This is a genomic window from Methylomonas subterranea, from assembly GCF_024505185.1.
In the GTDB taxonomy this organism is placed as follows: Bacteria; Pseudomonadota; Gammaproteobacteria; order Methylococcales; family Methylomonadaceae; genus Methylomonas; species Methylomonas subterranea.
In genome coordinates, this window is sequence record NZ_JANIBJ010000025.1 from 1 (window position 1) to 57671 (window position 57671).

Consider the following 57671-nt stretch of genomic DNA (forward strand, 5'->3'; position numbering starts at 1 on the left):
GGCATGTCCGCCGCGCGCAAGCTTGGTGATGGTCAATTTTCAAACACATCCACCCCCTTGGGCGGTTTGAAATCAAACATGTCGTTCCGCAGCACCGGATTCAATTTGATATTGGAAAAATAAATCCGGGTCAGTTGACCGAAGTTATCGCTCAACTCCATCCCGCCCAGCTGACCGTGGCTCAAGCCTATCAATATATATTTGAAGCCGCTTTCCTCGTTTTTCGGCGACAGTCTGATCCAGTTTAAGTCGTCCTCGTTGCCCTGCTCCTCCAGCACGAATTTTTCATCGATATCCACTTGGCCGGTCAACAACAAGGCCGGGGTAGAACCCAGGGAGTCGTCCAGTTGCTTGACGGTCACTTGCTCGAGATCCGCATCGTAAAACCAGACCTTATCGGAATTCGAAACGATTTCCTGCGCAAACGGCTTTTGGTAATTCCAGCGGAATTTACCCGGCCTGCTCAAGTAAAACTGCCCCAGACTGGGCTGACCGGCCTGACCGGCCTTGTTGTAACTGACCTGTTTGAAATCCGCCGACAAGGAGGCGCTGGATTTCAAAAATGCTTTCAGTTGCTTGATGGGCGCTTCCTCGGCCCGGACAGGGCTTTGCAAGCCGGCCGCCAGAATCAGTGATGTTACGATTTTTTTTAGCATGGTTAGAAAGGATTCAAGTGGTTGAGCCAGGATTCGGCGGCACTCGGCGCCGAACCACAATCGGAGTATTCCGTGGGACCGGAGCCATCCACGAACGGATAAGCCACGGCGCCCGGACAATTTTCATCGGTCAGCCAGCCGGTCTGGGGATCAATCCATTTCATCCCTACATTATCGGGCGCCACCAGATTTACCGACTGTTTGGCAACCTGACGCATAAAGTCGCCCCATATCTGCAAGGCCCCGGTGGCACCGGTCAGGCCGGTGGGCTTGTTGTCGTCGCGCCCCACCCACACCACGGAAAGGTAATCGCCGCTGAAACCGGCAAACCAGCTGTCGCGCATTTCATTGGTGGTACCGGTCTTGCCGGCCAGATTCATATCGCCCGGCAGGTAATTATAAGCGGAGCGCCCGGTGCCGATACGCATCACATTCTGCAAGATCGTATTGGTCAGATAAGTCGCCGCCGGGTCGATCACCTGCCGCACCGTGAAGGGATAACTTTGCAGGGCCTTGCCGTCGGCCGCGTTTACCGCCCGAATCGAACGCAAGGGGGTTGCGTAACCGTCGCCGGCCAGGGTTTGGTAAATCTGGGTGACTTCCAGCGGCGTCAGCGGCGAGGCGCCCAACAACAGGGATGGATACAAATCCACCCGCCGGCTGACCCCCATGTTTTTCAGGTTATTGGCAACTCTGTTCAAGCCGATGTCCATGCCAATCCTGACCGTGGACATGTTGTAGGAATTCGTCAACGCGGTATGTAAAGGCACTACGCCATGCTCGCGGTTGTCGTAATTGTCCGGCGACCAGGTTTTGCCGTTTCCGGCCGGAATTTGCAGGCGGGTATCGCTGATGGGCGTGACAATGGTATAGCGGTCGGGATATTCCAACGCGGTCAGATAAACCACCGGCTTTATCAAGGAACCGATGGGGCGCACGGCATCCAATGCCCGGTTGAAACCGATATCCCCGCCGTTGCGGGAACCGACCAAGGCCACTATTTCACCGCTGTCGCGGCGGGTCACGATGGCGGCAGCCTCCAGATCGTTACTCTTGGGACTTTTTTCCAATTGCTTGAGTTTGCCGGCCATCGACTTTTCCAAGGCATCCTGCGCGCGGGTATCCAGGGTCGTGACGATGCGCAACCCCTCCGAAGTCAAATCCTCTTCCTTATATTCCTGCTTGAGTTGGCGCTTGACCAGATCGATAAAATCGGGATAGCGGTTTGCGGAACGATGCGTGACAGCGGCGACGCCCAACGGTTGTTTTTTGGCTTCCCCGGCCTGTACGGCGTCGATATATCCCTCGGCCAACATCGAATCCAGCACCAGATTGCGCCGATTCAAGGTATGTTCCGGCTTGCGGCGCGGATCGTATTCCGACGGACCGCGCACCAAGGCAACCAGAGTAGCCACTTGCGGTAAATTCAGGGTCTTCAGGGACTGGCCGAAATAAAATTCGCTGGCCAGCCCGAAGCCGTGCACGGCGCTACCGCCATCCTGTCCCAGAAAGATTTCGTTCAAATAGGCTTCCAGAATTTCGTTCTTCTGGTAGCGATATTCCAGAATCAGCGACATCAGCACTTCCTTGACCTTGCGCCGCAGGGTGCGCTTGGGATGCAGGAAAAAATTCTTCACCAGCTGCTGCGTGATGGTGCTACCGCCCTGCACCATACCGCCGGCTTTCAGATTCGACCACATGGCGCGCGCTATGCCTTTCGGCGAGATGCCGAAATGGTGGTAAAAATCGCGGTCTTCGGTGGATAGCAAACCCTGGATCAAGGTTTCCGGAGCGTCCTCCAACTTGATCAGCACCCTGTCCTCCTTGCGGGTGGGATAGAAACTGCCGATCTGAATGGGTTCCATGCGCACGATAGCCAAATCGCCGCCGCTGGCGACATCGATCAGACTGGTCAAGGCACCGCCGGCAAAGCCGATACTGATTTTTCGGCTTTCCTGCAATATGTCGCCGAAATTAAAGGCGCGGGTATTGACAATGACCTGGCTGCCCTTCATAACGTAAGAGCCCTCGCCTTTCAATTGCGGGTCCTGGCGATAATGCAATTGCAACAATATGTCTTCAAACTGCCTGCTGTCGTATTCCAAACCGACGTAAAGCTCCAACGGGCTGGCATAAACCCGGGCCGGAATCGACCAGCGCTTGCCTTCGAATTGTTCGCGCACGGTGTAATCGAGATAACCGATATACGATGCCAAGGCAAAACCGCCAACCAGCAGCAAGACTATCGAGGCTCTCAAAAGCCACGATGGTTTCGATGGTTTTTTTCTGCGCCGTGCATAAGTGGAGTTGGAACGGTTACGGGGTCTGGGTCGTCGTGCCATTTAAATAAGAAAGTGTCTGCAGTAAAAGCCGATAGAAAAATAGAATGCCGATCGGCTAAAGCCATCGCGCCGCGCTTATTATCCGCCAAACCTCATATTATCGCGATTTGGCCGCCGCTTTACCCGATAGATTTTCGCCAAAGACGGGAAAGCGGGTCCGGCGGGTTTGACAAACAGTGTTTTTTTCTTAACTATACAGGCAAATGTATTGTGAAGCGCGGCCTTGTTCGGACTATCCGGCCGGCCGACTTGGCAATCATAAATCAGCGGCATCCGGCTATCGGGCAGCTAATTCAATTTTAATATTTCTCGAGTGAATGATTTGACCGATTCGGATCAGCGCAGGCATCCGCGACTTAAACACCGCGCCAAAATCAAGGTTACGCTCTCCCGTTCTTCCGGCTTGTTTTTCGCCGATATGCGCGATTTTTCCGAAAGCGGACTGTTTTTGCTCTGTTCGGGCGAACTGATCCCGGAGCTGAACACCATGGTGGAAGTACAAACCACGGAATTCGAAGATGCGCCTGTCCGTAGCACGAAAGTCGTGCGCATAGAACCGGGCGTCGGTTTCGGGGTTGAATTTATTTAGGCCACCACGTCCAGCAGGGCGCCATGCGAACTTGCACCCCGCTGATGCGTTTTCAGCAACAATTCGGCGCTGGCTTTATTGGCCATGGCGGTGGCTTTACTCGCCACGCTTAAATCCTGAGCGGACGGCTGCGCCGGCGCCAAGGCCGCCCGGCGAATGGTTTCCGCCTTGAGCAGAGTGGCTTGCGGGTCGTTGGGCACGGCCGAGGTATCGATACCGACCTCGCCTCCCGTCGCATAACGCTGGCCATCCGGCCCGGTCACATATTGAAAATTAGCCCCACCCACCGCAAGGCCGCCGGCCGCGGCCAAATGGGCCTGCTCATGCGCGCGGACCTCGCTGTCCCTGGCTTTCAAGGCTTGAACTTCGCGTTGCTGGCTTTCGTCGAGGCCGCCGGCATTTCGGCCGGGCACATCGACTTGCCGCCCATTGTCGGAGGCGACTGGATCCCGGCGCTGCATAATGCCGGCATTAACAAGGGAGGAACTGCTTATCTGCATAGTGGCAACCCGAATTTTCGCTGCAACGAGCCGAGGTGGACTATAACGCCAATGCAGAGCTTTGTACAATATCCCGCATTAGAACTCCAAAGGTGAAACCGATGTCAGGCAAACGGCGCATGGAAATCAGTCAATCAGCCATCACCGGCATCATTGCCGAACCGCCCGCCGCGTCGGTTTTATCCCAGCCCATGCAAAAACCTTTCAAAATACAAAGCCGCTATCAACCTGCCGGCGACCAGCCCGCCGCCATCCGGGAACTGGTCGAAGGCCTTAAGCACGGCGAATTACACCAAACCCTGCTGGGCGTCACGGGCTCCGGCAAGACTTTTACCATTGCCAACGTAGTCCAGCAAACCCAGCGGCCGGCCATGATCATGGCGCCCAACAAGACGCTGGCTGCCCAGCTATACGGCGAAATGAAGGAATTTTTTCCAGAAAACAGCGTCGAGTATTTCGTTTCCTATTACGACTATTACCAGCCGGAAGCCTACATCCCGGCCTCGGACACCTTCATCGACAAAGACGCTTCGCTGAACGAGCACATCGAACAGATGCGGCTGTCCGCCACCAAGGCCTTGCTGGAACGGCGAGACACCATCGTGGTGGCGACCGTTTCGGCGATTTACGGCCTGGGCGAGCCTGAATCCTACTTCCAGATGGTGCTGCACCTGGTGCGCGGCGACATGATCAAGCAGCGGGACATCCTGCGCCGCTTGGCCGAAATGCAATACATCCGCAACGACACCGAACTGCGCCGCGCCACTTATCGGGTGCGCGGCGAGGTGATAGACGTTTTCCCGGCCGAATCGGAAGAACAAGCCCTGCGCATCGAACTGTTCGACGACGAAATCGAACGCCTGTCCATGTTCGACCCCTTGACCGGCGAGATCCTGCACCGGTTGGCCCGCTTTACCCTGTACCCCAAAAGCCATTACGTCACCCCGCGCGAACAGTTGCTGGCGGCGGTGGAAAAAATCAAGCTCGAACTGGCCGAACGCCTGGAACAACTGCGCGATAACCACAAACTGGTGGAAGCCCAGCGTCTGGAGCAACGCACGCTGTTCGATATCGAAATGATCATGGAAGTGGGTTATTGCTCCGGCATCGAAAACTATTCCCGCCATCTCTCCAACCGGGCCGACGGCGAATCGCCGCCCACCATGTTCGATTACCTGCCCAAGGATGCCTTGGTGATCATAGACGAAAGCCACGTCACGGTACCGCAGATCGGCGCCATGTATAAGGGCGACCGCTCGCGCAAGGAAACCCTGGTCGAATACGGTTTCAGGTTGCCGTCGGCGCTGGATAACCGGCCGCTCAGATTCGAAGAATTCGAAGCCATTTGCGGCCAGCGCATTTACGTCTCCGCCACGCCCGGCCCTTACGAAAAAGAGCACTCCGGCGCGGTGGTGGAACAGGTGGTGCGGCCGACCGGGCTGGTCGATCCGCTGGTGGAAGTCCGCCCGGCCACCACCCAGGTCGACGATCTGCTGTCGGAGTTGAACAAGCGCATCGCCGCCCGGGAGCGGGTATTGGTCACCACCCTGACCAAGCGCATGTCGGAAGATTTAACGGACTATCTGATGGAGCACGACATCAAGGTGCGCTACCTGCATTCTGACATTCAAACCGTGGAACGGGTGGAAATCATCCGCGACCTGCGCCTGGGCGTATTCGACGTGCTGGTGGGCATCAATCTGCTGCGGGAAGGCCTGGACATTCCGGAAGTCTCGCTGGTGGCCATCCTGGATGCCGACAAGGAAGGTTTTCTGCGCTCCTTGACGTCATTGATCCAGACCATAGGCCGGGCCGCCCGCAACGCCAACGGCAAGGTGATTTTATACGGCGACAAGATTACCCGCTCCATGCAACAAGCCATCGACGAAACCGAACGCCGGCGGGCCAAGCAAATCGCTTTCAACGCGGAACACAACATTACGCCCAAAACCATCTTCAAATCGGTCACCGACATTCTGGAGATCTCCATTCCAGGCGCCGGCGGCTCCATTTCCAGCGCCAAGGCCAAAGTCGCCGAACCGGCCCAGGAATACAAGGCCATGACGCCCAAGCAAGCCGCCAAAACCTTGAAACAACTGGAAGAAAAAATGTACCGGCACGCCAAAAATCTGGAGTTCGAAGAGGCGGCCCAAGTCAGGGACCAGATCAAACTACTGCGGGCGGAGTTGGTGGTTTGACGATGCGGGGGAAACCCGCGGGCGTGTCCATTATCGCCCGGCCATAGATCGGGCTTTTGCTGATCGTTTCAGCTGATTCAGGCTAAAGAGGCTGCCTTAAAAGCCGATCAGTCCTTCTCCCGGCGGGAAAAGGTGCTTTTATGACAACCTCTTAAACTTTGATGCGTAAACTGCAAAACCTTCCGGCAGCCGTCAGGTTTTTTGCCGCGTCGCTGGCGGGCTGGCTAAATTGGCGGGGACGGGGTGTAGGGATTTGCCGTACCAAGCCAAAATTTGCTTGACGTAATTTTGAGTTTCGCGATACGGTGGAATACCGTGATAACGTTCCACGGCGCCTTCGCCGGCGTTATAAGCCGCCAACACCAAATCCACCTTGCCGTCAAAATGCCTCATCAACCAATGCAAATAGGCGGTACCGCCCTTGATGTTCTGAATGGGGTCCCAGCTATCGGCCACGCCAAAACGCGCGGCGGTTTCCGGAATCAATTGCATCAAGCCCTGGGCGTTTTTATTGGAGACGGCGGAGGTGTTAAAACCGGACTCCGCCCGAATCACGGCCATTACCAGATCCGGATCGATACCGTATACCGGCGCAATCTGATTCACCCACTCAGCCACCACGCCCTTGGTCGGATTGGGGTCGGCGACCAACTTCAATTCCGGCTCAGCCGGTTTGCATGCGGCATCTTCCGCCGGCGTTAAATCGCTATAACGCGCCAGCATATTTTTGGCATGCGCATCGCCGGCATCGGCGGCCTGCTTAAACCAGCGCACGGCCAAACCCAGATCGCGCGGCTTACCCCGGCCATTGAAGTACATAAAACCCATGTTGTACGCCGACTCCGTGTCGCCCTTTAAAGCCGCCCGACAATACAATTCGAAAGCTTGCAGATAATCCTGCTTGACACCATCCCTGCCGTGCTCGTAGCTGGCCGCCAAAACACGCATCGATTCGGGAGAATCGGGTATCTCGATGGCCCAGCCATTCCGCACCAAAATGCTCAACAAGCAGATTACCAACGGTCGTTTCATTCGGCTCATAATTTCTCGACTTTTCTTCCGGCGTTTAAACGGGGGTGGACACCAGGGTAAATAAGGTTTGATGCATTAGAACCCGAACAAAAACATAAAACACTGCCTAAAAGGACAATTAACAAACATTGCCGCGGTAAAGCACTGGAATAAGCGTAGCGGACGTCAAACGGGCCGTCCCGATGACACTGTCGAAATAATTTACAACGGCTTTCTAGAAACCGCTGCTAATGTAATTCGCCGGCACACTCTGCAAAACGAGAAGCACATAGCGGCTTTCTGGGCACTGACTATCGTTTGTAGATCTGCTCTAAGGCCTATCGACCTATTCAAAGGGTTTATCGACATGTTCGAAACGCTTCTCCATTTGCTTGAAGCCTTCCTGCATTAGCTTCCCGCAGATATTTCAGCCCCTCTTACACGCATATTGACGTTCTGAGCCAACCAACGCAAGGCAATGCAGTCTCCGATAAGACTTGCTATCTGTTCGATATCTTCTTTGGTCAAAGCCATTTCAGGAGTCCAGTTCCATATCAATAGCGCGGCGAGGATACCATATTAATCCGAACGAACACTTAAACAACTCTGCCCCCCGCACCATTTGTCAGAGAATTTTACACCCCCATATTTAAACCTCTGGCGGCATTACCCAACGCAACGCAACCATCTAGACGCGCAATTGTCGCCAGAGTAGTAATACAGAGGCTGTTTAATTTTGTAATGAAACAGCGGAAATTTCGGCACGATAAAGAAATCAGACCTCTTTTATCTCTATGTGTCGACATTCTTTACACCTCGTTTAAGCTCCAGACACAAAAACATCAATAGATTTCACATGTCATTGTTATAACGTTATTTTTAATAACTGGCACGCTATTGGCTTTCACATGTAACGTAACTTTATAACTGGAGGATTTATGAAACATTCAACACTGCAAACAACCATTAAAAGCATAATACTCGGCATCTCAATTGCCGGTACAGCACAAGCCGGATCGTTGGCAAGCGCGGTCGTTACAATCGACAACTTCACAATCAGCAGAAACGGCACAGCTGTAGATTACAACCAATTCAGTAGCCTAAACTTTACCAGCAGCTCCGATGTATCCGCGACACTTGACGGTGTTAATTCAAACAATAGCGCTAGCAGCTCTAACGGCGGACTGATCGACCTTTATGCCTCACAAGGCACACCAGGCCCTGCGAACAACTCCTTCCCCGAGCTCACTGCAGGCTCTGGCGTTCCGGGACCTATTGGTTCGAATTATGCTGTAGCCGATACCTATGAATTTGGCTCCCCTATATCAGGCCTCCCCTCTGGCACACCATTGTTCACAGATGACACTGGCGCTCAAGCCACTTTCTTAGGAGTTGCCTCTTACGTGTCCTTAACCGGAACCGGCGATGGTAGCGCACAGTCTAATAATTCATTACAAGCCTTGTTTTCATTTTCTCTTAACGAAGGCGGAGCACTGGATTTCACATTTGACGTAAATCCTTTTGTGGAAACATATTTAGAAACCGGTGGAAATGGCAGCGCCGATGCATCTTTTTCGGTTGTATTTAGCCTGCTTGATTTGGCGGGCAACTCCTTGCTGGACGCAAGCTCCGCACCTTTCTTCATCAACCCGATTACTGGTGAATTTGTTTTTGGTTCCACCAGATCATCAGGTGCTCCTGGTACCGGCATCTCGAATCAGTTTGGCGCGGGCGGCCCAATAACGTTGTCGTTTTCAACTTTAAATCTGACAGCGGGCACACAGTATCAATTATCTGCCAGAATGAACGCCACAGCTGACGCGGTATTCATTCCAGAACCTGAGACATTAGCTCTGCTAGGCATCGGCCTGCTGGGCATAGCCTTCAATATCCGTAAAAAAGCGCCGATTGCAGCTTAAAAATTAAGCTCATTCTAGCCAGCCACTGTTCTTGATTGAGAGCAGTGGCTGTTTTATTAGCAGCATCTAGCGTCGCGTTTCTTAGGTTTATTTTCTCGTAAATTGAGATTAGATCAAAGGTTTTAAGCCCACCCAAATCCCAATTAATTTTTGATTTTGGCAACCTACCAAGAGCTTTTACTATCTCATGCCCAGCAAAACCGTAATAAAAACCTTCTGCCGCGAACTGTTGACAAAACAGACAGCCACGCGAAAAACAGAACCGGACTTAGTCATGGACGATCCGGAAAAAGTCGCCGCCTATACTCGGGCTGGCCGAGAAGACGGTGTCATGGCCCCCGTTTACCTTTTTCACTGCGCACAAATCTGTGAAATCATTAAACCTGGAGATACGGTATTAGACCTTGGCTGCGGCCCAGCAACACAACTTGCAATGGTCGCCCGCCTGAATCCGGAAACACATTTTATCGGCATGGACTTGTCCACCGAAATGCTCGATAAGGCACGAAACTACATAGCTCAACAACACTTATCCAACATTGAATTTCAGCAAGGCGATATCACGCACTTGTCTAATTTAGCGAATAAGAGCATCGATGCGGTCATGAGCACAGTTGTGCTACATCACCTACCTAATCTCGACCAGCTGGAAAACACTTTTAGGGAAATCAGCCGCGTCTTAAAGCCTGACGGAGGCTTATATTTAGTAGATTTTGGGCATTTAAAATCCGAAAAATCCATTCATGATTTTGCTTACCAATACGCGGGGCGGCAAGCCGAGCTATTTACCTTAGATTATCTGTATTCTTTGCAAGCTGCTTTTTGGCCCAAGGATTTTTATTCTCTATACCAAAAGCATTTATCACCTTTTGGAAAGTATTACCAAACTTTCATAATGCCTTATATGATGGTCGTTAAATCGCCATCCAGACGAAATATCGAGCCTGCTCTTACGAAACAATTGCGGACACTGAGATTTAGCATGCCAAAATATCACCAAACCGACTTAAAAGATTTGATATTATTTTTTAGGTTAGGGGGCTTACAGTCAAATTTCTTAAGCTAAGAATCAAATTCGACGACTTTCCTTAAAGTCTTTGTTTCCTGAGGCCGGCTAGAACCGATTCGAAATCCCACAATCAGAGTTTCTGACTTATCCATCCCCAAAAGATCAGCCAGCTTTTTTTGTGCCCGATCAATCTGACAACGATGTTTTTCGGAAAATTTATCCAAAGCATTCACTTTGGCTCGATATATCAATAATGGCAATCCAACAATGGGTTGAAACCCTAACCCCTGCCTTGCAGCCTCCAACCAAACTCGCTGCATCGCCCTGCCCGCCTGAATAAAACCATAACAGTCGGCATTTTTTACAACCAGTTGCCCAATCAATGAGACGTTTTGGCAGTTATACCAACATTTGACACCTATAATATGCGACAACCCCATATAATTGGCAAAATTGACAAACCACCAAAAGCGCAAAAAAGGGAAAAATAGCCTTTCAAAAGTATTTAAACCCAAAACGCCAACCGGCATACCATCCCGTGTTTCTAAAATTTGCTTTTTATTCCAGCGAATCTTGCTAAATAGAAAACCGTGAATATCTTTACGCTCAAATACCAATCGGTCATTTAGCGTCAGCACTTTTGCTAATTTTTTAATTGTTTTACGGTCATTTGCAAAATACGCTGAAACCCCCTCAATTGGTTTTATAGCCTCCACAAACTTCTGCAAATCCTCTACAAGCAATAAGTTATTTTGATAGTGTAACCGATTGGTCTCCCGGGCAAAAATAGCTGCATATAAGGAATTGTCGACGGGCTTCGCGGCGCCAAGCTCTATAGTAGCAACAAGATTCGCGTTATTTTGATCAGGAAATAAATTGATTTTAACCGTGCACCCTAAATGCCCGGAAGCGATGACTATGTTCTCAATTAACGCTCCATGAGCAATATAAGAGGCTACTTGTTGGTAATTATAATAGGAGTCATCCAGTTCTGGCCGGTTGTACAAATCTATTCGACAAAAATCATCGGAAACTTCAAATCGCCAAGGCTGAACATTATCACCAGAAGGAGCTTGCACGGCAGCTTCTAAAATTTTATTAATTAGTTGCTTATTCATATAAATAATCTTTTTTTATTTATTGGTCGCTCAGCATGCTCATAAACTGCTGCCTCGCCATATATACCCCTAACCGCTGAATCGGATTGCCATTACCTCTTGGCCGCCACGTTTTGATCATCTTATTGCAATAGGCATCAAACTGCATGCCCCAAGGCGCGGCAAGCACCTTGCCACGCTTCAGTAAAATCTTTAAAACTTGGGCACCGACCACGCCAGCACATAATTCACAAGCCATCGGCGTGGACGGCCCCTTATGATGAATCAAATCGACCGCTGTTCGATCCATCAAATAACCGCGCTGCAACATTGCGGGAGACAAGCCCAATAAAAAGTGCAAAATTTTATCGGTTTCCGATTTGCCGCTTAGTTGAAAGTATTGTTCAAAGGTCATCTTTCCCGGTAAAAAATTCAACAATGCCGTTCCCATGCCTAATGGAGCGGCAGTGACGGCCGGGATAGCGTGCTCCGCGCAATAGGCAAACACCATTTCCCTGGCTTCAAAGGCAAAAAAATCCAGCGCATCCACATACAAATCGACACCTGTAAAAAATTCCGACAGGTTATCGGCCGTAACACCCAACGGGAATTTTTGTATCTGTAACCCGGGGTTGATATCTTGCGCCATTTCGGCCAACACGTCGGTTTTCGGCCTACCCAAATGCGACACAGTAGCGCCGGCTTGCCGATTGAAGTTCGGCAGCTCGAATTTGTCGAAATCGGCAACATTGAAAGCGCCGATACCCAAACGGGTCAGAGTCAACAAATGACTACCACCCACCCCGCCCAGACCGGCAATGGCAATTCTTTTACTCTGTAAAATTGCCTGCTCTTCCGGGGTTACCCAGCCAATGTTGCGTGAAAACGCCTGCCGATAATCAAAGCCTGTCATGCCCATACTCCCAATGGAATCCCGCTCAGGTTGTACTGTGTTCTTTGCTATACTGTCAACGTCATTTTACGAGTATGCGTTATGAACGTCGCCTTACGATTGTACGAACAACTGACCGAAGCCGGCGAGGACTTAACCAACAAACGCGTCATTGCCGACGCGTTCGAACATCCGCAAAACCGCGAGTTGCCTACTCGGTGCCATGCTTGCACAGGCAAATTACGTGTCCGGATTGAGAATGTGCGACTGGAAGTCAAAGCCGTTGACATCAAAATAGCCGAAATCGCGGCCGAACCGGCACGGCTGCTTGTTGGGGCCTTGATCTTGCCAACCAGTCCGATTAACGCCAACACGTTACGGGTTCCACCCAAAATAACTTCAGTATTCTGTTCCCCCTCCCTCCGGGAGGGGGTTAGGGTGAGGGATATAACAAGGGAAGTTATTAGGGACGTAGCTCTAAAAACCGCCCATTCGATCTAACGCTACCGCACCTCCGTCATGAATTCAGTTGCCATACCGGTAGCCACCCAAATGCTGTTTCATAATCGTCCGCGCTTCATCATGACGGTTGTGGGTATCGCCATTGCGTTCTTTCTGGCCGCGGCACAAATCGGCCTGCTGGTGGGCTGGATCAACACCAACAGTGCCATCATCAAGCACGCCGGAGTCGACATATGGGTGATGGCGCAGGAAACGCGCACTCTGGATTACGGCACCGCCATTCCTCGCCACCGCATTCAACAAGTCAGTAGCGTACAGGGTGTCGCCTGGGCGGAAGGCATGTTGGTCGGCTGGGTCAATTGGCAACATCCTGAAGGAAAACATATCACCGTTGAAGTGATCGGTCTGGACAAGGCTAACGCGGGCGGCCCTTGGCTGATGCCCGAGGGCAACATCAGCTCGATTCATTTACCCCAAACCGTTGTGGTGGACGAATTATCCAAACAAACCCTGGGCGTCCGGCAAATTGGCGATGAAGCGGAAATGGAAGGCCGGCGGGTGATAATCGGCGGTTTTTCGCGCGGTGTTCGCACATTTACCGCTTCCCCCTTTGTTTTTACATCCATCGATAACGCCCTGGATTATGTGGCTTATTATCAGGATGACGAAATATCCTATGTGCTGGTCAGAATCGATCCAGGTGCCGACGTTATGCAAGTCCGCGATCGCATTGCCCGGGAAGTATCGCATGTCGAGGTTTTGACCACCGCCGAATTCGCCGAACGCTCGGTCAAATATTGGATGCTGGAAACGGGAGTCGGCATTACTGTGATCATTACCGCCGCATTGGGCTTGCTGGTTGGCGCCGTCATCATGAGTCAGACGCTGTTTGCCATCACTCAGGACCATATAGCCAATTACGCCACCCTGTTGGCCTTGGGCTTTCATCAGAAAACCCTACGCCAAATCGTGCTAACCCAAAGCTTGAGTCTTGGCGGGCTGGGCATCGTCGTTGGTTCGGTGTTGTTTTTCATAGCCTGTAATGCATCGGCGACCACACCCATACCACTCGAAACCACACCCATGGTATCCACAAGCCTGATCCTGTTCTCCCTATTATGCTGTATCGCCTCGTCCTGGTTTTCGATTCGCGCCATATTTAAACTGGACCCGGTGATGGTGTTTCACGGATGAAAAGCGTTATGGCCTGCCAAGGCATCAGCAAGAGCTACGGCGCCGGGGACATTCTCGAGCGCGTTTTAAAAAGGGTGGATTTGGAGCTTTTTGAAGGGCAGGCGTCGGTATTGGTCGGCCCCTCGGGCTCCGGGAAAACCACGCTGTTGTCGATTCTGGGTTGCTTATTAGCACCCAGCGAAGGTCAATTATTGATTGCGGATCAAACTGTAAATTTTTCCGACAAGAGCAGCCTGACCGAAGTCAGACGAAAAAAACTGGGCTTTATCTTTCAGCATGCCCAGTTACTGCCTTTTTTGACCATAGAGGAAAATCTGGCGATAGTGGGCCGCAACGCCGGCATGGAGGATATGGACATCAAACAGCGCCTGGATGGCTTGCTACAACGTCTCGAATTAAAGGTCATGCGCTATAAATACCCGGCGCAACTGAGCGGCGGCCAGCGTCAACGGGTCGCCATCGCCAGAGCCCTGTTGCATCGCCCGTCCATAGTACTGGCGGACGAACCCACGGCGGCCTTGGACTGGAACACCGGCAAAACCGTGGTTGAGCTGTTACTGGAGCAGGCCCGTCTGGAAAAAGCGGTGCTGGTGGTAGTGACCCACGACACGCGCATGCTGCCCCTGTTCGACCGCATCCTGACGATTGCCGACGGCCTGCTATCCGAGCAGCGACAGACAGCGGCGGTTGAAAATACCTTCTATACTCAGCCTTAACCCATCATTTGTCCGGATATTAAGATGCTACGCCTCGCTTACCTGTTTGTTTCATCGCTCATGCTTGCTTCCACCGCGGCTGCGGAACCACGCTGGATTCAGGGCATTGGTTATGTGGAGCCCACCAGCGAAATCCGCAGACTGGCATTCAAACATCCCGGTATCCTGGGCGAATACCACGTGCAACTGGGTCAGCAGGTCAAGGCCGGCGACATTCTTGCCGCGCAACAAAATCGCGAAGAGCAAACCGCGGTTGCGGTGGCGGAAAGCCAATTGCTGGCGGCACGAGCGGAATTGGAAAAAGTTTTGGCGGGTGTCAATCCCTATGAAATCGAAGCCAAAAAACACGCTCAACACTTCTCCAGCCTGGATGCCGAATATGCCCGCCGCAAACTGGATCGCATAGAACACTTGCGGAATAATAAATACGCCTCCGAAGATGAGCGCGATTTAGCGGAAACCAGTGCCAAACTCAAGCAGGCGGAAAGCCGGCGCTTAAACGCGGAAACGCGCTATTTGACGCATTTCGTGCGTGACGTCGACAAACAAGTGGCGCAAACCCAGGTTTCCGTTGCGGAAGCGCAACTACAGTCAGCCCAACGCCGCCTGGCGGAAACCTACCTGACCGCGCCCATAGACGGCACGGTTTTGGAGACCATTCTGCGGGTTGGAGAATCGACATTTTCGGTGGGCAGTCCCGAGCCGGCCGTATTGCTGGGCAACATGGACCAATTGCGCGTCAGGGCCGAAATCGACGAAAATTACGCCTTGGCGCTAAAAGCAGGTCAAAAAGCGATTATCTTCGGCAGGGGGTTGGGTGACAGGGAAATACCCGCCCATGTCAGTCTGGTCAAGCAAATCATGGGGAAAAAAACCGTTTTTGCCAAGACGGCAACCGAGCGCAAGGATATAGACGTAATTCAGATCTTTGTGGAACCGGATAGTGCGATCCAGGTTCCGGTCGGTCTGGAAGTCAACGTCAAAGTTGCGATCAATTGATCAGCGGGCGCCCTTGCCCCACAGCACCACTTCCACCGTGCTCATCATGATGGTCAAATCCAGGAACAGGCTGTAGTTTTTAACGTAATACAAATCGTATTCCAACTTATGCCAAGTATCCTGCTCGCTGGCGCCATAGGGATAGCACAACTGCGCCCAGCCGGTAATGCCGGGCTTCACCCTATGCCGTTCGGCGTAATAGGGTATGGTTTTCACAAAGCCTTCCACAAACTCAGGCCGCTCCGGGCGCGGCCCGACGAAACTCATGTCCCCTTTAAACACATTGAACAATTGCGGCAGTTCATCGATTCTGACTTTGCGGATGAATTTACCGACCCGCGTCACCCGATTGTCGGCCGCACTGGCGAATTGCGCGCCGTTCTTTTCCGCATCCACCCGCATGCTGCGAAATTTAATCACTTCAAAGGGTTTGTTACGGTAACCCACACGGGTCTGCCGATATAACACCGGGGCGCCAAAGCCGCTCTCCACGCTGATAGCCAGGGCGGTTATCAGCATCAACCACCAGCTCACACTCAACAACAGCAAGCTGGCAGTGACATCGAAACACCGTTTGACCACCGGACGCATGCCGTTGTTGACGAAGCCGTCGGAAAACACCAACCAACTCGGACTCAAGGCATCCAAAAACACCAAACGCTGTTCCCTTTCGTAAAATGTTTGTAAATCCATCACGATCACGCCCGACATTTTGATATCCAGCAACTCGTCAACCGGCAGCCGTTTACGCCTGTCATCCACCGCAATAACGATTTCATCCACTTTATGTTGTTTGACGACATCGGCCAAGGTCAGGTCATCGCCAAGTCTGATGGGGTCGACAACAGCGACCACGTCCTCATCCAACGTGATATAGCCCACTATCTCGAAACCGCGATAGACAAAACTGGAATTGACCACTTCCAGTTGTACGGCTTTTTCCCCGCTGCCAATCACCAACACCTTGCGTTTTAAGTTTTCCAGATTGATAAAGCGATAGAAGATGTACCGGGTCAATAAAATACCGATAAAGGAAAATATGATGGCGGAAACCAAAACACTGCGCGCCAGCATCAATTCGGGAACGATGTAGTAAATCAAGACCAGCGAGAATATCGCCACTACAAAACTGTAATTGATTCTTTCCAGCAGATTGTATTCTTCCCTGTCCAGGGTTTTCCGATACAAGCCAATCGACGAGCAACATAGCGTAAAAACAACCGAATACACCAACGAAGCCCAAATCATATCTTCCCTGGAATACCACGAGGAAGTGTACAAAAACCTGACGGCGGCCCCCCAATGCATGGCCAGATAAAACACAAACCATTCCACCAGCATTAACCATAGATAGGCTGTAGAAATATAATGCCGAAAAATTCTTATCATGCCGGAGTTCCCGTCTCAGTCCGCGTGGATGTTTTATTGAAGAGTTTTCTGATTCAAAAGCTGCTTGATATGTGCGGAGGGTATCGCATAGGAAATCCCGCTGGGGTTGCTGAGCGCATTCTCCTTGCTGCCTTGCACAAAGACTTTATTGATGATCCCCATCACTTTTCCGCTGTCTATGTCATACAAGGGGCTGCCGCTGTTACCCGGATAAGCCGTGGCATCCAATTGAAACACGTCATAAGGGGTTTCCAATTTTTTTAACATGCCGGCATTTAATTGTCGGCTGGCCAGCACTGGAATCGCATTGGGCGATATGGCGGACACAATGCAGCGGTGCGTGACGGGGTATAAACCCAATACCATACCGATCGGATATCCGGTAAAGGCAAACAATTCGCCCTCCCTGACTTGGCTGGAATCACCGATTTCCAGCACCGGTAATTTGCCTTCCTGCAAACGTAACAGGGCTAAATCGTGTTCCTGATCGCTTACCGCCAGATCCGCCAACACCATGTGCTCGTTCCTATCCTGGCGATAAAATACGGCAAAACGTTCCAGGTGGTCCACATCCAGTTCCTTGGCAATCACATGCGCATTGGTCACTATTTGGCGCCCATCACCCACGGCAAAGCCCGTCCCCAAAAAAACCGCGCGGGGATTTCGGGTCGGCATGAAGGTGCCCACCGCCACGATGGAGGGCTTGATATGCGGCACCACATCGGGCAAATTACCCTCGCCCCCCCAAACAGGTATATTGAACCCAATTGATATCCAGACTAAAAACAGTTTGTGGAGAGTTTTCATTTTTCCCGTCGCTTACCGGTTTTCAATGTCATTATTCGGCCGCAAGTTCGCTCCGGCGGAAGAAAGAGCCCATGGGCGGCCGTTTGCCATGCCGAAGATATAATCGCCATTTTCGCCGTCGGCTCCATCTCGGAACAAGAACTGGTATCTACAATGCCGCCACCGGACACCAGTATAGGCAAACCGTGCGGTCTTGCCAGTTTTGCGGCATGGCGAACGTGGAAATATACCCGTGGACCGACACCGGCGAGGGGTATGGCGAGCGAGTTTCGCGCCCCATACCGCCACCTGGACTTGCGTTTTAAAAGACTCGTTTGGTCTGCATACGACACCCTCCAATCGCGGAAACCGCCCCCAATTACGCGCCCAAGACATCACCACAACAATTAAACTCGGCACTATCAAAGCCGCTAAACTGAATTTTGCCATTCATGAATGGCATGGGCACTGCCAAATCGACGAATGTTTGAGTCACTACTGACCAACAACAAACATCAGCGTTGCCGGATAAAAAACCTGATTCCCTTGCCTGCGTATACCAACAGGATGATCGATAAGATTGCGGACAAAAAATTGTCGAGCGTCAGGTATTTCACTATCCGAAAAAAACTGCTTTGTCCCTCGAAGGTCTGCTTCATCAGCTCAGGATCGAGCGCCGGTTTCGCGTCGGCAGGAGAATCCTCCTCCATGCCTCGCCGGCTATCCATCCGCCCCAGCGACGAAATAGCGTGGCTGTCGGACTCCACCACGCCCCAAGAGCTCAACCGGGCCATCAGTTGATCGTTTAAGCCCACGATAAGCGAATCCCGCGCAAACAGCCCGGACTGATCGATAGTGGCAACAAGCCAGCTTTCCAGTTGCTTGGCATCCTGATAGGTCCAAACCATTTCCGCATACATGTCTTCCCCTATCAAAGCGCGTAATTCCTCATTCAACTGATCGAACGCATCGCTCCCCGTTGGCGCATGCTGATTGTCTCGCCAAGCCAGCGCCCAAGCCGAGTTGTCATTGCCAACTCCCGGCCACTGCAGGGTGGTTAAGGTGGGGTTCTGGATCGGTAGAAATCTGTTGTTCGACTCGGCGGGTTTTACCGCCGCCGGGTAGGCCCGCGATGCCGACTTCTCGCTCAAAGCCGGGCGAGCCGGCTTGTTTTCCGATACAGCTTCTTTTGGCGCCGAGGGCAACTCGACCGGCGCGGCGGCGGGCAGAGGAATCGGCAGCGGACTGCCGGGTATTTCCGCTGCTTTTTTTACAGGCAAGTCATCCAGCTCGCTCGGCGGCCCATCGGCGGAATTAACGATGTCTTGGGAAAAAGACAGTTTGAAGTCATCCGCCCAACTCAAGCCGATGCAAGCGCTTAGGATTCCGACCCTAATAACTTCCCTATTTATACCCCTCACCCTAACCCTCTCCCGGAGGGAGAGGGAACAGAATGCGGAAGTTATTTTGGGCGGAATCCTTAACATCATCAAACCAACGCGGATTCTCATGACTGCTCCAGGTGGGAATAATGTTAACCGGCCGTTATCGGTGCGATTCCCACCGCCTCGCGCAACTGCTTAATGAAGGGCCCGCTGATGGCCCGAGCTTTTTCGGCACCCAGCCGTAATTGGGTCTCGATATGCTCCGGCGCTTGCAACAAGGCTTCGTAGCGCTCGCGGGCCGGCGCGATTTCATCGTTGATTTTTTCGAATAACACCTGCTTCATTTCCCCCCAGGCGATACCTTCCGCGTAGCGCGCGCGAATCGCATTGACTTCGTGCGGGTTGGCGAATGCCTGATAAATCCCGAATAAAGTGCAACCTTCGGTATCCTTCGGTTCGCCCGGCTCCAGCGAATTGGTTTTGATCTTGTTGATCAACTTGCGCAGCTTTTTCTCCGGCTCGAACAAGGGAATGGTGTTGTTATAGCTCTTGCTCATTTTGCGCCCATCCAGCCCCAACAAGGTGGCGGCGTTGTCGGCCAACACGGCTTCCGGCAACACAAAATGTTCGCCGTAGATATGGTTGAAGCGGCTGGCGATATCGCGGGCCATTTCGATATGCTGTATCTGATCCTTGCCCACCGGTACTTTATTGGCGTTGAACATCAGGATGTCCGCCGCCATCAGCACCGGGTAACTGAACAAACCCATGGTAATGCCCTTGTCCGGATCGCTGCCTTCGGCTTCCCCGTTTTCCGCCACGGCCGCCTTGTAGGCATGCGCCCGGTTCATCAAGCCTTTCGCGGTCACGCAGGTCAACATCCAGGTCAGCTCCAGAATTTCCGGTACATCGGATTGCCGATAAAACACCGCATTCTCGGTATCCAAACCCAAGGCCAGCCAAGTGGCGGCAATTTCCAGACTGGATTGCTTGACTCTGGCGGGCTCGTTGCATTTGATCAGGGCATGGTAATCGGCCAGAAAATAAAACGGCCTGACCTGTTCATCCTTGCTGGCGTTGATCGCCGGACGTATGGCGCCGGCATAATTTCCCAAATGCGGGGTACCGGTGGTGGTAATGCCGGTCAGAACGATGGATTTACTCATAAATTTTAACTGTTTACCTGATATTGCCATTTATCGAAAACAGGATTCTACACAATTCATGCCTGATCGTCAGACAATAAAACCGCCAATCGCCACATCAAAACCATGCTTGTGATCGGATAACCGGGCGCTTGGTTTTTATAGTAAACTCCCGCCCGTAATTTTTTGTTCAAAACCTGATTTTTAAATCGGAGGAAGCTGATGCTGGCACACGATGAAAAGCGCGACTACATCCGCATGGAAGTGGATTGCGACATTACCTATAAACTCGCCAACTCGCAGGAGATAAAAACAGGCCGTTGCACGACCTTGAGCGGTGCCGGGGTGTCCTTTCTGGCCGACAGCTCCTTCGAAGCCGGCTTGGCAATGGAAGTCAGCATCATCCCCAAAACCTCCATCACGCCGCCGATGACGGCTTTCATCGAAGTGGTGCGTAGCGTCAAGCGGGATGAAAATCAATATGAAATCGCCGCCTCCATCAAAAGCATCAAGGGCAGTTAATGCCGAATTCGCCGACACAAGGACGCGTTAAATCATGTTCATAATCACCAAAGAAGTTTATTTCTGTTACGGCCACCGGCTGATGAATCATCCCGGTAAATGCCGCAATCTGCACGGACACAGTGTAAAAGCCGCCATTGCCATCAAAAGCGAACAACTGGACCAGCAAGGCATGGTGTGCGACTTCTCCGAGGTGCGCGATGCGGTCGAGTCCTTCGTCGACCAGTACCTGGACCACAATTTCCTGCTGCACAGGGACGACCCCATCATTCCGGCCCTGATTGCCAACAACGAGCGTTTTCTGGCCCTGGACGAACATCCGACCGCCGAAGTGCTGAGCAAAATGATCTACCGGCACCTCAAACAGGAGGGTTTAAACGTCGATCAGGTGGTGCTATGGGAAACCGCCAGTGCCCACGCCTGTTACCGGGAAGACTGACATGAGCCGGCTCAGGCCCATCAATACCTCGCTGTGTCTGGAAAAAATCTGCGAGACCAATTATCAAAAACTGTTTCGCCTGATACCCAATTTATGCGCACTGGATAAAACCTCGGTAGGCCGCACCGACAACCAACCGGCCCTGCATCTGGACATACTGGAACGCAATCCCTACACGCTGACCATTGAGCTCAGCCATTGCTTCAAACAGCAACTGTCCGAGCTCATGGCGCCCGCCGTGAAAATCCGCATTTATCTGGACGCGCAATTGGCGGAAGTAATACGCGACCATGACCGACCGGCGGTAGACCGGGTCTACCAAAATCCGGGACGGGCCCTGGAAATTCAAGAATATAAATGGCGGCTGAATTATTTTTTACAAAAATGGCTGGACCACTGTTTAAAAAACCGCTACGAATTTTCCAGCGCCAACCATTTCGTCACCTGAGCCGGCGTTGCAAGGCCGCCCTGACGCAACGCAACACGCCATAACCATACGCCCCGCCCAATTCCTCGAACACCGGTTTTAGGGCGTTGCGTTGCGCCTCCGGCAGCGCCAGCATGACCGCTTCGATATCGGCCACTTCTTGCGCCGACAAATCCAACACCTCCGCCAATCTCACCTCACCGGCCTCCAAACCCTTGGCCAGATGGGTATAGACCGTATCCGCTTTCAAGCCGCGCTGGCGGGCTACCTGTTCAATACCGTAACCCAAGCGGAATAAATCCAGGGATTCGCTAACGCTATCGTTGGCCGCGCCCTCATGCTCATCCCCGCCGAATTCCGCCAGCACCGCCAAAAATTGCTCCCCATACAAAGCCAGTTTGCGTTCGCCTATGCCGGAAATCGACCCCAGTTGCGCATGGGTGCGTGGCCGGCTTTCCACCATGGCCATCAGGGTGGCATCGTGAAAGATCACATACGGCGGCACATCCTGCTCATCCGCCAACTGGCGGCGTTTAGCCCGCAAGGCGTTCCACAAGTCGTTATCCGCGCCGCCGGGCTGGCGTTTTTCGTAACCGCCTCGGCCGGTTTTGGCGACTTGCACATCCTTGCGCAGCATCAAGGTCTGTTCTCCGCGCAATACCGGTCGGCAGGCATCGGTCAGTTTTAAACTGCCGTGTCCTTCAAAATCAACCTCCACCAGGGATTTGGCCACCAGTTGCCGGAACACCGAACGCCATTGTTTTTCGTCCAGCGCCTTGCCGATGCCGAAGGTGGATTGTTTGTCGTGGCCGAATTGCCGAATACGTTCGTCGTCTTTACCCCGCAACACATCGATCAAATACGACACGCCGAACCGCTGGCCGGTACGGTAGATACAGGACAATGCCTGTTGCGCGGCCACGCTGCCGTCCCAGGTTTCCACCGGCTCCAGACAGGTATCGCAATTACCGCAGCCGGTGCCCCCAGCGTCGGTCGCTTCGCCCGCAGCACTAGCACTTCCCTGTGCGTCGCCGAAGTAAGCCAGCAGGGCGTGGCGGCGGCAGCCTACCATTTCGCACAAGGCCAGCATGGCATCCAGTTTATGGTATTCGATGCGTTTGTGCGCCTCGTCGGCATTGGATGAAGCCAGCATCTGCCGCAAGGTCAGCACATCTTGCAAACCGTAGGCCATCCAGGCATTGGCCGGCAAACCGTCCCGGCCGGCGCGACCGGTTTCCTGGTAATAGGATTCCACGCTTTTCGGTAAATCCAGATGAGCGACGAAACGCACATTCGGCTTGTCTATGCCCATGCCGAAGGCAATGGTGGCGACGATGACCAGACCGTCTTCCATCAGAAACTGGTGCTGATTTTTCTGCCGCAATTCGTGGCTCATGCCGGCATGGTAGGGCAAGGCGCGGACGCCTTTTTGCCGGAGCCATTCGGCGGTGTCTTCCACTTTTTTGCGGGACAGACAATAGACGATGCCGGTATCGCCCGCGTGTTCCGCCCGAATGAAACTCAACAGCTGCTGGCGGGCATTGTCTTTCTGCACGATGCGATAGCGGATGTTGGGCCGGTCGAAACCGCTGACAAATACCCGGGCATTTTCCAGTCCCAGGCGGCTAATGATTTCCTGGCGGGTACGTTCGTCGGCGGTGGCGGTCAAGGCGATGCGCGGCACACGGGGGAATTGTTCGTGCAACACCGACAGCAACAGGTAATCGGCCCGGAAATCGTGCCCCCACTGCGATACGCAGTGCGCTTCGTCAATCGCAAACAAGGCGATATTGCAACGGGCGAACAAGGCCTGGGTACGACTGTTGCTGAGGCGTTCCGGGGCGATATACAGCAAGTCCAGCTCACCGTCCAGCAAGCGCCGTTCAATATCCCTGACCTGCTCCAGCGACAGCGTCGAATTCAAAAACGCCGCTTTGACGCCCAATTGGTGCAAGGCGCTGACCTGGTCCTGCATCAAGGCAATCAAGGGCGAAATCACAATGCCCACCCCAGCCATCACCAGGGCCGGAATCTGGTAACACAGGGATTTGCCGCCGCCGGTCGGCATCAAGACCAGGGCATCGCCGCCATCTATCAGCTGTTGAATGACCGCCTGCTGCTGACCGCGAAAACTGTCGTAACCGAATACCGAACGTAAAACCTGCAACGCAGCCGAGGGCGCCGGCATGACTGTCGGGACATTGGGAGCGGCATCGTCGCAAAAGGGAGTGGGATAATTTTTCTGCAATGGGGGTTCGAGCCTTTATAATGGCCCGGATTATACCAGCACCCACCCGCTGCTCACGCTCTATCCGCACCCCATTCATGATCATTCAATACGCCAACCTACCCAAACGCCTGCAATATCTGATCGACAACAACCTGTACCATCTGCTGCAGTTGGGTCTAAAGGGCGTGGAAAAGGAAAGCCTGCGCATCAACCGGCGCGGGGTGATTTCGCAGACGCCGCATCCCAAGGCCTTGGGTTCCGCCCTCACCCACCCCTACATCACCACCGATTATTCCGAAGCCCTACTGGAATTCATCACTCCGCCGTTTGCCGACATCAAGCAGACTCTGGGCTACATGCATCAGATTCACCAGTTCGTTTATTCGCACTTGGGCGAGGAAATGCTGCTGGCCACCAGCATGCCCTGCGGCATAGACGGCGATTTGAGCGTACCGATAGCCGAGTACGGCAGCTCCAATGTCGGCAAAATGAAACATGTCTACCGCAAGGGCCTTTGGCACCGTTACGGCCGCACCATGCAGGCCATTGCCGGCATCCACTTCAATTACTCGGTTCCACAAGCCCTGTGGCCCATGCTGCATCGGCAAGCCGGTAACCTGGGGTCGCTGCAAAATTTTATCGCCGACGGCTATTTCGGCTTGATACGCAATTTTCAGCGTAAGGGCTGGTTGATGCTCTATTTATTCGGCGCCTCGCCGGCGATTTGCAAAAGTTTCTTCAAAAGCCGTCCGCACTTAATGAACGAATTCGAAGAGTTCGATGCCCACACCCTGTATCACCCTTACGCCACTTCCCTGCGCATGAGCGATATCGGTTATAAAAGCAAGAATCAGGCGGGGCTGAAAATCGATTACAACTCGCTGGACGGCTATGTCGAAAGCCTGGGCGCCGCCATCAACACGCCGTACCCGGAATACGAAAAAATCGGCATCAAGGTCGACGGCGAATATCAACAGCTGAACGCCAATATTCTGCAGATCGAAAACGAGTTCTACAGTACCATGCGGCCCAAGCAAATCGCTGAATCCGGCGAAAAACCCACGCTGGCCCTAAAACGCCGCGGGGTAATGTATGTGGAAATGCGCTCGCTGGATTTGAATCTGTTCAACCCCATCGGCATCGATGAAAGCAGCGCGCGTTTCATTGAGGCGTTTTTGTTGAGCTGCCTGCTGCAAGACAGTCCGCCGCAAGCCCCGGAAGAACTTGAAATCAACAACCGCAACCAGTTGTTGGTCGCCAATCAGGGCCGCAAACCGGGGCTGGTGCTGAGTAAAAACGGCCAGGACATCGGCCTGCGGGAATGGGCTCACCAGATTTTGGACAACATGCAGCCGATATGCGCCTTGTTGGACCTGGGTAGCCTGGACAAACCCTACCAACTGGCCCTGCAACAACAACAGGCCATGGTGGACAACCCCTCGCTGACCCCATCCGCCCACATCCTGGCCTGCATGACCCACAACAGCCAGGAATTCGGTTGTTTCGCCAGCAACACTTCGGCCCTGCACAAGCATTACTTCACCTCGCAGCCGCTGGATTCCCAGGTGCAGCAACAATTTGACGACATGGCCGCCACTTCCCTGCGCAAGCAGGCGGATATCGAAGCGTCCGACACCTTGTCCTTCGAGGATTTTCTGACCCGTTATTTTTCGCAATCATGACCGCATTCGACTTAAACCAAGCCCAAACCGACCTGCAAGGCAAAAACCCGCGCGCCATTTTAAAAGCCGCGCTGGCCGGCTTCGACAACATCGCCATTTCCTTCAGCGGCGCCGAAGACGTGGTATTGATAGACATGGCCTTGCAAATTCGCAAGGATATTCAGGTATTTTCACTGGATACCGGCCGCCTGCATCCGGAAACCTACCGCTTCATCGAACAGGTCCGCAAGCATTACGGCCTGGAAATCGAACTGCTGACTCCGGACCGCGAGGTATTGGACCGCTTGGTAAAATCCAAGGGCCTGTTCAGTTTCTACGAAGACGGCCACACCGAATGCTGCGGCATTCGCAAGGTAGAACCCTTGCGCCGCAAGCTGGCCACCCTGGACGCCTGGATTACCGGCCAGCGCAAGGATCAAAGCCTGGATACCCGTGGGGACATTCCGGAAGTACAGGAAGACGCCGGTTTCTCCGGAGCGGGCAAACGCTTGATCAAGTTCAACCCCTTGCTGAACTGGTCTTCGGCGCAAGTATGGGACTACATTGAAGCCTATCAGGTACCCTTTAACGACTTGCATCGCCACGGCTATATCAGCATAGGTTGCGAGCCGTGTACCCGGCCGGTATTACCGAATCAACACGAGCGGGCGGGACGTTGGTGGTGGGAGGACGCGGCCAAGAAAGAATGCGGGCTGCATGCGGGAAATATCAACAAATAAAAACCGTCATGCGGGCAGGGCATCGTCCCGGCACATGAGAGGCTGCCCGCCGGGAGCGAGATATAGTCTGGAAATGGCCAAGCGAATCGCGACTATCTGTCGCTCCCGCCACGACCTTCAGAGTAAGCGCCCCGCGGACGCGGGGAGACATTCTCCGATTCCGCGGGGACTGGCGAATTTAAGCGGCTCTCTTGGCGCGCCCCATGACCAACATTCCGGCCAAGGCTGAACCCAACAGCCAAAATGCGCCCGGCACGGGCACTTGCGAAGGATTGCCGACACCGGAAATGGCATAAACCATGTAATGCGAAAGGCCTTGCGGGGTATTGGTGGCCCAGGTTCCGGCGCTGGCAAATTGTTCCAGTTCGAAGATCGCCCAATCCGGGGATTTTTGTGCATTACCGACTTTCAAACCGATGGCAATGCGCGAATACGTATTCCAGACGCTGCCGTCCAGAATGGAAAAACCACCCGAAGCGACCCCCATTCCCGATACCTGAAAAATATCGGTGGCATATCCGGCACTGCTGCCGTCAACAATCACCGACCAACCGGCGGGGATATTGCCGTTCTTGGCATTACCGCTGATATTGCCGTCGCCGTAAGCCACCAGGGCATCGGCATCATCGTCGGCACCGGCGAAAAAAGCGCTGGAATCGAAAGAAAATACCCTGGTCGCACCCGCGATGTCGGTATTGTATGCAAAAGCAAAACCACTGAACGGCACTGCCGCCACCAAGGTAATAATCTGCAAATATTTGATTTTCATACGCTCTCGTAAGAAATTGGAAATTAGGAGCATAGATGATAAACGGCCGCCGACCACCCCACTATTGCACCAATGTACGATACCGTCGACAGGGCCGGAGTTTATATCAATCGTTCTCCCCGACCGGATTAAACCGGCAGGAGCAATCCTGCTTGGCCATGCAATGAGTCTGCCGGATCGGCTTTTCCAGCAAGGTGCTGATCAAGGCCTGATCGAAATGGCATAGTTCCGGGTGTTTTTGCGCCAAATCGTGATAGACGCAATTAACCGCCTTGATAATGGGCAGACCATCCTGTTGCTCCAATTCGGCGTGATAGCCGAGACTTTGCATTAACTCGACCAAGACCTCCAGCTTTTGCCGAGAGTCTTTCTGGGCAAATTGCGGCGCCAGCGAATGCGCCAATTTCACGCCCATATTCCACATCATTTTTTCCAACGCTTCGGTCGTTAACTCCGCCGCCAAATCGTCGAGCAACAGGTTGCAAAACCAAGCGTATTGCTTGGGAAAACGGTTCAGGCCTGCTTCCGTCAAACTATAGCTGCGCGCCGGCCGGCCGCCGGTGCTGGTCAAAGCCGCTTCCTTGACCCATTGCAGTTTTTCCAGCCCCACCAAGTGCTGCTTGACCGCATTCCGGGAAATAGCCATTTGCGCCGCCATTTCATCAATGCTCATGCCTCCCGCCGAATTCAGCAGCAAAGTCATGATCTGTTCTTGTCGTGAACCGATAGGATTGGTCATAAGCGCGCAAATAGTCAGGCAGCGGAAAAATACAAAGATGTGCTTGCCGGCAATTTTAGCATAGGCAAGCCCTATCCCCTCTCAATACATAATATAAAATACTTTTATAATAAAAAAGTTGCATAAGTGGATTTTTTTTCTTACCCTATGCGCCGAGTTCAACCACTCACCCTAATTTTTCACACAACCAGGAATCCGATCATGACCGAAACCACCACTTCCCTGTACGAGCAGCTAGGCGGCGAAGCCGCTGTTAACGCCGCGGTCGATATTTTTTACCGTAAAGTTCTAAGCGACCACCGCATCAACCGTTTTTTCGATAATACCGATATCGAAAAACAAGCCGCCAAACAAAAATCGTTCCTGACCATGGCCTTCGGCGGCCCTAACAACTATAACGGCGCCGACATGCGTCAAGCCCATGCGCATCTGGTCAAAAAGCTCGGCTTGGACGACTCCCACTTCGATGCGGTCATGGAACACCTGACAAGTACCTTGGTTGAACTGAGCGTACCGCAAAATCTAATCGATCAGGTTGCCGCCATCGCGGAAAGTACCCGCAACGACGTATTGAATCGCTGATAGGAGCCAACGGGATGTCGATGAGAAAAATTACTTTGGATAATCATGAAGTGGTTTGCCAAAGCGGTGAAACGGTTCTCGATGCCTTGCTGCGAGAACATCTCGACATCCCGCACGCCTGCCGGGAGGGCGCCTGCCAAAGCTGCATGATGCGCAACTTGAGCGGCCCGCCTCCGAGCGCCGCGCAAAACGGCCTGAAGGATGTGCTCCGGCATCAAAACCACTTTTTGGCCTGTTTATGCCATCCGCATGAGGATATGGTTATCAGCCTGACCCCCCCGGCGGACTTTTTCACCGAAGCCAGCGTCACCGGCAAGCAGCTATTAAATGCGGAAACCCTGTTGCTAACCTTGCACTGCGAGGAAGCACTGGATTACTACGCCGGCCAGTTCGTGAATTTAAGGCGCGCCGACGGCCTGACTCGCAGTTACTCAATTGCCAACAACCGCATCCATAGCCACAAGCTGAGTTTTCACATCCGCCGGCTGGCCGGCGGACGCTTCAGCGAATGGGCGCACCGGGAGCTGAATATCGGCGACACGCTGCAGGTCTCCGATCCGCAAGGCCTGTGCTACTACCTGCCCAACCAAGCCGAACAAAACATGCTGCTGATCGGTACCGGTAGCGGCTTGGCGCCGTTGGCGGGCATCATCAGCGAAGCCCTGCACCACGGCCACGGCGGCGACATTCACTTATTCCACGGCAGCCGCGAAGTCGACGGCCTGTACTGGATAGACGAAATGCGGCAACTGGCCCGGCAATACCCCAATTTTCACTACACCCCTTGCGTATCCAAGGGCGACGCACCGGCAGGATTCGCGGCCGGCCGCGCCAACGACGTGGCGATATCCCGGCTCCCCAACCTGAAAGGCTGGCGGGTGTATCTGTGCGGCCACCCGGACATGGTCAACCAGACAAAACGCCAAACCTATTTGCACGGCGCGCAATTACAAGACATATATTCCGACGCCTTCCATGTGGCATCCAGTACGCTGGACTAGTGATTGCCATTGTTAAGTGTAGCGGCCCGATTACATCAATCGCGGGAACCGATTACATCCGTTTTTCGAGACCACATTAGCCGAGAATATCGGTGCGCGCCGGCCCGTACAAAAAGAGAATGAACCCACTTTAATTGAGAACGGCGGAAACATGTCGGCGCTTCCGGCCGTGGAGGTATATGTTATGAGCAAACCTGAGCCTATAGACGATTTAAGCGACGACGAGCGCAAACTGCTGATTGACGGCATTATGTCGGGAGCGTGGTTAGGCGTGGAATCAGGCCTGTGATGCTGCTGATGCGAATGGAAAGCGCCGACCTTCCTTGCGTCAGTTCGGTACCGATGACATTAAACGACTTGCTTGGCGAATTGGTGGTAGAACTGCCCATACTCACTGGCTTGAAGAGTACCGGCAAGTCGTTTTCTGAACGGTCCGACATACTCATCAAAAAATAAGTAAATCGAACGTAGTTTTATAGAACCAGTATTCTGTACTGAAAATAGGCCAATTTCGATGGAAAATGACCGCACTGCCGACGTTCAAAAAAACCAGCGTTTTATCGAACCAAGTCGGCGGTGCACATAGCTGCAAAAACGCCAGGCATTACGATCGCAAAGCGACCACCGGTTTTTCCGATACAAACCCAGCCAGATTTTGAACGCCTTGGATCGGCCAAAAGCGGTCAATTCAAACCTCGATTTGAATGACCGGTTTAAACCCTATAGCCCCTAATGACGCTTTACATCATCGGCAGTAAAAGCATAGAGAGGAACGGGCGGAGCTTTTACTGTCCAAGCGTATGGGGTGTTATGTGCTTTTATTTTCAATTTCTTTTGTGAAATTTGTTGTTGCCTCGATAACATGAAACTTCTGTAAATGGCCTTCTATAAAAGTCTGACCATGTTCTATTAGTAGATTAATGCTTTGGTTTAGTATCTTAATATCAGCATTAAGCTCTAACAGAAAATTGTGCGCGGTATCTATGATATTGGCTAAGCGCTTGTCAACTGCTTTGATTAAAATTCCTTTAGCTACTTCATTTTCCGCAAAATCTTGATATATTCTTAGTAGATCATCTGCCGCTTCATTTATAGCTTGATCCTGCAATGCTTTGTATTTAATTGTTTTATCATAAACTAACTGCTGTGCTTTTTCCCTTAATTCAAGTTGCATATTTCCAATAGCGTTAATAGCATTTACATTTAGCTTGGTTAATTCCTGTTGATATTTCATGACCGCCTCTGATACAGCAATCATTCTCTGCAACTCTTTGTCTTTTCTAAATTCTTCAATTTCCACAAAAATTCTTTGTATTTCCGTTTCTCTTTTTATGGAAAGATTAGTTTCAAGTTCCTTTTCTTTTGCCTTTATAGCTGATTCAGCTTCCATTTCCCTGATTCTATTTTTAGATTCTGCATTCAGCAGTTCTCGATCTCTTTCAACCCCTCTTTCATGATCCCATTTTCTTAAAGGCTCCTTCCCCCAGTCTGCTATAAGCTCTATTGGCTTCATAACAATATCACCGAGTTTTCCTAACTTTGAAAGTAAGCTCATTATAATTCTCCTTTTAACCGAATAATTTCTCTTTTAAATAATGCCCTATCTTTCTCATACTCCATTAATAATGCATTATAATTTTCGCTATCCTTAACCCCTGTCTCGATTATCTTATCCAGCAAGTCAATCTTTGATAGAATTAAATTAGAAAAGAAGTCATTGTTATTTTGTGAGATTTCATCTATACCAGTCACAATATCTTTTGCGAGTTTTCTTACAGCTGTAAAATATAAAATTTCTGATTTAAATTCAGGATATTGATTCCATATTTTAAAATGATAATTAACCCATGATGTAAAGTAGCTTTCAATTGCCAAGCACATTAACACAGAATCATTTTCATATTTATACATGGGAAAATAAATATCTTGCTCCTTGTTCTTAAAATCAGAAACTAGCCGCATTCTTGCGGATTTCAAAATATCTAAAATTGCAACTATTGATCTTAATGACCCGTTCTTATCCATTCTTTTCTTTTACTTCCCTAGCTTCTTTTTTTGCGTCTTGCCTTATCTCTCCAATCATATCAAGAGTATGTTCTTCAATTAATCCACTCGAAAGATCTAGACTTTTAGTGTAGCTATCTACTAATTCTTTAATCCAAATAGATGCTACCTTAGAATCAACTTGAGATTCTTTTAATGTAATAGATACCTCTTTTAGAGCCTCAGAAAAAAATTTCGTCCTTTCTTTCCTTAGATCTTCTTGAAGAGTAGCAGCGAACTTAATTTCTTCTTTATATTCCTTTATCAGTTCAAGATAATTCTTTTCATATTCATATAAAATCCTAAGTCTCTCTTGTAGCGTTAGCAATGACACTGTATTATTAACTTCTAGGTGTATAGCCTTAATTATCGCTTTTTTTACGTTGGCGTCGATTTCGATACTTGAAAAAATCTCCTCAAGTCCTTTGACAAAATTATTCATTGTCATATCTTCTGTAGGTTGATTTATTGCCATATTAATTCTCTCACTTCCTATTCTTAACGTTTTTGTTCGGCGGATTCTTATGCTGATGTATAGCTTCTGTTGCTTAAGAACTCGATCTTATCAAGGCTTCGGCAAAACACAAATGAGGAAGCTGAACTCATTATTTTTGTGTTTAGAAAAGCCACTTTTTCCTTTGTTAAATTAGCAGAGCCCCTGTCACGTTGAAGATAAATTGACGGACTCACCGGAACTAATTTTATCCTGTGATAGCAATCGGAAACCAAAAATTCAGTGTCAATGGCAGAGCGAATCAAGCCCCACCGCAGCTCTACTCTATTAGCTTGAGAGATGGCTAACCTTTGCGCTAGTCCTCTAACTGCTCTATCAAGTTGCGAGTCATCGCCAAAAAAAATGCCTTGGCGCTCCAATTTTTCTTTTGTCTCTACGGCATAGCCTGACGGGTGAATATCTGTAACCGCATTTATTCCATCAAAGACATGATCTTTAGCGAGGCTCCGCTGACTTAGCAAACAATAGAACTGTTCAATTATCAACAGTTGAGACTCATCAAATGACTTGAGTCCATTGCAAATACAGGTTACTAGCTTCTGAAAGGCCGTCTCAATCGTTGAAGCCTCTCGCTCGATCTGTTCGTCCCATTTTCTTCGCGCCACGAAGCATTTATTGTCTGCTTTCGCAAAAAAGCTCTTCCCTTCCTTGAGGCGGACTACACTTACATCACCTCGATTTCCATCGTAGAATCTTTCGATTGATTTACGAGGAAGTATGTGTTGTTTTTTTATTACCCCTTGCACCTTTGTAAACCTCGCCAGGCATACGTTAATCTCAGCCTGAAATCCTTATAGTTCTAAACGCGATAACATACATTTTCCCCATGATAATCTGGTCAAAATAAATTTGACAAACTAACTGATGGTCTTGAAATTCCTCAAAACGTTTTCAATGTCTGCTTTTTAGCCTTCTAGCGACATTCAGAAAATTTTTCGACAGACGGCTCAGGGTCGATTGCGACAATTCGCCACTTCCAAAAGACGTCATTCACTAATGGCGTAATCGTATCGGAATGGGTAAGCCATTCTCAGTTAATGTGGTTCCTACCCGATGTTATCGGACTGTTCTCAATTAAAGTGGGCTCATTCTCTTTTAATGTGGGCCGGCGCGCACCGATATTCTCGGCTAATGTAGTCTCGAAAAACGGATGCAGTTAAGCGCCGCCAGACAAACCCGTTCACTAATGCGTTCTCCGTAACTCGGCGTTTAAACCGGGTAAGTTTAAACGCCGAATCGGATTCACGGTTTATTGGCGGCGATAATCCGTCGCAGATGCGGCTCCACGCCGTCCAACTCGTGAGAATAGATGTCGGTTCGATAGGCGTCGCCGCCGATATTGACGTTGGACAGCAACACGGGTTCTCCGGGTTCGCCAGTGTTGATGCGAGTCACCGTCGAAAGCCCCGGTTGCAGCGGATTATCCGATAGCTCCTGGCGATTAAACCCTATCCGTACCTGCACCCGCTCGGCCACATGAATAAAGTTGCCGGTGGCATTGTCGGTCGGCAACAAGGCAAAAGTGCTGCCGGTGCCGGGTGCAATGCCTTGCACGATGCCGTGATATATCCTGGCATCGCCATACGCGTCGACTTTTATTTCCGCCGCTTGCCCCGGGCGAATAGCGGACACCTGGGTCTCCAAAAAGTTGGCATTTACCCACAGATCGTCCAGCGGTACTATCGCCAACAACGGCGCGCCGGCCTTAACATAGTCGCCCACTTGAACCTTGCGCTTGGCGACATATCCCGACACCGGCGCAACGATATTACGGCGGTGGAAGTCCAAATAGGCCGCACGCACCCGGCTTTTGGCCTTTTCAACCATGGGATGCCGCTCGAGCGCGATTCCGTTTACCTGAGCCTCCAGACTGATTTTTTCCGCCCGGCTTTCCCGTATGCCGGCTTCCAGCTCACGAATTTTGTCCCTGGCGTTTTGCACCTGCTGATCGGATACCGCGCCGTCGCGCGCCGCCGCCTTAAAACGTTCGAAATCGTGGCGGACCTGATCCAGAGTCGCCTCTCGGGCGACAATACGCTGTTCCAGGGTATCGACTTTGGCAGCCATGCTGACCAAATTGCGGACGATTTCGCCTAATTCGGCCTCGGCCTGTTGCAGGGCGAGTTCCGCGTGCGCGCCGTCCAGGCTTACCAACACCTGGCCCTTTTGCACGTGCAGGGTGTTTTCGGTGGAAATTTCCACCACTATGCCTTCCGTCTGCGCTTTCAACTGAATCAGATGCCCCGCTACAAAAGCATCGTCGGTACTCACATGGTTGCGGTTGAACACCCACCAATAGCCGGTGGCGCCCAAGCCCGCCAATACGAAGGCGAGCGTCAGGTATTTCATACGCCGGTTACGCTGCCGGAGAATTTCCCTGGGACGGATTTTAGTGTGCATGGCTGTCTTTTTGATCCTTGGTCTTCGTTTCGTTAAAGCCGCCACCCAACGCCTTGATTACTTGCACCGCAACTTTGAAATGCCGGCCTTGCAATGCCGTCAAGCGCAAACGTTGTTGCTGTTCCTCCAGGCAGGCCAGCGTTAAATCCGTATTATTGTTAAGCCCGCTGCGAATAAGGCTGACCGCCAAGTCTTTGGCCCGAACCGCTTCGGCAACACTCTGCGTCTGCTCGGCAATGCGCTTATCGATTTCCCGCCAGCGGGCCAGAGCGTCGGCCACCTCCTGAACGGCGCGCAACAGGCTGCCGTTATAAACCTCCACGGCGGTGTCATAAGCGGCTTCCCGGTAACTCAAATTGGCCCGCAAGCGCCCTCCCTCGAAGATTGGAAACTCTATCGACGGGCCCACCGCATAGGCCAGACTGGCGCCCTGCAACAACACATCGGTCATGCTGACGCTGTGCAAGCCCGTAAAGGCAATCAGATTGACATCGGGGTAGAAGGCGGTTTCCGCGACTTTGATCTGCCGCGCGGCGGCTTGCGCATGCAGGCGCGCGGCGGCCACATCTGGCCGGTGCGCCAAAAGCCGTAACGGTAGGTCAACGGGTACGGCGAATGACTTCGGCCGAACACCGCCCGCCATCGCAATACCGTGCCCCCAATCCGGACCTTGCCCGGCCAGAGTAGCCAACAGATTCCTTTGCAATGCCGCTTCGGCACGCAAACCCGCTGCCTGTTGTCTGGCAGCCTGCAACGCCATTCGGGCTTGCAATACCGGTGCTTCGGTCGCCAAGCCGGCCGCCAGGCGCGCCTGATGCAGCTTGAGCAAAGTTTCGCTCTCCGTGGCGATACGTTCCGCAATCAGCAGTTTTTCGCCGGTCGTCAGCAAATCGAAATAGCCGGCCGCGACCGCGGAGGCTAGCAACAATTTGGCATCGGCCAATTCGGCATCCACGGCCAGCGACCTGCCCACGGCGGCTTCCAATGCGGCTTGGTCGCGTCCCCAAAAATCCAGGTGATACCGTAAGATCAAGGGATTGATCAGTAGTTGGCGAAAATTTTCGCCGGCGAATCTGACTTGAGTGCTATTGGCCGAAAAGCGCTGCGCGCTGAAGCTGACGTTGGCGTCAACCGTGGGATAAAGCTCAGCTGCCTGCGCATCAACCATGGCTTGCGATTGCCGCAAACGCGCCGCCGCCGCCTGCAAATCGGGATTGCCCGCCAAAGCCGTTGTAATCAACCGAGTCAATTCAGGACTATTGAAACTCTCCCACCAATGGGCTTGCGGCCACGCGGCATCGGCGAATACCCGCGAACCGGCGTCGGCCAGCGTCAGCGACATGGCCGGCATCGTCATCATCTCCGCCCGCCGGGTCTCATCTCCGAACCAGGCGCAACCCGATGCCGCGATTGCCACGAGTAGCGAAAATAGTCGCGCCGGAACGCGCGCGGCCCAGGCCATTACGGTTCTTCTATCAGCATTTCTTGGGTTTCCAGGCGTTGCTGTTGTTTTAGCGTGCGTTGCGCGGACAACTTGGTGGGCTTGGCAAACCAAACCAGCACCGCCAAGCCCATAAACAGGCAACTCGCCAACCAAAACGCATCGTTCATGGCCTGAATTACCGCGTTCCGGCCCGCCAGCCTGGCCAGTTTGGCGATGGCGGCCGTCTCGTCAAAGCCCGCCGAAACCAGGCTATCCAGGGTTTGATCGAGTCTCGAGTCGAAGATCGTGTGGGATTCGGCGAAATGCGTCATATGCATGGGCGCGCGCCGGTAAATAACGATGCCTTGCAGGGCAATGCCCATGGCGCCGGCGGCGATACGCAACAGACTGGCCAACTCCACCGCGCGCCAGGTCCGTTCCGGCGGTAAGCCGTGCAGGAACAAAGCGGTCACGGGTACAAAAAAGCTGCCCAGGCAGGCGCCTTCCAAAACCTTGGGCCAGAACAATTGCGCAAAAGCGTCGTGGCCGTCGAACAGGCTCAGCCAATAATAGACCGCTGCAAAGCCCAGGCAATTAAGCGAGACCAGCAAGCGCGCATCGAAGTATTTAACGACTTCGTGGAACACGCTGGCGACCGGCTTGGCAAAAATCGCCATCGGTAGAAACACCAAGCCCGCCAATAAGGATGAATAGCCCATAGCCAATTGCAATTGCACAATTAACATCGACAACAAGCCTTGGAACATCAAAAAGCCCAGAAATAAAATGACCACGCCTATCGTGAAATTGCGCTGGGTAAATAAGCCGATGTCCAGAAAAGGCCGGCGCTGGCCGAGTTCCCAGACCACCCAATAACTCAAGGTCACCACAACCGATACCAGCAGGCCGTCGAGATAAAAAGAGTGAGTCCAATTCCAGTCGTTACCTTGATTCAGCAAGGTTTGTACTCCGAACAAAGCCAGTGTAATCAGCACGAAACCCAAGGCATCAAACCGCTGCCTAATGCGCGCGCTGCCGCGGCGATAAAGCAAGGCGCCGACGATACCGCCAATCAGCAGCGCGGCGGGAATATTGAGCCAGAATAACCAACGCCAGCCCAGTGTGTCGGCTATCCAGCCGCCCAGCGGTTGGGCAAAGGTGAATGGTGTCAGGGTAAACACGCTCCAAACCCCCATGCCTATGGATTTTCGTCGGTCCGGGTATTCCTTGATCAGCAGGGATTGCCCCAAGGGCAAGGTCAAACCGCCGGCGAACCCCAACACGATACGCCCGGCCAAATACGCGTAAAACGAGGTAACCCACGCGCAAATAACCGAGGCCAGCGCGAACGCAAAACACGCAGCCACAAACGGACGGTATTCGCCCAGCCGCCGGGACAGCCAGCCTCCCACCGGAAACGCCAATGCCAGCCCTATCATGTAATCCGTCTGGGTCCAGGTAGCGAAGCTGGGGGGAATGCCAAGACCGGCCGCGACACGCGGCAACATGGCGATATAGGCGCCGGCATTGAATGTCACCAGTGCATGGCTCAAGCCCAAGCACAGATTGAATAGCAAAAAATGCCATCCTTGCAGCTTTTGCGCCTCGCCGGTAGCTGGAGTCAAGGCCTTCATACGCGGGCCCTGTTTACCCGGTTTTTCAAAGCGGCCAGCCGAATTCATGCAGGCCTTGCGTTAACAGCCGCGAACTCATCAGCGCCAAACGCTGTTTAAAAACCTCGCTGTCCCGGTTAAGCGTGTTTTCGCCAACTGGCTCGGTGGTAAAGGCATCCGCGCGAGTGCGGGCAATCACCCGTCCGCTCTGGGGGTCTATCAACTTCATCAGCACCTGCAGCGACATCTGCCCGGCGAAAATCCGATAGCTGCCCAAGCCCAGTTCCAATACCGCGTCAATATCGGCATGGCGCCGATAATCGGCAGCGGCCGTATCGCGTCCGTACCAAGTCAAAGTGGCATCGTGCCAATGGCTCAGCTGCGCGTTTCTATCGGTATCCGCCATCGGCAGACCGTAATAATCGCGGCTCAAGCTTGCCTTGATCTTGTGCTCGCCCAATTTCCGCAGGGCCTGCCGTGCCAGTAGCAAGGTCGGCGTCCAGCTTGGCGCGGAACCGATTGCCTGGCGCGGCGGCATTGGCTCATCCTGAATGGCCACTTCGTCGGCATCGTCGCCCGGACTGACTAAGCCGGCCACGACGACATCACCCGATGTCATATACAGTTTTTGCCGCAGCGGAAAATCGATGGCCATATTGAGGTAATGCGCGTAAGCGGGAACGCGGGCCGCAATCGGGTCGGGACTGATTTCCAGCGGGGGCGATTCGACCGGGACGATCAGGATGCTGTTGAGCTTGGCGACGGCGGAAATTGGCGGTTTGATGGCGGGCGCCCAGCAGCCGCCGACCGCAAGGGCCAACGCAACGATAAGAGCGGGCTTTATTTTGCAGGCCTTAAAAACACCCCGGCGGTTTGTATTCACACGGATGTCGAACGACGTTTTCATACGCATGGACTCCTATAAAAAGTTGCACATTGCTAGCGGACGAATTCGTGATTCGTGGCTGGTGACAACTATAGGAAGTCAATTTATATAAGACAAACGATTTTTATTGGACTTTAATATCGACAAATCCGATACTAAGAGCCATGGACATCGAGCAGATCAAGACCTTTTTAAGCGTCGCCGCCAACGGCAGCTTTCTGGAAGCCGCCGCCAGGCTGTATGTCACGCAATCGACGGTCAGTACCCGCATACAACGTTTGGAAGCCTATATGGGCGTTACCTTGTTCGTGCGCAATCGTGCCGGCGCTACCTTGACGCTGCCGGGGCGGCGCTTTTTGCGTCACGCCAAAACGCTGTTAATCACCCTGGAACAAGCACGCCACGACATCGGCCTGCCCAGCCGCTATCGAGCCAGTATTACCCTCGGTGCGCGCATCGCCCTGTGGGAATCCTTACTACCGGAATGGCTAGGCATCATCCGCGGCCAAGTAGCGGATGTTTCAATACGCAGTGAAATCGGATTTGAAGAAGATCTGATGCGCGGCGTCATCGAAGGTTCGATGGATATAGGCATGATGTATACGCCGCAACACAACCCCGGCCTCAAGGTCGAGCATTTATTCGATGAAACCCTGGTGTTGTTAACCTCTGACCCGGCAAAACCCTGGCCTAACGACGATTACATCTACGTCGACTGGGGTCCGGGGTTTTACGCCCAACACAGCAATGCCTATCCCAATCTGGAGCGTCCGCCCCAGGTCGTCAATATCGGCTGGCTGGCCGTGCAATTAGTGGTATGCAATGGCGGCTCGTGCTTTTTACCCATTCGCATCGCCGCGCCGCTGATAAAAGAACGCAAACTGTTTCAGGTACCCGGCAGCCTGCAATTCAAATTACCGGCCTATATGGTATCATCACTTGATAGCGATTCAATCATATTGCAGCAGATACTGGATAACTTAAGGTCACTGGCCGCGATCGAGCGGCGGAAAAGCTACGGCTAAAGCCGGGTCTGCGGCGGACATATCCGCAACAAGCGGACGACGTTTTTACAGATAAAAAAGCCCCTTTTTAGAGGGGCTTATGTTCACATACTTTACAGAACAGTCTCAGGTAAGGATTCCGCCCCAAATAACTTCCCTATTTATATCCCTCACCCTAGCCCTCTCCCGGAGGGAGAGGGAACAGAATGCGGAAGTTATAGGGGCGGAATCTTATGTCGGTCAAAACGGAATATCGTCGTCGAAATCGTCGTAACTGGCCGGAGCGGGTTGCGAGGGCATGGACGAAGCCGGGCGGCTGTCATAATTGCCGGCGGGCGGTGCGTTGTCGGCATAGTTGGCGGTACCGCCGCTACGGCTGTCCAGCATGTGCATGTTATCGGCAACGATTTCGGTGGTGTATCTATCCTGACCGTCCTGGCCTTGCCATTTCTGGGTGCGAATGCGGCCTTCGACATAACACTGGCTGCCTTTCTTCAAATATTCGCCGGCGATTTTCGCCAAACCGCTGAAAAACACCACTCTATGCCATTCAGTGTCTTCCTTGCGCTCACCGGTATTACGGTCTTTCCAGCGGCGGCTGGTAGCCAGTCGAATGGTGGTGATGGCGTCGCCATTCGGCATATAGCGCACTTCCGGGTCGGCCCCCAGGCGGCCGATCAGCATGACTTTGTTCAACATGATTGTCTCCCTATAAAAAACTTAACCGCAACGGCTTATTGCCACTGCTTTAAAAAAATATTCAATTCGTTTTTGTTCAGCCGCTGGCTATCGACTTTCAGATAGGCGGTATTTTCCTCGAAATGCAAACGCACCTCCTCGACACCGTTGATGGCCAGCAACTGCCTGGAAAATTCCGTGCCCCGTTCCGGTTTGACGGCTTGCAGCGACAGCAGCAGATTGGCCAGATAACGCGGCGGCGACATGAATAAGGCGATCAGCGCCCAGCTGGCGGCAATGGCGGCGGAAAATATAAACACCGAGGTCGGACCGTATTCGCCGTATAGCCAACCACCGCTGGCACCGCCTAAAAATGCGCCGACGAATTGGGCGCTGGAGTAAATACCCATGGCGGTGCCCTTCAAATCGCCCGGCGCGGTTTTGGAAATCAATGACGGCAAGGTGGCTTCCAACAAGTTAAACCCGCAGAAAAACACCCACAGGCAGGCAATCAAACCGACCAACTGACCATGCAGCAAGGTGAAACCCAGATTGGCCAACACCAGCGAAACAATGGCGCCGACGAAGACGGTCTTCATGCGGCGTTTCTTCTCGGCGATGATCACGAACGTAATGATGGCGGCCATCGAAGTAACCAGTACCGGTAGGTAGACCAGCCAATGTTTGCCGGCCAGCAGCCCGGCATCCCGCATCAATAGCGGCACCACCACGAAGCTGGCCATCAGGATCAGATGCAGCGCAAAAATACCGTAATTGAGCCGCAGCAAGTCGGCGTTTTTGATCACCGAACTCAATTCGGACGGAATGTATTCGGCGTCGCGATGCACGCTGATTTTTTGCGGATTCGGCACGATGAACAAGACCACCGGCACCGCCAGCGAAGCCAGCAAGGCAATCAGCCAGAATATGCCGCTGATGCCGAAATGATGCGCAATCACCGGCCCCAAAGTCATCGCCACCCCGAAGGAAACCCCAATGCTGGCACCTATGGTCGCCATGGCCTTGGTGCGGTTGACTTCCTGCGTCAGGTCGGCCAACAAGGCCATCACCGCCGCCGAGACGGCTCCGCAACCCTGCAGGGCGCGGCCTATCAAAATGCCGTAAATGTCCGTGGCCAACGCGGCCACCACGCTGCCGGCCAAAAACAGCAACAAACCGATGACGATAATCGCCTTGCGGCTGAAACGATCCGACAACAATCCGAACGGAATTTGCAGCACGGCCTGGGTCAAGCCGTAAATGCCCATGGTCAAGCCGACCAGTTTGGGCGTCGAGCCCGGCATTTGTTCGGTAAACAGCGACAATACCGGCAATAACATGAACAAACCCAGCATTCTGAGCGAATAAATACCGGCCAGCGAAACCGTTGCCCGCTTTTCCATGCGCGTCATTGCACCCGAAACATCCTGAACCTGTGTCAAACCCCAACTCCTCTTTGCCTTGCGTCGTGAAAGGCACGTATAGTATCAGGTTCTTTAAATTGCAGGAATCGACACAGTGGACACCATCAGCATACGCGGCGCCCGCACCCATAACCTGAAAAACATTGACCTGGACCTGCCCCGGGACAGCCTGATCGTCATTACCGGGCTGTCCGGTTCCGGCAAATCGTCGCTGGCCTTCGATACCATTTACGCCGAAGGCCAGCGACGCTACGTGGAGTCCTTGTCCGCCTACGCCCGGCAGTTCTTGTCGATGATGGAAAAACCCGATGTCGATCATATCGAAGGCCTGTCGCCGGCCATTTCCATCGAGCAGAAGTCCACCTCGCACAATCCACGCTCGACGGTCGGCACCATTACCGAGATTTACGACTATCTGCGCCTGCTGTATGCCAGGGTCGGTATTCCACGTTGTCCGGAACACGGCGGTTCGCTGGAGGCGCAAACCGTCAGCCAGATGGTGGACCAGGTATTGGCGCAGCCGGAAGGCGAACGTTGGATGCTGCTGGCGCCGGTGGTCAACGATCGCAAGGGCGAACACGTGCTGCTGCTGGAAGACCTGAAGGCCCAGGGTTTTCTGCGCGCCCGCATCGACGGCGAAGTCTACGAACTGGACGAGCCTCCGGCGCTGGATTTAAAGAAAAAACACACCATAGAAGTCATCGTCGACCGCTTCAAAATACGCGACGACATTGCCTTGCGGCTGGCGGAATCGTTCGAAACCGCGCTACGCCTGTCCGACGGCCTGGCGATGGCCGTTTCCATGGAAACCGAACAAACCCTGCTGTTTTCCGAACGCTACGCCTGCCCGCATTGCGGTTACAGCTTGAGCGAACTGGAACCGCGCATCTTTTCCTTCAACAACCCCAAGGGCGCCTGCCCCAGCTGCGACGGTCTGGGGGTGCGCCAGCATTTCGATCCGCAACTGGTGGTGCACAATCCGGACATCAGTCTGGCCGGCGGCGCGGTGCGCGGCTGGGACCGGCGCAACGCCTACTATTACCAAATCATTTGCGCGCTGGCCGAACGTTACGGCTTCGATCCGGAAATGCCGTTCTCGAAAATTCCCAAACAAATACAGGCGGTGATTCTGTACGGTAGCGGCGAAGACAGCATCACCTTTCAATTCCAGATGGGCCAGGGCAAACCCAAGATCAGTCGCCATCCTTTCGAGGGCATCATTCCCAACATGGAACGCCGCTATCACGAAAGCGATTCGCAGATGGTGCGCGACGAGCTATCCAAATATCTGGCCCAACAAACCTGCGAGGTCTGCGACGGCGCCCGTTTGAACCTGGGCGCGCGCAATGTGTTCGTGGCCGACCAGCCTTTGCACCACGTCACCCGCCAGCCTATCAAGCAGACGCTGAGCTTTTTTCAGCAATTGTCCATACCCGGCCACCGCGGCGAAATCGCCGCCAAGATCAATAAAGAAATACAGGAAAGGCTGGAATTTTTGGTCAACGTCGGCCTGGACTATCTGACCCTGGACCGCAGCGCCGACACCTTGTCCGGCGGCGAAGCCCAGCGCATACGCCTGGCCAGCCAGATCGGCGCCGGCCTGGTAGGGGTAATGTACGTGTTGGACGAGCCGTCTATTGGTTTGCATCAGCGCGACAACCAGCGGCTGTTGAATACGCTATTCAGATTGCGCGACTTGGGCAACACCGTCATCGTGGTCGAACACGACGAGGACGCCATTCGCGCCGCAGACCACATCGTCGATATCGGTCCCGGCGCCGGCGTGCACGGCGGCCAAATCGTCTCGCAAGGCTCGCCCGCGCATATTCTGGCGGACGCCGCTTCGTTGACCGGCCAATACCTTTCCGGCGCGCAAACCATAGATGTGCCGAAGCAAACCACAGCCAACGACGCGGCCCGTCAATTGACCATCCGCAACGCCCGAGGCAACAACTTACAGAACGTCACCGTGAATTTTCCGGTAGGCTTGTTGACCTGCGTCACCGGCGTGTCCGGTTCCGGCAAGTCCACCCTGATCAACGACACCCTCTACAGCCATGCGGCACGCATCATCAACGGCGCCAGCTGCATTCCGGCACCCTGCGACGCCGTCGAGGGCCTGGAACAGTTCGACAAGGTGGTGGACATCGACCAAAGCCCGATCGGCCGCACGCCGCGCTCCAACCCGGCAACCTACACCGGCATTTTCACGCCGGTGCGGGAGCTGTTCTCGGCCACGCCGGAAGCCCGTTCGCGCGGCTATACGCCGGGCCGCTTCAGCTTCAACGTCAAGGGTGGGCGCTGCGAGGCCTGCTCCGGCGACGGCGTCATCAAGGTGGAAATGCATTTTCTGCCGGACATTTTCGTGCCTTGCGATATCTGCCACGGCAAGCGCTACAACCGGGAAACCCTGGAAATCCGTTATAAAGGCAAGACCATCCACGAGGTGCTGGAGATGACGGTGGAGGACGCCGCGCAGTTTTTCTCCGCGGTACCCAGTCTGGCCCGCAAGCTGCATACGCTGATAGAGGTTGGCTTGAGCTATATCACGCTGGGTCAAAACGCCACCACCTTGTCCGGCGGCGAAGCGCAGCGGGTCAAACTGGCCAAGGAATTATCCAAACGCGATACCGGCAAAACGCTGTATATTTTGGACGAACCCACCACCGGTCTGCATTTTCACGACATCAAGCAATTGCTGTCCGTGCTGCACACGCTGCGCGACCATGGCAACACCGTCATCATCATCGAGCATAATCTGGACGTGATTAAAACGGCGGACTGGATTGTGGATATGGGGCCGGAAGGCGGCAATGGCGGCGGCAGGCTGGTGGCCGAAGGTACGCCGAGACAGATTGCCCAACATGCCGAATCGCATACCGGGGTTTATCTGCGGCGCTTTTTCGATTGAAATCTGGTGGGTGCTGAGGGGTTCGAACCCCCGACCCTCGCCTTGTAAGGGCGATGCTCTCCCAGCTGAGCTAAGCACCCGACTGCAACCGGCGGGCATTCTATCCAAATTGCCCGGCAATGCAAGACGTTTTTTAGCGCCGGTTAAAAAATCTCTACAAACCTTCCCATAAAAACGTGAAATCCGGCACGGAACAAATATCGTTTTGCCTATAGTTGTAAAAAATCATACTTAGCATATCTTTATGTAATTAGACGCTTACACTTTGAAGCAGTTATCTGTCCCAATGTCGGAAGCGCGAGCTGTTGGAAATATCCGGCTAGCTCGTCAAGCAAGGGACTCCCCGACTGGCGCACCTGAAAAATCAATATTGCAGCCCAATCAAATACAAAGATATGACCAACAGCACAGCACTATTACCGATTTACGATTTTTCCCATGCCCTGAACGCCAACTACCTGAACAAAATCATTCCGCTGTTGACTCAGCATCAAATTGCCGCCAATCCAATCAATTACGCCATTTTTTACGATTACGTCAGCGAGCTGAATCCGGCCTTGAACTCGGCCGTCAGCCGCCTGCTGAGCCAAAATGCGGCATTCGATTGCGAGACCAGCCTTGGGCTGTACGGCAACTTTATCAGCAACGCGCCTTTAAAATCCTTCGACACCATTCAACAAAAAATCCATAAGGTGATACGTCAGGCAACCGATGCCATCAACGACACCTGCCACAAGGCCGAACAGACTAACGACAGTTTCCGCAAAAAATCGGCGATATTGGAGAAAAAACCGGAAATTGCCACCACCCAATCGATTTTGCAGGAAATCATCCTGGAAACAAAATCGCTCGCCGCCACCAGCTATGCGATGCAGATGCAGCTAAATCAGGCTAAATCGGAAATGGAGGAATTGCGCAACGAGTTGATCCAGGTCAGGCAAATGGCGGTCACCGACGGCCTGACCGGCTTGTTGAACCGGCGGGCATTCGATCAGACTTTACACGAAATTATCGAACAGCCGATCGGCGAATCCACCTGCCTGTCCTTGCTGGACATCGATCACTTCAAGCGTATCAACGATACCTTCGGCCATACCATAGGCGATAACGTGATCAAGTTTGTGGCGTCCTTATTGAAGAAACATGCCGAGCAACATCATCATGTGGCGCGCTACGGCGGCGAGGAACTGGCCATCATCATGCCCAATACGCCCAAGCGCAAGGCTATCGAGATCGCCGAAAACATTCGCCTGGACATGGAAAATAGCCGCTTGAAACGCAAAACCGATAACGCAACCCTGGGCCAAATCACACTTTCGGTCGGTATCGCCGAACTGCAAGCCGACGATAACCCGGAAAGCTTCATAACCCGCGCCGATACCGCCCTTTATCAAGCCAAGGAATCGGGCCGCAACCGGGTCATGCATTAACTCATCGAGGTAGGGCATCGGCAGCAAATAAAAGGCTGTCGCGATTGTCGCCCTCATCATGGCAACGAGAGCGTAGCTGCCAATGACCTTCAGCGTAACGTTCATGAAGGCCTGGCGATCGCCCCGGCAAATGAAAGTAGTGCAGCTGGGTACGGTTCCTCGCCGGACAGGACGCCGTAAATACGTCCGTGTAGGCTCGACGGCAGCATCCTTGCTGCCGACGCCTGTCCAACAAGCAACCGTACCCGCCCGATTTTTTACTTTCAGAGTAAAAAAACCGGCGTCAGCCGAAGTTGACACCGGTTTTCGGCAAACCATCCGTTTGCCGATCCTCAGGGCATATACATGCCGCCGTTCACATGCAAGGTCTCCCCGGTTATATAAGAAGCCTGTTCGGAAGCCAGGAAAGATACCGCATGGGCGATTTCTTCCGGCCGGCCCAGCCGGCCCAAGGCGATGGAACCCAGCAGCGCGGTTTTAATCTCTTCCGACAATTCCTTGGTCATGTCGGTATCGATAAAGCCCGGCGCCACGGTATTGACGGTAATGCCGCGCGAACCGACTTCCTTGGCCATCGATTTGGCGAAACCGACCATGCCGGCCTTGGCCGCTGCATAATTGGTTTGACCGGCATTACCGGTGGAACCGACCACCGACGAGATATTGATGATACGGCCGTAACGCACTTTCATCATGCCGCGCAACACAGCCTTGCTCATGCGGAATACCGAAGTCAGATTGGTGGCGATGATATCGTCCCATTCTTCATCCTTCATGCGCATCAACAAATTATCGCGGGTAATGCCGGCGTTGTTAACCAATACCGCCGGAGTGCCGTGCGCATCGCCGGTAATTTTGATGAAGTTTTCGATATCGGCGGCATCGGCCACGTTCAATTTATAGCCCTTGCCGTTTTCGCCCAGATAGACGGAAATTGCTTCGGCCCCGCTATCGGAGGTGGCGGTGCCGAGCACAAAGAAGCCGTCGGCCGCCAGTTTTTCCGCAATGGCGCGGCCTATGCCCCGGCTGGCGCCGGTCACAATGGCCAGTTTTTTATTAATGTCCTTGAGGGTATCCATGCAATTGCTCCAACACACTATTTAACGAATCCGGGTCGAACATCGTGAAATGCGCCGCATCGGGCGCGATACGCTTATTCAACCCCATCAACACCTTGCCCGGCCCGCACTCGACGAACTCGGACACGCCTTGCTCGTGCATGAATTTGACTATTTCCACCCAGCGTACCGGGTTGAACAGTTGTTCCTTCAAGGCATTGCGAATCACTTCGGGCGAACCGTGCGATTTGACATCGGCGTTGTGAATCAGGGTCACAACCGGCATCTCCACATTGATACCCTGCAAGACCTCGTTCAACTTGTCGGCGGCCGCTTCCATCAACAGGCAATGCGACGGCACGCTGACCGGCAATTTCAAGGCCCGCTTCGCTCCCAAGGCTTTCAGCGCGTCGATGGCTCTATCGACGGCGGCTGTATCGCCGGCGATGACCACCTGGCCGGGAGCATTGAAATTAGCCGCGGCAACCACCTCGCCTTGCGCCACCTCGAGACAGGTGTTGACCACTTGATGATCCTGCAAACCCAGAATCGCCGCCATGGAGCCCACGCCGACCGGCACGGCGCTTTGCATGAGTTTGCCGCGGGTCGCCACCAGCTTGACCGCATCCTCGAAGCCGATGGCTTCCGAGCAAACCAACGCCGTGTATTCGCCCAGGCTATGTCCAGCCATCCAGGAGGGACGAATGTCGGTTTTATCGCACCAGACTCGCCAAAATGCCACCCCGGCGGCCAGCATGGCCGGTTGGGTGTTTTCGGTTTGATTCAAATCCGCTTCCGGGCCGTTTTCAACCAGATTCCACAGATCAAGCCCCAAGGCATCGGAGGCCTGTTCGAAGGTCTGCCGCACTTGCGGAAATGCCGCCGCCATGGCGGATACCATGCCAACCGATTGCGAACCCTGCCCCGGGAACACAAAAGCCAAATTATAATTTTGTTCGCTCATAGCCGTATTTAGTATTTGATTAACGCTGAACCCCAGGTAAACCCTGCCCCAAACGCTTCCATCAGAACCATCTGACCTTTTTTTATTCTACCGTCGCGCACGCCTTCGTTGAAGGCCAACAAACAAGATGCCGACGAGGTGTTGCCTTGGGTTTCCAAGGTCAATATTACCTGATCCATATCCATGCCCAACTTTTTCGCCGTCGCCGCGATGATGCGCGTGTTGGCTTGATGCGGCACCAACCAGTCTATATCGCTTTGCCGCAAATCGTTGGCTTCCAGGGTTTCATCCACGATACGCCCCAATGTATTGACTGCAACCTTAAATACTTCGTTGCCGCGCATACTAATATAACCGGGCTCGTCTTGCTTGGCGGCCGCGGCAACTTGCGGATTGGGACAGTAGAGCAAATCCTCGTAGCCGCCGTCCGAATGGATATGGGTGGACAAAATGCCGGGCTGATCGGAAGCGGCCAATAATACCGCTCCGGCGCCGTCGCCAAACAGAATGCAGGTGCCTCTATCCGTCCAGTCCACGATACGCGAACATACTTCGCTGCCGACCACCAGCACCGTTCGGCAGAATCCGGTTTTGATATATTGATCGGCAATACTCAGGGCGAATACGGAACCCGAGCAGGCGGCCTGCACGTCAAAAGCCACGCAGTGCTTGATGCCCAAACGTTCCTGCAAAAGGCAGGCCGTGCTGGGGTAGACTCTGTCGGGGGTGCCGGTGGCCACCACAATCAGGTCAATTTCATTCGCGTCGATACCCGCCATGTCGAGAGCCTGCCGCGCGGCAATTTCGGCCATGCTGGACGATGTTTCGTCGGGCCCGGCGATGCGCCGGCTTTTTATGCCCGTGCGTTCGTAAATCCAGCTATCCGAAGTATCCACCGTGGCGGAGATATCGTCGTTGGTGCGAATAGTGGCGGGCAGGTAGCCGCCGGTGCCGATCACATTACTCCAGCGGCTCATTCTGCTTCCTTCCGGGCAAGTGCGATTTCCAGCTTTTCGCCGATTTTACGAATAACATCTTTCTCAACCTCAAGTTCCGCCAAGCGGATGGCTGTTTCAAAGGCCAGGGCATCGGCGCCGCCATGACTTTTGATAACCAAGCCACGCAGTCCGATAAAACTGGCTCCATTATATAGTCGCGGATCGATGCTATCTTTAAATAATTTTAGTACCGGGTATGCCAGCAAACCGGCAAGTTTTGTCAGAATATTTCGGGAAAAGTTTTCCTTCAGCTTGACGGCAATCATTTTTGCCGCGCCTTCAATCGATTTAAGCGCGACATTGCCCACAAAGCCATCGGTAACGATCAAGTCGACCTTGACGCTGCCGGCATTGATGGAATTGCCTTCCACATAACCGATATAGTTCAAGCCTGAATTTTCCAACAGCTTGGCGGCCGCCTTGACTTGTTCGTTACCTTTCATGTCTTCTTCGCCGATATTCAGCAAGCCAACCCGCGGACGCTCGATATTTTCGACCGCCTTGACCACTTCCTCGCCCATCACGGCAAATTGGTACAAGTGCTCGGCGCTGGAATCAACATTCGCCCCTAAATCCAGCACATGGGTATGACCAAAGGTCGACGGCAGGGTCGAGATGATGGCCGGGCGCTCGATGCCGGGAATCATTTTCAACACGAAGCGCGCGGTCGCCATCAAGGCTCCGGTGTTGCCCGCGCTGACACAAGCGTCGGCCCGGCCTTCCTTGACCAGATTGATCGCCACCCGCATTGAAGAATCTTTTTTATTTTTCAAGGCTTTTTGCGGCGGCTCGTCCATTTCCACCACTTGCGTGGCATGTTGAATACTGATTCGATCCTTGAACTCCAGCAAGGCGTCGGACAACATGTCCCGAAGCACGGCCTCATCGCCGACCATGATCAATTTTAATTGGGGATTTTTTCTCAAACAGGCCAGTGACGCCGGAACTGTCACTTGGGGACCGAAATCCCCGCCCATGGCATCAATCGATAGAGTTGAGCTCACGCTTAGGACCTAACCCTTGAAGTTGAAAGGAGGAGACACGCCTAATCGAACGTGCCGTCTTTGAAAATGAGCAAATCCGCCCTCGCCTCGAAAACCATGTTCAAGCAGGGCTGAAAAAGCGAAAAGCCGGTTTGACCCGGTCTTTTCGCTAAAAAATCAGCCGCGCGACCAAATCATCGGCCACGGGCGGACGACGATTGTTACTCTTCGTCGATGTTGCCGGCAATGATTTGGCGGCCCTTGAAAAAGCCGTCGGGCGTCATGTGGTGACGCAAATGCACTTCGCCCGTCAAGGGATCATTGGCCAGGGTTTTGGCTGTTAATGCGTCGTGCGAACGACGTTGACCGCGTCTTGAGCGCGATACTTTGCTCTTTTGTACTGCCATTTTTACTCTCCAGTTTTTTTAAGTTTGGCTAAAACAGAAAAAGGGTTATTCGTTTGGGTTTGGCTGTTATCGTCAAAACCGGGGTCTTTCGACTGCTGCCGCGCAATACAGTCATATCCATGCTTGGGATAGTCGGGTATGGCCAGCAATATTTCGTCTTCTATCAAGTCGTTCAACGAGACTTTTTCGCCATCCAACAACAATGGCTCGCAATCAAGCTCGAGCTGATCCGCCTCTTGCAGCGAAGACACAACCGCCAGCTTGAATGAAAGCTCAATCGGCCATGCCAAGATCTGCAAACAGGATTGGCATTCCAGTTCCAGCAGGGTTTTGATCGAACCTGAAACCACTGCTCGCTTACCTTGCTTGGCAAACCGAACATCGACCTCGATATCAGCCTCGGTGTTCGCGACCATGCCGGACAAACGTTCAAGCGTACTTATTTTTAAGCTACCCGCCAGGATGCTCCGCCTTTCGGCGAACAATAACGGATCAATAAGATTGGGAAGTTTGTCTGACATAACTGTACAATCATACAGATAACTCACTGTTGCGTCAAACCGACAACTTTCCCCGCTCACTAAAGACATGCAAAATCTTGTTCTGGCCTCGAGTTCGAAATACCGCGGCCAAATTCTGGAAAAACTGCAACTGACGTTTCATTGTTGCGGCAGCGACGTGGACGAAACCCCATTTCCCGGCGAAGCGCCGGCCGATCTAGCCCTAAGATTGGCGACGGCAAAGGCGCAAGCGGTGGCGAAAACCTACCCCCAGCATTTGATCATAGGCTCGGATCAGGTGGCGGATTGCGACGGCGGCATATTGGGCAAACCCGGCAACAGAGAACGGGCGCTGCGGCAGTTGCAACTTCAGGCGGGCAAGGAAACGACTTTTTATACCGGCCTTTGCCTGCTCGATAGCAATACCGGAAATCTCAAAACCGATCTCGACATTTGTCGGGTCCATTTTAGAGATCTCGGCGACGAGCAATTGAAGCGCTACCTGGACAGGGAACAACCCTACCAATGCGCCGGCAGCTTTAAATCGGAGGGCTACGGAATTGTGTTGTTCGACAAAATTGCGGGCGAAGACCCTAATGCCTTGGTCGGCTTGCCGTTAATCAAATTGATCGGCTTACTGCATCAATTCGGTGTGCACATCCCTTGAGACAGGGATTATCTCGGCAACAGCTGTTCGAAAACGTCGAGAAACTCGACGGCGGCCTGCTGCATAACCTGCTCGATCTGCTCCCGACTCAAGCGCATCAGAGCCAGAGTCTGGTCCGATATTTCGACCAGGGTTTGCTCGATAGGCCTGCCGAACTCCCTGTCGTCGATCAGACGGGCGGCCAACCACAACAGTTGCGCGTCCAGTTTATACGTCACAACAGACTCGGGATTCAAAACGCCGCCAACAACCTCGTGCAACGACTCCGGCAACGCCCAGGACTTAAGCAACTCGCGCGCCACATCGGCATGGGTAAAGCCGATGATCTCATGCTCAAACCCAGCCAACAGCCGCCTGTCCTGCCGGATCGACAGCAGGACCTGGGAGGCCTGCTCGGGCATGACCTGATAAATGACCAACGAACCCAGATCGTGCAGCAAGCCGGCCAAAAACAGGCGTTCGGTATTCAACGGCATGCACTGCTTACCCAACAACTTGGTCACCACGCCGCAATGAACGCTACGCATCCAAAATGCCGTCATGTCGACCAAATCGCAAGGAATTTTGCTGAAACGGTCGACCACGCAAGTCGCCACCACCAAGTTATATAAATCGTCGATGCCGACAATGGCAACCGCGCGTGAAATTGTGTCTATCCGGGATTGAAATCCGTAAAAAGAGCTGTTCACCAAACGTAACAGACGGGCGGACAGAGCCGGATCCTTGCTTATTACCCCCCCCATGTCAGCCATGGAGTAGCGGGGATCCCGCACCATCTCATTCAGCTGAAAATAAATATCCGGCAAGGAAAACAAGCCCCCCACTTCCGCAACAACCGCTTGCGCGTTAGCAAATTTCATCATCAACTTTTTCCATAAAGACTGAGCACGTGTTGCACGTAATTCTGGGTTTCCCGATAAGGCGGCACGGTGTAATTGTATTTCATGACAGCCCCCTCTCCGGCGTTGTAACCAGCGACGGCCAATTTCAGATTGGAATTGAACATGGCCAATAAATCCTTCAGATAACGCGTTCCGCCATCGACATTCTGTTCGGCGTCATGCCTGTCGGTCACTCCATAGCGTCGCGCCGTATCGGGCATCAGCTGCATCAAGCCGACCGCGCCGGCGGATGACACCGCGTGGGGATTGTACGCGGACTCTGCTTGAATCACGGCATGCAGCAGCTTGGGATCCATTTGGTGCTTGGCCGCCGCCTTGGCAATCAAATCCTGATACTTAAGCCTGTTAACCGACATGAACTTAACATCGTGGGTATAGGTTTTGGGCCGGGTTCGAATAATCAAGCGATAGTTAAAGCCTTTTTTGGGTTGATCGGTGTAATACACCCGGCCGTCGGGCGCCACGAATTTATAAATATCGGCGGAGGCAAACGATGAAATGCTCAGCAAGACTATAAAAACTTTAAGCGATTTCAACGTTTTCCCCTTATTCGCTAAATTAACCCGCTTCGACGACCCTGATCGAATTTGCCGCCGACACGGCTTTCGCCCTGGCTTCGTCCACGCTATCGGCGGTTGCCAAAGCCACGCCCATGCGCCGCGCCACGAAAGCTTCCGGCTTGCCGAACAGGCGAATCTCGCTATCCGGCACGGCCAGGGCGCGATTCAAGCCTTGATAGGCCACGGCCTTGGCATCGATGCCGCCCAGAATCACCGCGCTGGCCCCGGTTTTGCCCAGCGCCGTGTTGACCGGCAAACCCAAAATGGCGCGAGCATGCAGGTCGAATTCGTTTTGCACCTGACTGACCATGGTCACCATGCCGGTGTCGTGCGGACGCGGACTGACTTCGCTGAACCAGACGTCGTCGCCCTTGACAAACAACTCCACCCCGAACAAACCCAGCCCGCCCAAGGCTTCCGTCACTTTAGCGGCAATCCGTTGGGATAATTGAACGGCTTTTTCGCTCATGGGCTGCGGCTGCCAGCTTTCCCGATAATCGCCATTCTCCTGCACATGGCCGATGGGCTGGCAGAAATGAGTGCCGACCTGGCCTTCGGCGTCCATGGCCCGCACGGTCAACAGCGTAATTTCAAAATCGAACTCTATTTTGGCCTCGACGATCACCTTGCCGGTAGCGGCGCGACCGGCGGCTTGGGCATAATCCCAGGCGGCCTGTAACTGGTCGGCGCTTTTAACCATGGACTGGCCCTTGCCGGAAGACGACATGGTCGGCTTGATGAAACAAGGATAACCGATACCCGCGTCAACCGCCGCCTCCAGTTGCGCGTAGGTTTCTGCAAAGGCGTATTTTGAAGTCGGCAAGCCCAATTCCTCGGCGGCCAGCTGGCGGATGCCCTCGCGGTTCATGGTCAGCTGGATGGCCCGCGCATTGGGCACTATTTTTACATCTCCCGCCGCTTCGATTTCAGCCAACGCGGCGGTGGCAATGGCCTCGATTTCCGGCACCACCCAGTCGGGCTTTTCGGCGGCAATCAGCGTTTTGACCGCATCGGCATCGGTCATATCGATGACGTGGCTGCGATGCGCCACCTGCATGGCGGGCGCATGGGGGTAACGGTCCACGGCAATGACTTCGACACCGTAGCGTTGCAGGGAAATGGCGACCTCTTTACCGAGTTCGCCGCTACCTAACAACAACGCCTTGGTTGCGCTCGCACTGCCGGGGGTACCTATTTTCATCATGATTTGGCCAAATAATTTTCGATATCCTGCTTGGAAAAGCCGATTTTCTTCGCCACCCGGTCGGCATGGCTGACTCTGGAAATGCCCGGCACCAATCTGAAGGTCGGTAACTCGTCGGCGAATTCCACTTGTTTCGGCGTGGCAATGCCTCGCTTGACAAACACATCGACCAGTTGGTGGTTATGGGTAATCAGAATGGTACTGTTGCCCTTGCGGTAAAACCCGTCCAGCACGTCGATGGACGACTGCATTTTCTCTTCAAAGGTAGTGCCTTCCGCCATTTCGTCAAGCACCAGCAAGCTTTTTGCCGTGGTGGCCAGAAATATATCCCGGGTGCGTTTCAACTCGGTACCGAAACGGCCCTCGCCGTCGTCCAGATGACTGATCTCCGGCGCCTGATAGAAAATTTTATCGGCCACGCTCAAGCGGGCCGCGCTGGCGGGCACATAACAGCCGATTTGCGCCAGCAGCTGGATCTGGGTCACGGTCTTGCAGAACGCGGTCTTGCCGCCGCTGTTCGGCCCGGTCACGCACACCAGCCGCTCGTCGCCCATGGCAAAATCGTTGGCGACGTAAACCGGATTCTTATGCCCCAGCACCGGATTTTTGGCGCCCTCCAGTTGTATCGCATGCCGTTCGGTGGCCCGCATCTCCGGCAGTACGGTATCGCTGCCGTAGGCCTCGGCGTATTTGATGAAGGACAGCAACTCATCCAGTTCGCCCAGACCGTCCAGCATCTCGCCCAGAGCCGCCGAGTTGCGAAAAATATTGCGCAACGGAATGATGCAATTATCCCTGTCGTAGCCGCCTATCACCGGAATGTAAGCCAGCATCAACGGCAGGAAAAACACCGATGCCACCGAAATGCCGTCCTTGGAAAACTGGAACATATCGGTGGGGAAAATCGTTACCACGCCCCAAATCGCGGCCAGCAGCAAACCGATCAGCAGCGGCTTGAACAGCGTGGGCCGAAAAATCGTGGCCGGCGCGAAGGAGTTCTTGCGCTCTTCCTTGCTTTGCAGGCCTTTTTCGCTGTTGTAAACCGGCCCGACCATCAGCGAATAATCGTTACTTTGGGCAAATCCGCCGATCTTGTTGAACACGCTTTGCAGATAAGGCGTTTGCGGCGTGCCGGAATTGTGGATGGCCGCCACCAAATTCAGCGCCGCGTTGATACCGCGCCGATATTGTTTGTAGCCGTAGCCTTCGATTTGATTGTCTTCCCGCGCGGTACCGAAACCGCCCAGAAACTCGCCGAACAACAGCAGATACAAACGATTTTCGCTGGCCGCCGCATTGGCGACGATGTTTTCCACATTGGCCCGCACATCTGGGTTATCGCGTATCTCCCGAACCGCATCCTGTTTGGCGGCAATGGCTTCCAGGTCGGCCAGCGGCCGGGTCAGGGAACGGTATAGCACGGACTGGCCGGCAATGCTGACGGCGTAATTGACCGTATCGAACAATTCGTCGACTTCTATGCTGTTGAAGGCGCCTTGGTCCAGCACGCCCTCGCCGGTCGGCAGCGGTCGGCTTTTACGCACCACCGGCCATGCATCGTCGCTCCAGCTTTGTAATATATTTTGTTGCATGCTGACTCCCCCGCTTATTTTTGCCCCGCTCAGGTGGCGGATTTTATTAATTCGGCCATCAGCTCGACATGGGCGTCGCAATCGTTCAAGGCCGGAATGTAACGATAACTCTTGCCGCCCGCCGCCATGAAAATCTCTTTATTGGTCATGGCAATCTCTTCCAGGGTTTCCAGGCAATCCACCGCAAACCCCGGACACACTACGTCCACCTGCTTGATATCCTGCTTGGGCAAATCCTGTAACACCTCGACGCAATAAGGTTTCAGCCATTCGGCGCGGCCGAAGCGGGATTGAAACACCAACTGCCAATGCTTGTCGTGCAGACCCAGTTCATCGGCCAACAAGCGGGCCGTGGTCCGGCAATGATTGAAATACGGATCGCCCCACTCGGTCAACTTGGCCGGCAAACCGTGAAAGGACATCACCAACACGGCGGCTTGACCGTGATTGAGCCAATGCTGACGAATCGAATCCGCCACCGCCTTGATATAGGCGGGCTTGTGGTAATAATCGCTGACGAAGCGCAGGGACGGCATATGCCGCCAGGACATGAACTCAGCGGCCACCACATCGAAAATCGACGCGGTGGTGGTGGACGAGTATTGCGGATACAGCGGCAGGATGACGATATCTTCCACCCCCTGTTTTTTGAACTCGCGCAATTTTTCCCGCAAGGCCGGCTTGCCGTAGCGCATCGCGCAATCGACCAGCAGATTCTCGCTACCGTAACGCTTGGCCAGTTTAGCGCTCAGTTGCTGAGTGAAGACGATCAGCGGCGAACCTTTTTCGGTCCAGATAGCTTTATAGGCATGCGCCGATTTGCGCGGACGAAACGGCAGGATAAACAGATTCAGAATCAGCCACCACAAGGGCCGGGGCAGATTGACCACCCGCGGATCGCCGAGAAATTCACCCAAAAACGCCCGGACATCCCGCGTATCGGTACTGGCCGGCGAACCCAAATTGACCAGCAAAACGCCGGTTTTCTTCTCCAGGTTTTCGAACATGGCGGCTTATTTACGATTTATCAGATTCAAAAATTCGGAACGGGTGCTGATCTCCTCGCGAAAAATACCCAACATTACCGAAGTCGTCATCACCGAGTTTTGCTTTTCCACCCCGCGCATCATCATGCACAAATGCTTGGCTTCGATCACCACCGCCACGCCGCGAGCGTCGATGGCGGTTTCCACCGCCGTGGCGATCTGGCGGGTCAATTGCTCCTGGATCTGCAAGCGGCGGCCGTACATATCCACGATCCGCGCCAGCTTGGACAAACCCAGCACCTTGCCCTGCGGCAGGTAACCGATATGGCATTTGCCGATAAAAGGCAACAAATGGTGTTCGCACAGGGAATACAACTCAATGTCCTTGACGATGACCATGTCCTCGGTATCGGCCTGAAAAATCGCCCCGTTCAGCACTTCGTCCAGGGTTTTCTCGTAACCGTTATTCAGAAATTTAAAGGCCTTGGCCGCCCGTTTCGGCGTATCGCGCAAGCCCTCGCGATTGACGTCTTCACCTATTGCTTGAATGATTTTGGAGAAATATTCTTCCATCGCCGACCCCGGGTAAAAAAATGTTGTGAGTATACAGTATCAATCCGTAAATTCTAAGGCGCGCAACAGCACCTGTTCGTCCGCGCCGGGTTTATTGGCGTTCTCGCTGATATGCCGGCGCCAGGCCCTTGCCCCCGCCACGCCGTGAAACAATCCCAGCATATGCCGGGTAATATCGTGCAGGCGCGTGCCTTGCCGCAACTGTTGCCGAACATAGGGCAGCAGGGCCAAAACCAGCTCCCGCCGGGTTCTCGGCGGGCGGCTATCGCCATACAAGCAACTATCCACCTCGCTGAGCAGATACGGGTTGTGATACACCTCGCGCCCCAACATCACCCCGTCGACATGCGTCAACAAGTCGCGCGCCGCATCCAGGCTATTAATGCCACCGTTGATGATAATGTCCAACTCCGGAAAATCCTGTTTCAACTGAAACACCATATCGTAACGCAGGGGCGGAATGTCTCTGTTTTGCTTGGGCGACAGGCCGGACAGCCAGGCCTTGCGGGCATGCACGACAAAGATATCGCAACCGCCGGCCGCCACGACGCT

General features: G+C 53.3%; 54 protein-coding genes and 1 tRNA gene (1 of these 55 running past the window's edge). 18 read left to right on the forward strand and 37 right to left on the reverse strand.

Going from position 1 to position 57671, the window contains the following annotated elements:
- Positions 1 to 32: 32 nt before the first annotated feature.
- Positions 33 to 656: an outer membrane lipoprotein periplasmic chaperone LolA gene (gene lolA, locus NP590_RS13510; RefSeq protein WP_256603021.1), complete on the reverse strand. Its 624-nt coding sequence runs from the start codon at positions 654 to 656 to the stop codon at positions 33 to 35.
- A gap of 2 nt (positions 657 to 658) precedes the next feature.
- Positions 659 to 2998: a penicillin-binding protein 1B gene (gene mrcB / locus NP590_RS13515; RefSeq protein ID WP_256603023.1), complete on the reverse strand. Its 2340-nt coding sequence runs from the start codon at positions 2996 to 2998 to the stop codon at positions 659 to 661.
- 313 nt (positions 2999 to 3311) lie between these two features.
- Here mrcB and NP590_RS13520 point away from each other — a divergent pair, with 313 nt between their 5' ends.
- Positions 3312 to 3587, forward strand: a complete 276-nt coding sequence (locus NP590_RS13520; protein WP_256603026.1) for a PilZ domain-containing protein — start codon at positions 3312 to 3314, stop codon at positions 3585 to 3587.
- Here the strand turns inward: NP590_RS13520 and NP590_RS13525 are convergent.
- The gene (locus NP590_RS13525; protein ID WP_256603028.1) at positions 3584 to 4087 is read right to left on the reverse strand and encodes a putative metalloprotease CJM1_0395 family protein; all 504 of its coding nucleotides are present in this window, start codon (positions 4085 to 4087) and stop codon (positions 3584 to 3586) included. The genes NP590_RS13520 and NP590_RS13525 overlap by 4 nt on opposite strands.
- Positions 4088 to 4278: 191 nt before the next feature.
- Between NP590_RS13525 and uvrB the strand changes: the two genes are divergently transcribed.
- Positions 4279 to 6285, forward strand: coding sequence for an excinuclease ABC subunit UvrB (uvrB, locus tag NP590_RS13530; RefSeq protein ID WP_256603102.1), 2007 nt, complete (start codon positions 4279 to 4281; stop codon positions 6283 to 6285).
- 192 nt (positions 6286 to 6477) lie between these two features.
- On the opposite strand, the gene NP590_RS13535 is transcribed toward uvrB, so the two are convergent.
- Positions 6478 to 7326 (reverse strand): transglycosylase SLT domain-containing protein, encoded by an 849-nt coding sequence (locus tag NP590_RS13535; protein ID WP_256603029.1) that lies wholly within the window; start codon positions 7324 to 7326, stop codon positions 6478 to 6480.
- A gap of 908 nt (positions 7327 to 8234) precedes the next feature.
- Here NP590_RS13535 and NP590_RS13540 point away from each other — a divergent pair.
- Positions 8235 to 9215: an EDSAP-1 family PEP-CTERM protein gene (locus tag NP590_RS13540; protein WP_256603030.1), complete on the forward strand. Its 981-nt coding sequence runs from the start codon at positions 8235 to 8237 to the stop codon at positions 9213 to 9215.
- A 187-nt stretch (positions 9216 to 9402) separates the two neighbouring features.
- Positions 9403 to 10281 carry a class I SAM-dependent methyltransferase gene (locus tag NP590_RS13545; RefSeq protein WP_256603031.1) on the forward strand — a complete coding sequence of 293 codons (879 nt, stop codon included), beginning with the start codon at positions 9403 to 9405 and terminating at the stop codon, positions 10279 to 10281.
- Here the strand turns inward: NP590_RS13545 and NP590_RS13550 are convergent.
- Positions 10278 to 11342, reverse strand: a complete 1065-nt coding sequence (locus NP590_RS13550; RefSeq protein WP_256603032.1) for a hypothetical protein — start codon at positions 11340 to 11342, stop codon at positions 10278 to 10280. The genes NP590_RS13545 and NP590_RS13550 overlap by 4 nt on opposite strands.
- A gap of 19 nt (positions 11343 to 11361) precedes the next feature.
- Positions 11362 to 12234 carry a ThiF family adenylyltransferase gene (locus NP590_RS13555; protein WP_256603033.1) on the reverse strand — a complete coding sequence of 291 codons (873 nt, stop codon included), beginning with the start codon at positions 12232 to 12234 and terminating at the stop codon, positions 11362 to 11364.
- A 498-nt stretch (positions 12235 to 12732) separates the two neighbouring features.
- Between NP590_RS13555 and NP590_RS13560 the strand changes: the two genes are divergently transcribed.
- Genes NP590_RS13560 through NP590_RS13570 form a run of 3 tightly spaced genes read left to right on the forward strand, consistent with a single transcriptional unit; the run spans position 12733 to position 15584 of the window.
- Positions 12733 to 13869, forward strand: a complete 1137-nt coding sequence (locus tag NP590_RS13560) for an ABC transporter permease (protein WP_256603034.1) — start codon at positions 12733 to 12735, stop codon at positions 13867 to 13869.
- The gene (locus NP590_RS13565) at positions 13866 to 14585 is read left to right on the forward strand and encodes an ABC transporter ATP-binding protein (protein ID WP_256603035.1); all 720 of its coding nucleotides are present in this window, start codon (positions 13866 to 13868) and stop codon (positions 14583 to 14585) included. Before NP590_RS13560 ends, NP590_RS13565 begins: the two co-directional genes overlap by 4 nt.
- Positions 14586 to 14645: 60 nt before the next feature.
- Positions 14646 to 15584 (forward strand): HlyD family secretion protein, encoded by a 939-nt coding sequence (locus NP590_RS13570; RefSeq protein ID WP_256603036.1) that lies wholly within the window; start codon positions 14646 to 14648, stop codon positions 15582 to 15584.
- Here NP590_RS13570 and NP590_RS13575 read toward each other — a convergent pair whose 3' ends face one another.
- The 4 genes from NP590_RS13575 to NP590_RS13590 all read right to left on the reverse strand — a co-directional run bounded on the left by NP590_RS13575 (position 15585) and on the right by NP590_RS13590 (position 20310).
- A complete protein-coding gene (locus tag NP590_RS13575; protein ID WP_256603037.1) occupies positions 15585 to 16973 on the reverse strand; it encodes a TIGR03013 family XrtA/PEP-CTERM system glycosyltransferase in 1389 nt (462 codons plus the stop codon).
- 33 nt (positions 16974 to 17006) lie between these two features.
- Positions 17007 to 17780 carry a S1C family serine protease gene (locus NP590_RS13580; protein WP_256603038.1) on the reverse strand — a complete coding sequence of 258 codons (774 nt, stop codon included), beginning with the start codon at positions 17778 to 17780 and terminating at the stop codon, positions 17007 to 17009.
- A 494-nt stretch (positions 17781 to 18274) separates the two neighbouring features.
- Positions 18275 to 19123 (reverse strand): hypothetical protein, encoded by an 849-nt coding sequence (locus tag NP590_RS13585; protein WP_256603039.1) that lies wholly within the window; start codon positions 19121 to 19123, stop codon positions 18275 to 18277.
- A gap of 170 nt (positions 19124 to 19293) precedes the next feature.
- Entirely contained in the window at positions 19294 to 20310 is a 1017-nt protein-coding gene (locus NP590_RS13590; RefSeq protein ID WP_256603041.1) for a tryptophan--tRNA ligase, read from the reverse strand.
- A 201-nt stretch (positions 20311 to 20511) separates the two neighbouring features.
- On the opposite strand from NP590_RS13590, the gene NP590_RS13595 reads away from it, so the two are divergent.
- Genes NP590_RS13595 through NP590_RS13605 form a run of 3 tightly spaced genes read left to right on the forward strand, consistent with a single transcriptional unit; the run spans position 20512 to position 21698 of the window.
- Positions 20512 to 20811 carry a PilZ domain-containing protein gene (locus NP590_RS13595; protein ID WP_256603044.1) on the forward strand — a complete coding sequence of 100 codons (300 nt, stop codon included), beginning with the start codon at positions 20512 to 20514 and terminating at the stop codon, positions 20809 to 20811.
- A 34-nt stretch (positions 20812 to 20845) separates the two neighbouring features.
- The gene (locus tag NP590_RS13600) at positions 20846 to 21250 is read left to right on the forward strand and encodes a 6-pyruvoyl trahydropterin synthase family protein (RefSeq protein ID WP_256603045.1); all 405 of its coding nucleotides are present in this window, start codon (positions 20846 to 20848) and stop codon (positions 21248 to 21250) included.
- Between the two features lies 1 nt (position 21251).
- A complete protein-coding gene (locus tag NP590_RS13605) occupies positions 21252 to 21698 on the forward strand; it encodes a DUF1249 domain-containing protein (RefSeq protein WP_256603046.1) in 447 nt (148 codons plus the stop codon).
- Here the strand turns inward: NP590_RS13605 and recQ are convergent.
- On the reverse strand, positions 21691 to 23865 hold the full coding sequence (gene recQ / locus NP590_RS13610; RefSeq protein ID WP_256603047.1) for a DNA helicase RecQ: 2175 nt from the start codon (positions 23863 to 23865) through the stop codon (positions 21691 to 21693). The genes NP590_RS13605 and recQ overlap by 8 nt on opposite strands.
- A gap of 137 nt (positions 23866 to 24002) precedes the next feature.
- Here recQ and gshA point away from each other — a divergent pair, with 137 nt between their 5' ends.
- Complete coding sequence (gene gshA, locus NP590_RS13615; protein ID WP_256603048.1) at positions 24003 to 25589, forward strand: glutamate--cysteine ligase; 1587 nt, start codon at positions 24003 to 24005, stop codon at positions 25587 to 25589.
- Complete coding sequence (locus tag NP590_RS13620) at positions 25586 to 26308, forward strand: phosphoadenylyl-sulfate reductase (RefSeq protein WP_256603049.1); 723 nt, start codon at positions 25586 to 25588, stop codon at positions 26306 to 26308. The genes gshA and NP590_RS13620 overlap by 4 nt, the downstream gene beginning before the upstream one ends.
- A gap of 178 nt (positions 26309 to 26486) precedes the next feature.
- Here the strand turns inward: NP590_RS13620 and NP590_RS13625 are convergent, their stop codons facing one another.
- Positions 26487 to 27077 (reverse strand): hypothetical protein, encoded by a 591-nt coding sequence (locus tag NP590_RS13625; protein ID WP_256603050.1) that lies wholly within the window; start codon positions 27075 to 27077, stop codon positions 26487 to 26489.
- Positions 27078 to 27183: 106 nt separating this feature from the next.
- Positions 27184 to 27816 (reverse strand): helix-turn-helix transcriptional regulator, encoded by a 633-nt coding sequence (locus NP590_RS13630; RefSeq protein WP_256603051.1) that lies wholly within the window; start codon positions 27814 to 27816, stop codon positions 27184 to 27186.
- A gap of 201 nt (positions 27817 to 28017) precedes the next feature.
- Here NP590_RS13630 and NP590_RS13635 point away from each other — a divergent pair, with 201 nt between their 5' ends.
- Both NP590_RS13635 and NP590_RS13640 read left to right on the forward strand, forming a co-directional pair.
- A complete protein-coding gene (locus NP590_RS13635; protein WP_256603052.1) occupies positions 28018 to 28398 on the forward strand; it encodes a group I truncated hemoglobin in 381 nt (126 codons plus the stop codon).
- Positions 28399 to 28418: 20 nt separating this feature from the next.
- Positions 28419 to 29399 carry a 2Fe-2S iron-sulfur cluster-binding protein gene (locus NP590_RS13640; protein WP_504222747.1) on the forward strand — a complete coding sequence of 327 codons (981 nt, stop codon included), beginning with the start codon at positions 28419 to 28421 and terminating at the stop codon, positions 29397 to 29399.
- Positions 29400 to 30207: 808 nt separating this feature from the next.
- Here the strand turns inward: NP590_RS13640 and NP590_RS13645 are convergent.
- The 8 genes from NP590_RS13645 to NP590_RS13680 form a co-directional block, all read right to left on the reverse strand.
- Entirely contained in the window at positions 30208 to 30954 is a 747-nt protein-coding gene (locus tag NP590_RS13645; protein ID WP_256603055.1) for a hypothetical protein, read from the reverse strand.
- A complete protein-coding gene (locus NP590_RS13650; RefSeq protein WP_256603056.1) occupies positions 30954 to 31310 on the reverse strand; it encodes a hypothetical protein in 357 nt (118 codons plus the stop codon). The genes NP590_RS13645 and NP590_RS13650 overlap by 1 nt, the downstream gene beginning before the upstream one ends.
- A gap of 106 nt (positions 31311 to 31416) precedes the next feature.
- On the reverse strand, positions 31417 to 31917 hold the full coding sequence (locus NP590_RS13655; RefSeq protein ID WP_256603057.1) for a hypothetical protein: 501 nt from the start codon (positions 31915 to 31917) through the stop codon (positions 31417 to 31419).
- A gap of 47 nt (positions 31918 to 31964) precedes the next feature.
- Positions 31965 to 32702, reverse strand: coding sequence for a hypothetical protein (locus NP590_RS13660; protein ID WP_256603058.1), 738 nt, complete (start codon positions 32700 to 32702; stop codon positions 31965 to 31967).
- 496 nt (positions 32703 to 33198) lie between these two features.
- The gene (locus NP590_RS13665; RefSeq protein ID WP_256603059.1) at positions 33199 to 34356 is read right to left on the reverse strand and encodes an HlyD family secretion protein; all 1158 of its coding nucleotides are present in this window, start codon (positions 34354 to 34356) and stop codon (positions 33199 to 33201) included.
- A complete protein-coding gene (locus NP590_RS13670) occupies positions 34346 to 35818 on the reverse strand; it encodes an efflux transporter outer membrane subunit (RefSeq protein ID WP_256603060.1) in 1473 nt (490 codons plus the stop codon). The genes NP590_RS13665 and NP590_RS13670 overlap by 11 nt, the downstream gene beginning before the upstream one ends.
- Entirely contained in the window at positions 35818 to 37413 is a 1596-nt protein-coding gene (locus tag NP590_RS13675) for a DHA2 family efflux MFS transporter permease subunit (RefSeq protein WP_256603061.1), read from the reverse strand. The genes NP590_RS13670 and NP590_RS13675 overlap by 1 nt, the downstream gene beginning before the upstream one ends.
- Before the next feature lie 25 nt (positions 37414 to 37438).
- Positions 37439 to 38299, reverse strand: coding sequence for a hypothetical protein (locus NP590_RS13680; protein WP_256603062.1), 861 nt, complete (start codon positions 38297 to 38299; stop codon positions 37439 to 37441).
- Between the two features lie 143 nt (positions 38300 to 38442).
- On the opposite strand from NP590_RS13680, the gene NP590_RS13685 reads away from it, so the two are divergent.
- Positions 38443 to 39303, forward strand: a complete 861-nt coding sequence (locus NP590_RS13685; RefSeq protein WP_256603063.1) for a LysR family transcriptional regulator — start codon at positions 38443 to 38445, stop codon at positions 39301 to 39303.
- Between the two features lie 219 nt (positions 39304 to 39522).
- Here the strand turns inward: NP590_RS13685 and ssb are convergent, their stop codons facing one another.
- Entirely contained in the window at positions 39523 to 39981 is a 459-nt protein-coding gene (gene ssb, locus NP590_RS13690; RefSeq protein ID WP_256603066.1) for a single-stranded DNA-binding protein, read from the reverse strand.
- A 35-nt stretch (positions 39982 to 40016) separates the two neighbouring features.
- A complete protein-coding gene (locus tag NP590_RS13695; RefSeq protein ID WP_256603067.1) occupies positions 40017 to 41402 on the reverse strand; it encodes an MFS transporter in 1386 nt (461 codons plus the stop codon).
- Positions 41403 to 41478: 76 nt separating this feature from the next.
- Between NP590_RS13695 and uvrA the strand changes: the two genes are divergently transcribed.
- Entirely contained in the window at positions 41479 to 44295 is a 2817-nt protein-coding gene (gene uvrA, locus NP590_RS13700; RefSeq protein WP_256603068.1) for an excinuclease ABC subunit UvrA, read from the forward strand.
- Positions 44296 to 44299: 4 nt separating this feature from the next.
- Here uvrA and NP590_RS13705 read toward each other — a convergent pair.
- Positions 44300 to 44375, reverse strand: a tRNA-Val gene (locus NP590_RS13705).
- Between the two features lie 315 nt (positions 44376 to 44690).
- Here NP590_RS13705 and NP590_RS13710 point away from each other — a divergent pair.
- A complete protein-coding gene (locus NP590_RS13710) occupies positions 44691 to 45725 on the forward strand; it encodes a GGDEF domain-containing protein (protein WP_256603070.1) in 1035 nt (344 codons plus the stop codon).
- A 332-nt stretch (positions 45726 to 46057) separates the two neighbouring features.
- Here NP590_RS13710 and fabG read toward each other — a convergent pair whose 3' ends face one another.
- From fabG to NP590_RS13740, 6 genes are all read right to left on the reverse strand, one after another.
- Positions 46058 to 46804, reverse strand: a complete 747-nt coding sequence (gene fabG / locus NP590_RS13715) for a 3-oxoacyl-ACP reductase FabG (RefSeq protein ID WP_256603073.1) — start codon at positions 46802 to 46804, stop codon at positions 46058 to 46060.
- Entirely contained in the window at positions 46782 to 47747 is a 966-nt protein-coding gene (fabD, locus tag NP590_RS13720; protein WP_256603075.1) for an ACP S-malonyltransferase, read from the reverse strand. The genes fabG and fabD overlap by 23 nt, the downstream gene beginning before the upstream one ends.
- A gap of 8 nt (positions 47748 to 47755) precedes the next feature.
- Complete coding sequence (locus tag NP590_RS13725) at positions 47756 to 48724, reverse strand: beta-ketoacyl-ACP synthase III (RefSeq protein WP_256603078.1); 969 nt, start codon at positions 48722 to 48724, stop codon at positions 47756 to 47758.
- Entirely contained in the window at positions 48721 to 49749 is a 1029-nt protein-coding gene (gene plsX / locus NP590_RS13730) for a phosphate acyltransferase PlsX (RefSeq protein ID WP_256603079.1), read from the reverse strand. Before plsX ends, NP590_RS13725 begins: the two co-directional genes overlap by 4 nt.
- Positions 49750 to 49949: 200 nt before the next feature.
- Positions 49950 to 50135: a 50S ribosomal protein L32 gene (rpmF, locus tag NP590_RS13735; protein WP_256603080.1), complete on the reverse strand. Its 186-nt coding sequence runs from the start codon at positions 50133 to 50135 to the stop codon at positions 49950 to 49952.
- 2 nt (positions 50136 to 50137) lie between these two features.
- On the reverse strand, positions 50138 to 50656 hold the full coding sequence (locus NP590_RS13740; protein WP_256603081.1) for a YceD family protein: 519 nt from the start codon (positions 50654 to 50656) through the stop codon (positions 50138 to 50140).
- 67 nt (positions 50657 to 50723) lie between these two features.
- On the opposite strand from NP590_RS13740, the gene NP590_RS13745 reads away from it, so the two are divergent.
- Positions 50724 to 51302, forward strand: a complete 579-nt coding sequence (locus tag NP590_RS13745) for a Maf family protein (protein ID WP_256603082.1) — start codon at positions 50724 to 50726, stop codon at positions 51300 to 51302.
- 8 nt (positions 51303 to 51310) lie between these two features.
- Here NP590_RS13745 and NP590_RS13750 read toward each other — a convergent pair whose 3' ends face one another.
- The 7 genes in view from NP590_RS13750 to dusA are tightly spaced (at most 39 nt apart) and all read right to left on the reverse strand, a layout consistent with a single transcriptional unit that may run on beyond the window.
- Complete coding sequence (locus tag NP590_RS13750) at positions 51311 to 52165, reverse strand: HDOD domain-containing protein (RefSeq protein WP_256603083.1); 855 nt, start codon at positions 52163 to 52165, stop codon at positions 51311 to 51313.
- Positions 52165 to 52740, reverse strand: coding sequence for a lytic transglycosylase domain-containing protein (locus NP590_RS13755; RefSeq protein ID WP_256603084.1), 576 nt, complete (start codon positions 52738 to 52740; stop codon positions 52165 to 52167). Before NP590_RS13755 ends, NP590_RS13750 begins: the two co-directional genes overlap by 1 nt.
- A 22-nt stretch (positions 52741 to 52762) precedes the next feature.
- Positions 52763 to 53965, reverse strand: a complete 1203-nt coding sequence (gene purT, locus NP590_RS13760) for a formate-dependent phosphoribosylglycinamide formyltransferase (protein WP_256603103.1) — start codon at positions 53963 to 53965, stop codon at positions 52763 to 52765.
- Positions 53965 to 55560, reverse strand: coding sequence for a MutS-related protein (locus NP590_RS13765; protein WP_256603085.1), 1596 nt, complete (start codon positions 55558 to 55560; stop codon positions 53965 to 53967). The genes purT and NP590_RS13765 overlap by 1 nt, the downstream gene beginning before the upstream one ends.
- A 29-nt stretch (positions 55561 to 55589) precedes the next feature.
- A complete protein-coding gene (gene hemH, locus NP590_RS13770; protein WP_256603086.1) occupies positions 55590 to 56567 on the reverse strand; it encodes a ferrochelatase in 978 nt (325 codons plus the stop codon).
- A 6-nt stretch (positions 56568 to 56573) separates the two neighbouring features.
- Positions 56574 to 57119: a GTP cyclohydrolase I FolE gene (folE, locus tag NP590_RS13775; protein WP_256603087.1), complete on the reverse strand. Its 546-nt coding sequence runs from the start codon at positions 57117 to 57119 to the stop codon at positions 56574 to 56576.
- A 39-nt stretch (positions 57120 to 57158) separates the two neighbouring features.
- A protein-coding gene (gene dusA, locus NP590_RS13780; protein WP_256603088.1) for a tRNA dihydrouridine(20/20a) synthase DusA crosses the window boundary here: on the reverse strand, positions 57159 to 57671 show its 3' portion. The gene runs 465 nt beyond the window's last position; the window shows 513 of its 978 coding nt (coding positions 466-978); its start codon lies beyond the right edge, outside the window; it ends in the stop codon at positions 57159 to 57161.

What these genes read in the sequence shown, in the direction of transcription:
- NP590_RS13745 (WP_256603082.1), top strand. Translation starts at nt 50,724, where the DNA reads ATGCAAAATCTTGTTCTGGCCTCGAGTTCGAAATACCGCGGCCAAATT.
- mrcB (WP_256603023.1), bottom strand. Translation starts at nt 2,998, where the DNA reads ATGGCACGACGACCCAGACCCCGTAACCGTTCCAACTCCACTTATGCA.
- NP590_RS13605 (WP_256603046.1), top strand. Translation starts at nt 21,252, where the DNA reads ATGAGCCGGCTCAGGCCCATCAATACCTCGCTGTGTCTGGAAAAAATC.
- NP590_RS13710 (WP_256603070.1), top strand. Translation starts at nt 44,691, where the DNA reads ATGACCAACAGCACAGCACTATTACCGATTTACGATTTTTCCCATGCC.
- NP590_RS13545 (WP_256603031.1), top strand. Translation starts at nt 9,403, where the DNA reads ATGCCCAGCAAAACCGTAATAAAAACCTTCTGCCGCGAACTGTTGACA.
- folE (WP_256603087.1), bottom strand. Translation starts at nt 57,119, where the DNA reads ATGGAAGAATATTTCTCCAAAATCATTCAAGCAATAGGTGAAGACGTC.
- NP590_RS13725 (WP_256603078.1), bottom strand. Translation starts at nt 48,724, where the DNA reads ATGAGCCGCTGGAGTAATGTGATCGGCACCGGCGGCTACCTGCCCGCC.
- NP590_RS13655 (WP_256603057.1), bottom strand. Translation starts at nt 31,917, where the DNA reads ATGGCAATAAATCAACCTACAGAAGATATGACAATGAATAATTTTGTC.
- NP590_RS13600 (WP_256603045.1), top strand. Translation starts at nt 20,846, where the DNA reads ATGTTCATAATCACCAAAGAAGTTTATTTCTGTTACGGCCACCGGCTG.
- NP590_RS13620 (WP_256603049.1), top strand. Translation starts at nt 25,586, where the DNA reads ATGACCGCATTCGACTTAAACCAAGCCCAAACCGACCTGCAAGGCAAA.
- NP590_RS13645 (WP_256603055.1), bottom strand. Translation starts at nt 30,954, where the DNA reads ATGAGCTTACTTTCAAAGTTAGGAAAACTCGGTGATATTGTTATGAAG.
- rpmF (WP_256603080.1), bottom strand. Translation starts at nt 50,135, where the DNA reads ATGGCAGTACAAAAGAGCAAAGTATCGCGCTCAAGACGCGGTCAACGT.
- NP590_RS13555 (WP_256603033.1), bottom strand. Translation starts at nt 12,234, where the DNA reads ATGACAGGCTTTGATTATCGGCAGGCGTTTTCACGCAACATTGGCTGG.
- gshA (WP_256603048.1), top strand. Translation starts at nt 24,003, where the DNA reads ATGATCATTCAATACGCCAACCTACCCAAACGCCTGCAATATCTGATC.
- NP590_RS13740 (WP_256603081.1), bottom strand. Translation starts at nt 50,656, where the DNA reads ATGTCAGACAAACTTCCCAATCTTATTGATCCGTTATTGTTCGCCGAA.
- NP590_RS13580 (WP_256603038.1), bottom strand. Translation starts at nt 17,780, where the DNA reads ATGAAAACTCTCCACAAACTGTTTTTAGTCTGGATATCAATTGGGTTC.
- hemH (WP_256603086.1), bottom strand. Translation starts at nt 56,567, where the DNA reads ATGTTCGAAAACCTGGAGAAGAAAACCGGCGTTTTGCTGGTCAATTTG.
- NP590_RS13575 (WP_256603037.1), bottom strand. Translation starts at nt 16,973, where the DNA reads ATGATAAGAATTTTTCGGCATTATATTTCTACAGCCTATCTATGGTTA.
- NP590_RS13590 (WP_256603041.1), bottom strand. Translation starts at nt 20,310, where the DNA reads ATGAGTAAATCCATCGTTCTGACCGGCATTACCACCACCGGTACCCCG.
- NP590_RS13550 (WP_256603032.1), bottom strand. Translation starts at nt 11,342, where the DNA reads ATGAATAAGCAACTAATTAATAAAATTTTAGAAGCTGCCGTGCAAGCT.
- purT (WP_256603103.1), bottom strand. Translation starts at nt 53,965, where the DNA reads ATGAAAATAGGTACCCCCGGCAGTGCGAGCGCAACCAAGGCGTTGTTG.
- NP590_RS13560 (WP_256603034.1), top strand. Translation starts at nt 12,733, where the DNA reads ATGAATTCAGTTGCCATACCGGTAGCCACCCAAATGCTGTTTCATAAT.
- NP590_RS13650 (WP_256603056.1), bottom strand. Translation starts at nt 31,310, where the DNA reads ATGTATAAATATGAAAATGATTCTGTGTTAATGTGCTTGGCAATTGAA.
- NP590_RS13525 (WP_256603028.1), bottom strand. Translation starts at nt 4,087, where the DNA reads ATGCAGATAAGCAGTTCCTCCCTTGTTAATGCCGGCATTATGCAGCGC.
- recQ (WP_256603047.1), bottom strand. Translation starts at nt 23,865, where the DNA reads ATGCCGGCGCCCTCGGCTGCGTTGCAGGTTTTACGTTCGGTATTCGGT.
- NP590_RS13595 (WP_256603044.1), top strand. Translation starts at nt 20,512, where the DNA reads ATGCTGGCACACGATGAAAAGCGCGACTACATCCGCATGGAAGTGGAT.
- NP590_RS13665 (WP_256603059.1), bottom strand. Translation starts at nt 34,356, where the DNA reads ATGCACACTAAAATCCGTCCCAGGGAAATTCTCCGGCAGCGTAACCGG.
- NP590_RS13570 (WP_256603036.1), top strand. Translation starts at nt 14,646, where the DNA reads ATGCTTGCTTCCACCGCGGCTGCGGAACCACGCTGGATTCAGGGCATT.
- lolA (WP_256603021.1), bottom strand. Translation starts at nt 656, where the DNA reads ATGCTAAAAAAAATCGTAACATCACTGATTCTGGCGGCCGGCTTGCAA.
- uvrB (WP_256603102.1), top strand. Translation starts at nt 4,279, where the DNA reads ATGCAAAAACCTTTCAAAATACAAAGCCGCTATCAACCTGCCGGCGAC.
- NP590_RS13670 (WP_256603060.1), bottom strand. Translation starts at nt 35,818, where the DNA reads ATGGCCTGGGCCGCGCGCGTTCCGGCGCGACTATTTTCGCTACTCGTG.
- NP590_RS13535 (WP_256603029.1), bottom strand. Translation starts at nt 7,326, where the DNA reads ATGAGCCGAATGAAACGACCGTTGGTAATCTGCTTGTTGAGCATTTTG.
- NP590_RS13750 (WP_256603083.1), bottom strand. Translation starts at nt 52,165, where the DNA reads ATGATGAAATTTGCTAACGCGCAAGCGGTTGTTGCGGAAGTGGGGGGC.
- NP590_RS13640 (WP_504222747.1), top strand. Translation starts at nt 28,419, where the DNA reads ATGAGAAAAATTACTTTGGATAATCATGAAGTGGTTTGCCAAAGCGGT.
- NP590_RS13675 (WP_256603061.1), bottom strand. Translation starts at nt 37,413, where the DNA reads ATGAAGGCCTTGACTCCAGCTACCGGCGAGGCGCAAAAGCTGCAAGGA.
- NP590_RS13630 (WP_256603051.1), bottom strand. Translation starts at nt 27,816, where the DNA reads ATGACCAATCCTATCGGTTCACGACAAGAACAGATCATGACTTTGCTG.
- NP590_RS13565 (WP_256603035.1), top strand. Translation starts at nt 13,866, where the DNA reads ATGAAAAGCGTTATGGCCTGCCAAGGCATCAGCAAGAGCTACGGCGCC.
- NP590_RS13765 (WP_256603085.1), bottom strand. Translation starts at nt 55,560, where the DNA reads ATGCAACAAAATATATTACAAAGCTGGAGCGACGATGCATGGCCGGTG.
- NP590_RS13540 (WP_256603030.1), top strand. Translation starts at nt 8,235, where the DNA reads ATGAAACATTCAACACTGCAAACAACCATTAAAAGCATAATACTCGGC.
- fabG (WP_256603073.1), bottom strand. Translation starts at nt 46,804, where the DNA reads ATGGATACCCTCAAGGACATTAATAAAAAACTGGCCATTGTGACCGGC.
- NP590_RS13685 (WP_256603063.1), top strand. Translation starts at nt 38,443, where the DNA reads ATGGACATCGAGCAGATCAAGACCTTTTTAAGCGTCGCCGCCAACGGC.
- NP590_RS13680 (WP_256603062.1), bottom strand. Translation starts at nt 38,299, where the DNA reads ATGAAAACGTCGTTCGACATCCGTGTGAATACAAACCGCCGGGGTGTT.
- fabD (WP_256603075.1), bottom strand. Translation starts at nt 47,747, where the DNA reads ATGAGCGAACAAAATTATAATTTGGCTTTTGTGTTCCCGGGGCAGGGT.
- NP590_RS13625 (WP_256603050.1), bottom strand. Translation starts at nt 27,077, where the DNA reads ATGAAAATCAAATATTTGCAGATTATTACCTTGGTGGCGGCAGTGCCG.
- NP590_RS13635 (WP_256603052.1), top strand. Translation starts at nt 28,018, where the DNA reads ATGACCGAAACCACCACTTCCCTGTACGAGCAGCTAGGCGGCGAAGCC.
- ssb (WP_256603066.1), bottom strand. Translation starts at nt 39,981, where the DNA reads ATGTTGAACAAAGTCATGCTGATCGGCCGCCTGGGGGCCGACCCGGAA.